Source organism: Streptomyces sp. D2-8 (assembly GCF_023184515.1).
Lineage (GTDB): Bacteria > Actinomycetota > Actinomycetes > Streptomycetales > Streptomycetaceae > Streptomyces.
The window spans coordinates 55641-112312 of sequence record NZ_JAAHBP010000019.1 but is presented as its reverse complement, the minus strand read 5'-3'; the positions used below and the strand labels follow the sequence as shown (position 1 = coordinate 112312).

54 protein-coding genes and 1 tRNA gene (2 of these 55 cut by a window edge) are annotated in these 56672 nt (G+C 71.0%); 12 read left to right on the top strand and 43 right to left on the bottom strand.

What is annotated here, in order from left to right; all coding sequences use genetic code 11:
• The 3 genes from G3I77_RS28860 to pyrR form a co-directional block, all read right to left on the bottom strand.
• Positions 1-371: the beginning of a dihydroorotase gene (locus G3I77_RS28860; protein WP_248508236.1), read on the bottom strand. The gene continues 943 nt to the left of window position 1, outside the view; the window shows 371 of its 1314 coding nt (coding positions 1-371); the start codon lies at positions 369-371; its stop codon lies off the left edge, out of view.
• 5 nt (positions 372-376) lie between these two features.
• Positions 377-1354, bottom strand: coding sequence for an aspartate carbamoyltransferase catalytic subunit (locus tag G3I77_RS28855; RefSeq protein WP_248508235.1), 978 nt, complete (start codon positions 1352-1354; stop codon positions 377-379).
• Positions 1355-1454: 100 nt separating this feature from the next.
• Positions 1455-2030, bottom strand: a complete 576-nt coding sequence (pyrR, locus tag G3I77_RS28850; RefSeq protein WP_248508234.1) for a bifunctional pyr operon transcriptional regulator/uracil phosphoribosyltransferase PyrR — start codon at positions 2028-2030, stop codon at positions 1455-1457.
• Positions 2031-2296: 266 nt separating this feature from the next.
• Between pyrR and bldD the strand changes: the two genes are divergently transcribed.
• Positions 2297-2800 carry a transcriptional regulator BldD gene (gene bldD, locus G3I77_RS28845; protein ID WP_018570201.1) on the top strand — a complete coding sequence of 168 codons (504 nt, stop codon included), beginning with the start codon at positions 2297-2299 and terminating at the stop codon, positions 2798-2800.
• A gap of 194 nt (positions 2801-2994) precedes the next feature.
• Here bldD and nusB read toward each other — a convergent pair whose 3' ends face one another.
• From nusB to G3I77_RS28760, 17 genes are all read right to left on the bottom strand, one after another.
• Entirely contained in the window at positions 2995-3429 is a 435-nt protein-coding gene (gene nusB, locus G3I77_RS28840) for a transcription antitermination factor NusB (RefSeq protein WP_248508233.1), read from the bottom strand.
• A 2-nt stretch (positions 3430-3431) separates the two neighbouring features.
• On the bottom strand, positions 3432-3998 hold the full coding sequence (gene efp, locus G3I77_RS28835) for an elongation factor P (protein WP_031138970.1): 567 nt from the start codon (positions 3996-3998) through the stop codon (positions 3432-3434).
• A 53-nt stretch (positions 3999-4051) separates the two neighbouring features.
• Entirely contained in the window at positions 4052-5167 is a 1116-nt protein-coding gene (locus tag G3I77_RS28830) for an aminopeptidase P family protein (RefSeq protein ID WP_248508232.1), read from the bottom strand.
• Positions 5168-5346: 179 nt separating this feature from the next.
• Positions 5347-6198 carry a Pro-rich N-terminal domain-containing protein gene (locus tag G3I77_RS28825; RefSeq protein ID WP_248508231.1) on the bottom strand — a complete coding sequence of 284 codons (852 nt, stop codon included), beginning with the start codon at positions 6196-6198 and terminating at the stop codon, positions 5347-5349.
• Positions 6199-6362: 164 nt separating this feature from the next.
• Positions 6363-7454 carry a 3-dehydroquinate synthase gene (aroB, locus tag G3I77_RS28820; protein ID WP_248508230.1) on the bottom strand — a complete coding sequence of 364 codons (1092 nt, stop codon included), beginning with the start codon at positions 7452-7454 and terminating at the stop codon, positions 6363-6365.
• Positions 7451-7966, bottom strand: coding sequence for a shikimate kinase (locus tag G3I77_RS28815; RefSeq protein ID WP_248508229.1), 516 nt, complete (start codon positions 7964-7966; stop codon positions 7451-7453). Before G3I77_RS28815 ends, aroB begins: the two co-directional genes overlap by 4 nt.
• Positions 7963-9147, bottom strand: a complete 1185-nt coding sequence (gene aroC, locus G3I77_RS28810; RefSeq protein ID WP_248508228.1) for a chorismate synthase — start codon at positions 9145-9147, stop codon at positions 7963-7965. Before aroC ends, G3I77_RS28815 begins: the two co-directional genes overlap by 4 nt.
• A gap of 141 nt (positions 9148-9288) precedes the next feature.
• A complete protein-coding gene (locus G3I77_RS28805) occupies positions 9289-9693 on the bottom strand; it encodes a hypothetical protein (RefSeq protein WP_248508227.1) in 405 nt (134 codons plus the stop codon).
• Between the two features lie 51 nt (positions 9694-9744).
• Complete coding sequence (locus tag G3I77_RS28800; RefSeq protein WP_248508226.1) at positions 9745-10572, bottom strand: shikimate dehydrogenase; 828 nt, start codon at positions 10570-10572, stop codon at positions 9745-9747.
• A gap of 11 nt (positions 10573-10583) precedes the next feature.
• Positions 10584-12299, bottom strand: coding sequence for an endolytic transglycosylase MltG (gene mltG, locus G3I77_RS28795; protein ID WP_248508225.1), 1716 nt, complete (start codon positions 12297-12299; stop codon positions 10584-10586).
• A gap of 123 nt (positions 12300-12422) precedes the next feature.
• On the bottom strand, positions 12423-12887 hold the full coding sequence (gene ruvX / locus G3I77_RS28790) for a Holliday junction resolvase RuvX (RefSeq protein ID WP_248508224.1): 465 nt from the start codon (positions 12885-12887) through the stop codon (positions 12423-12425).
• 17 nt (positions 12888-12904) lie between these two features.
• Entirely contained in the window at positions 12905-15577 is a 2673-nt protein-coding gene (gene alaS / locus G3I77_RS28785) for an alanine--tRNA ligase (protein ID WP_248508223.1), read from the bottom strand.
• Positions 15577-15930 carry a hypothetical protein gene (locus G3I77_RS28780; protein WP_248508222.1) on the bottom strand — a complete coding sequence of 118 codons (354 nt, stop codon included), beginning with the start codon at positions 15928-15930 and terminating at the stop codon, positions 15577-15579. The genes alaS and G3I77_RS28780 overlap by 1 nt, the downstream gene beginning before the upstream one ends.
• 9 nt (positions 15931-15939) lie before the next feature.
• Positions 15940-16380: a DUF948 domain-containing protein gene (locus G3I77_RS28775; protein ID WP_248508221.1), complete on the bottom strand. Its 441-nt coding sequence runs from the start codon at positions 16378-16380 to the stop codon at positions 15940-15942.
• 176 nt (positions 16381-16556) lie between these two features.
• Positions 16557-17171: a 30S ribosomal protein S4 gene (gene rpsD / locus G3I77_RS28770; RefSeq protein ID WP_031104240.1), complete on the bottom strand. Its 615-nt coding sequence runs from the start codon at positions 17169-17171 to the stop codon at positions 16557-16559.
• 306 nt (positions 17172-17477) lie between these two features.
• Positions 17478-18830 (bottom strand): replication-associated recombination protein A, encoded by a 1353-nt coding sequence (locus G3I77_RS28765; protein WP_248508220.1) that lies wholly within the window; start codon positions 18828-18830, stop codon positions 17478-17480.
• A gap of 56 nt (positions 18831-18886) precedes the next feature.
• Positions 18887-19543: a vitamin K epoxide reductase family protein gene (locus tag G3I77_RS28760; RefSeq protein ID WP_248508219.1), complete on the bottom strand. Its 657-nt coding sequence runs from the start codon at positions 19541-19543 to the stop codon at positions 18887-18889.
• Between the two features lie 142 nt (positions 19544-19685).
• Here G3I77_RS28760 and G3I77_RS28755 point away from each other — a divergent pair, with 142 nt between their 5' ends.
• From G3I77_RS28755 to G3I77_RS28740, 4 genes are read left to right on the top strand one after another with little or no spacing between them, the layout of a single operon-like run.
• On the top strand, positions 19686-20558 hold the full coding sequence (locus G3I77_RS28755) for an ABC transporter ATP-binding protein (protein WP_248508218.1): 873 nt from the start codon (positions 19686-19688) through the stop codon (positions 20556-20558).
• Positions 20555-21400, top strand: coding sequence for an ABC transporter permease (locus G3I77_RS28750; RefSeq protein ID WP_248508217.1), 846 nt, complete (start codon positions 20555-20557; stop codon positions 21398-21400). Before G3I77_RS28755 ends, G3I77_RS28750 begins: the two co-directional genes overlap by 4 nt.
• Positions 21397-22593 (top strand): sensor histidine kinase, encoded by a 1197-nt coding sequence (locus G3I77_RS28745; RefSeq protein WP_248508216.1) that lies wholly within the window; start codon positions 21397-21399, stop codon positions 22591-22593. The genes G3I77_RS28750 and G3I77_RS28745 overlap by 4 nt, the downstream gene beginning before the upstream one ends.
• On the top strand, positions 22590-23216 hold the full coding sequence (locus G3I77_RS28740; protein WP_248508215.1) for a response regulator transcription factor: 627 nt from the start codon (positions 22590-22592) through the stop codon (positions 23214-23216). The genes G3I77_RS28745 and G3I77_RS28740 overlap by 4 nt, the downstream gene beginning before the upstream one ends.
• Before the next feature lie 40 nt (positions 23217-23256).
• On the opposite strand, the gene hisS is transcribed toward G3I77_RS28740, so the two are convergent.
• A complete protein-coding gene (hisS, locus tag G3I77_RS28735) occupies positions 23257-24519 on the bottom strand; it encodes a histidine--tRNA ligase (protein ID WP_248508214.1) in 1263 nt (420 codons plus the stop codon).
• Between the two features lie 11 nt (positions 24520-24530).
• Positions 24531-25238, bottom strand: a complete 708-nt coding sequence (locus tag G3I77_RS28730) for an MBL fold metallo-hydrolase (protein WP_248508213.1) — start codon at positions 25236-25238, stop codon at positions 24531-24533.
• A 167-nt stretch (positions 25239-25405) separates the two neighbouring features.
• Between G3I77_RS28730 and G3I77_RS28725 the strand changes: the two genes are divergently transcribed.
• Both G3I77_RS28725 and G3I77_RS28720 read left to right on the top strand, forming a co-directional pair.
• A complete protein-coding gene (locus G3I77_RS28725) occupies positions 25406-26251 on the top strand; it encodes a peptidylprolyl isomerase (RefSeq protein ID WP_248508212.1) in 846 nt (281 codons plus the stop codon).
• Between the two features lie 136 nt (positions 26252-26387).
• Positions 26388-27617, top strand: coding sequence for a DUF349 domain-containing protein (locus G3I77_RS28720; protein WP_248508211.1), 1230 nt, complete (start codon positions 26388-26390; stop codon positions 27615-27617).
• A 90-nt stretch (positions 27618-27707) separates the two neighbouring features.
• Here G3I77_RS28720 and relA read toward each other — a convergent pair whose 3' ends face one another.
• The 15 genes from relA to pgsA form a co-directional block, all read right to left on the bottom strand.
• Positions 27708-30227: a bifunctional (p)ppGpp synthetase/guanosine-3',5'-bis(diphosphate) 3'-pyrophosphohydrolase gene (gene relA, locus G3I77_RS28715; protein WP_248508210.1), complete on the bottom strand. Its 2520-nt coding sequence runs from the start codon at positions 30225-30227 to the stop codon at positions 27708-27710.
• A 192-nt stretch (positions 30228-30419) separates the two neighbouring features.
• Entirely contained in the window at positions 30420-30959 is a 540-nt protein-coding gene (locus tag G3I77_RS28710; protein WP_248508209.1) for an adenine phosphoribosyltransferase, read from the bottom strand.
• The gene (gene secF, locus G3I77_RS28705) at positions 30956-32071 is read right to left on the bottom strand and encodes a protein translocase subunit SecF (protein ID WP_248508208.1); all 1116 of its coding nucleotides are present in this window, start codon (positions 32069-32071) and stop codon (positions 30956-30958) included. The genes G3I77_RS28710 and secF overlap by 4 nt, the downstream gene beginning before the upstream one ends.
• A 1-nt stretch (position 32072) precedes the next feature.
• Positions 32073-33836, bottom strand: a complete 1764-nt coding sequence (gene secD, locus G3I77_RS28700; RefSeq protein ID WP_248508207.1) for a protein translocase subunit SecD — start codon at positions 33834-33836, stop codon at positions 32073-32075.
• Between the two features lie 132 nt (positions 33837-33968).
• Positions 33969-34463 (bottom strand): preprotein translocase subunit YajC, encoded by a 495-nt coding sequence (yajC, locus tag G3I77_RS28695; protein WP_248508206.1) that lies wholly within the window; start codon positions 34461-34463, stop codon positions 33969-33971.
• A gap of 185 nt (positions 34464-34648) precedes the next feature.
• Complete coding sequence (gene ruvB, locus G3I77_RS28690) at positions 34649-35743, bottom strand: Holliday junction branch migration DNA helicase RuvB (protein ID WP_248508205.1); 1095 nt, start codon at positions 35741-35743, stop codon at positions 34649-34651.
• 28 nt (positions 35744-35771) lie between these two features.
• Entirely contained in the window at positions 35772-36377 is a 606-nt protein-coding gene (ruvA, locus tag G3I77_RS28685) for a Holliday junction branch migration protein RuvA (RefSeq protein ID WP_248508204.1), read from the bottom strand.
• On the bottom strand, positions 36374-36904 hold the full coding sequence (gene ruvC, locus G3I77_RS28680) for a crossover junction endodeoxyribonuclease RuvC (protein WP_248508203.1): 531 nt from the start codon (positions 36902-36904) through the stop codon (positions 36374-36376). Before ruvC ends, ruvA begins: the two co-directional genes overlap by 4 nt.
• A gap of 111 nt (positions 36905-37015) precedes the next feature.
• The gene (locus tag G3I77_RS28675; protein ID WP_248508202.1) at positions 37016-37768 is read right to left on the bottom strand and encodes a YebC/PmpR family DNA-binding transcriptional regulator; all 753 of its coding nucleotides are present in this window, start codon (positions 37766-37768) and stop codon (positions 37016-37018) included.
• A 48-nt stretch (positions 37769-37816) separates the two neighbouring features.
• The gene (gene pdxT / locus G3I77_RS28670) at positions 37817-38425 is read right to left on the bottom strand and encodes a pyridoxal 5'-phosphate synthase glutaminase subunit PdxT (protein WP_248508201.1); all 609 of its coding nucleotides are present in this window, start codon (positions 38423-38425) and stop codon (positions 37817-37819) included.
• A 13-nt stretch (positions 38426-38438) separates the two neighbouring features.
• Positions 38439-39344: a pyridoxal 5'-phosphate synthase lyase subunit PdxS gene (gene pdxS / locus G3I77_RS28665; RefSeq protein ID WP_215122607.1), complete on the bottom strand. Its 906-nt coding sequence runs from the start codon at positions 39342-39344 to the stop codon at positions 38439-38441.
• A 137-nt stretch (positions 39345-39481) separates the two neighbouring features.
• Positions 39482-40024 (bottom strand): hypothetical protein, encoded by a 543-nt coding sequence (locus G3I77_RS28660; RefSeq protein ID WP_248508200.1) that lies wholly within the window; start codon positions 40022-40024, stop codon positions 39482-39484.
• 103 nt (positions 40025-40127) lie between these two features.
• Entirely contained in the window at positions 40128-41291 is a 1164-nt protein-coding gene (locus G3I77_RS28655) for a glycosyltransferase family 4 protein (protein WP_248508199.1), read from the bottom strand.
• On the bottom strand, positions 41288-42196 hold the full coding sequence (locus G3I77_RS28650; RefSeq protein ID WP_248508198.1) for a phosphatidylinositol mannoside acyltransferase: 909 nt from the start codon (positions 42194-42196) through the stop codon (positions 41288-41290). Before G3I77_RS28650 ends, G3I77_RS28655 begins: the two co-directional genes overlap by 4 nt.
• Positions 42193-42984, bottom strand: a complete 792-nt coding sequence (gene pgsA, locus G3I77_RS28645; RefSeq protein WP_248508197.1) for a phosphatidylinositol phosphate synthase — start codon at positions 42982-42984, stop codon at positions 42193-42195. The genes G3I77_RS28650 and pgsA overlap by 4 nt, the downstream gene beginning before the upstream one ends.
• Positions 42985-43203: 219 nt before the next feature.
• On the opposite strand from pgsA, the gene G3I77_RS28640 reads away from it, so the two are divergent.
• A complete protein-coding gene (locus tag G3I77_RS28640) occupies positions 43204-45402 on the top strand; it encodes an elongation factor G-like protein EF-G2 (protein WP_248508196.1) in 2199 nt (732 codons plus the stop codon).
• A gap of 171 nt (positions 45403-45573) precedes the next feature.
• Positions 45574-47241 (top strand): hypothetical protein, encoded by a 1668-nt coding sequence (locus G3I77_RS28635; protein ID WP_248508195.1) that lies wholly within the window; start codon positions 45574-45576, stop codon positions 47239-47241.
• A 149-nt stretch (positions 47242-47390) separates the two neighbouring features.
• Here G3I77_RS28635 and G3I77_RS28630 read toward each other — a convergent pair whose 3' ends face one another.
• From G3I77_RS28630 to G3I77_RS28615, 4 genes are all read right to left on the bottom strand, one after another.
• Positions 47391-47951 carry an HIT domain-containing protein gene (locus G3I77_RS28630; protein WP_031104476.1) on the bottom strand — a complete coding sequence of 187 codons (561 nt, stop codon included), beginning with the start codon at positions 47949-47951 and terminating at the stop codon, positions 47391-47393.
• Positions 47952-48018: 67 nt separating this feature from the next.
• Positions 48019-49995 (bottom strand): threonine--tRNA ligase, encoded by a 1977-nt coding sequence (gene thrS, locus G3I77_RS28625; RefSeq protein ID WP_248508194.1) that lies wholly within the window; start codon positions 49993-49995, stop codon positions 48019-48021.
• A 91-nt stretch (positions 49996-50086) separates the two neighbouring features.
• Complete coding sequence (locus G3I77_RS28620; RefSeq protein ID WP_248508193.1) at positions 50087-51322, bottom strand: hypothetical protein; 1236 nt, start codon at positions 51320-51322, stop codon at positions 50087-50089.
• A complete protein-coding gene (locus tag G3I77_RS28615; protein ID WP_248508192.1) occupies positions 51319-51885 on the bottom strand; it encodes a DUF4365 domain-containing protein in 567 nt (188 codons plus the stop codon). The genes G3I77_RS28620 and G3I77_RS28615 overlap by 4 nt, the downstream gene beginning before the upstream one ends.
• Before the next feature lie 169 nt (positions 51886-52054).
• On the opposite strand from G3I77_RS28615, the gene G3I77_RS28610 reads away from it, so the two are divergent.
• Positions 52055-52783: a 3'-5' exonuclease gene (locus G3I77_RS28610; RefSeq protein ID WP_248508317.1), complete on the top strand. Its 729-nt coding sequence runs from the start codon at positions 52055-52057 to the stop codon at positions 52781-52783.
• Between the two features lie 59 nt (positions 52784-52842).
• Here G3I77_RS28610 and G3I77_RS28605 read toward each other — a convergent pair.
• Both G3I77_RS28605 and G3I77_RS28600 read right to left on the bottom strand, forming a co-directional pair.
• Positions 52843-52914, bottom strand: a tRNA-Val gene (locus G3I77_RS28605).
• Positions 52915-52953: 39 nt separating this feature from the next.
• Positions 52954-53400 carry an SRPBCC family protein gene (locus G3I77_RS28600; RefSeq protein WP_248508191.1) on the bottom strand — a complete coding sequence of 149 codons (447 nt, stop codon included), beginning with the start codon at positions 53398-53400 and terminating at the stop codon, positions 52954-52956.
• 97 nt (positions 53401-53497) lie between these two features.
• On the opposite strand from G3I77_RS28600, the gene G3I77_RS28595 reads away from it, so the two are divergent.
• Positions 53498-55876, top strand: coding sequence for an SCO7613 C-terminal domain-containing membrane protein (locus tag G3I77_RS28595; RefSeq protein ID WP_374387106.1), 2379 nt, complete (start codon positions 53498-53500; stop codon positions 55874-55876).
• 140 nt (positions 55877-56016) lie between these two features.
• On the top strand, positions 56017-56672 hold the 5' portion of the coding sequence (locus G3I77_RS28590) for a helix-turn-helix domain-containing protein (protein ID WP_248508189.1). Its footprint extends 1006 nt past the window's final position; the window shows 656 of its 1662 coding nt (coding positions 1-656); it begins with the start codon at positions 56017-56019; the stop codon falls past the right edge of the window.

Genomic DNA, 56672 nt, shown 5'->3' with positions numbered 1-56672 from the left:
TCGCAGTAGCCGTGCTCCTGGCCGAGCCTCCACACCTGCTCGACGACACCGGCGGTGTCGGCGACCGGGAAGGTGTTGGCCATGGCGAACACGGTGGTGTAGCCGCCGGAGGCGGCGGCGCGGGTGCCGGTGAGGACGGTCTCGGAGTCCTCGCGGCCGGGCTCGCGCAGATGGGTGTGCAGGTCGACCAGGCCCGGCAGGAGCACCTTGCCGTCGGCCTCGACAACGGTCACATCCTGCGCGCCTCCGGCACGACCGGCACCCTCGGTGGACAGCCCGCGGCCCACCTCGGCGATGGTTCCGCCGTCGATCAGCACGTCCTGCGGCTCGCCGCCGAGCACCTTCGCACCACGGATCAGGATCTTGCTCATCTGTCTTACTTCTCCTCGGTACGGGGGTGGGTGACGGCGGGCTCGTTTCCACCGAGCAGCAGATACAGAACGGCCATCCGGATGGACACTCCGTTTGCGACCTGCTCGACGACGGTGCAGCGGTCGGAGTCGGCGACCTCGGCGGTGATCTCCATGCCGCGGACCATCGGCCCGGGGTGCATCACGATGGCGTGCCCGGGCATCCGCGCCATGCGGTCGCCGTCGAGGCCGTAGCGCCGGGAGTACTCGCGCTCGGTCGGGAAGAACGCGGCGTTCATCCGCTCGCGCTGGACGCGCAGCATCATCACCGCGTCGGACTTGGGCAGCGTGCTGTCGAGGTCGTAGGACACCGCGCAGGGCCAGGTCTCGATGCCGACCGGCAGCAGGGTCGGCGGGGCGACGAGGGTGACCTCGGCGCCGAGGGTGTGCAGCAGGTCGACGTTGGAGCGGGCGACCCGGCTGTGCAGGACGTCGCCGACGAGCGTGATGCGCTTGCCTTCGAGGTCCTGGCCGAGTCCGGCGTCGGGGCCGATCAGGCGGCGGCGCATCGTGAAGGCGTCGAGCAGGGCCTGGGTGGGGTGCTGGTGGGTGCCGTCGCCGGCGTTGACGACGACCGCGTCGATCCAGCCGGAGTTCGCCAGGCGGTACGGGGCTCCGGAGGCGCCGTGCCGGATGACGACGGCGTCGACGCCCATGGCCTCCAGGGTCTGGGCGGTGTCCTTCAGGGACTCGCCCTTGGAGACGCTGGAGCCCTTGGCGGAGAAGTTGATGACGTCCGCGGACAGCCGCTTCTCGGCTGCCTCGAAGGAGATCCGGGTCCGGGTGGAGTCCTCGAAGAAGAGGTTGACGATCGTGCGGCCGCGCAAGGTCGGCAGCTTCTTGATCGGCCGGTCGGCGACCCGGGCCATCTCCTCGGCGGTGTCGAGGATCAGGACGGCGTCGTCGCGGGTGAGGTCGGCGGCCGAGATGAGATGACGCTGCATCTGTCAGGCTCCGTAAGGCAGTTCATTCGGGAGAATGGGGGCAGACGGGCGCGCGAGGGCGCAACCAGCGGGCATACGAAGGCGGCGTACGCCTGGAGCGCTACTGAGGGGTCGGCTTGGCACCGAGCAGCACGGTGTCGCGACCGTCCTCCTCGGCGAGCTGGACCTTGACCGTCTCCCGCAACGACGTGGGGAGGTTCTTGCCGACGTAGTCGGCGCGGATGGGCAGTTCGCGGTGTCCGCGGTCGACGAGGACGGCGAGCTGCACCGCGCGCGGGCGCCCGATGTCGTTCAGGGCGTCGAGGGCGGCGCGGATGGTGCGGCCGGAGAAGAGCACGTCGTCGACGAGGACGACGAGCTTGCCGTCGAGACCGTCACCGGGGATCTCGGTGCGGGCCAGCGCACGCGGCGGGTGCATGCGCAGGTCGTCGCGGTACATGGTGATGTCGAGCGAGCCGCACGGAACCTTGCGCTCGGTGATCTGCTCGAGCTTGTCGGCGATCCGCCGGGCGAGGAAGACGCCCCGGGTCGGAATGCCGAGGAGCACCACGTCGTCGGCACCCTTGGCGCGTTCGACGATCTCGTGGGCGATGCGGGTCAGTACCCGCGCGATGTCGGGCCCTTCGAGAACGGGCCGGGCATCGGACTGCGTGTCGTGCGTGTCGTGCGAGTCCATAAGAAACGGACCTCCTTCTCCGCCTCACGGGACGGACCTTAAAGGACGTCGGGATTGCGCCATACACGGTAGCAGGTCCCCGCGATCGCTCCGATGGCCCCCTCGAATCACCTACTCGGCCTAACGGAACGCCGATACCACGGAAGAGTCGGTGCGGACCATTCGGCTTGACGCGGCAGAGTAACGCTGCGTAACCTCACAGTGAGTTACCAGCCGCGCGGCCTGGCACCCACGCCAGACGCGTCGACACAGTGCCGGGGAGCTATATGTCCAGCGAATACGCCAAACAGCTCGGGGCCAAGCTCCGGGCGATCCGCACCCAGCAGGGCCTTTCCCTCCACGGTGTCGAGGAGAAGTCCCAGGGACGCTGGAAGGCGGTCGTGGTCGGTTCGTACGAGCGCGGCGATCGTGCCGTGACCGTACAGCGCCTTGCCGAGCTGGCGGACTTCTACGGCGTTCCGGTGCAGGAGCTGCTGCCGGGCACGACCCCGGGCGGAGCCGCCGAGCCGCCGCCGAAGCTGGTCCTGGACCTGGAGCGGCTGGCCACGGTGCCGGCCGAGAAGGCGGGCCCTCTTCAGCGCTACGCGGCCACGATCCAGTCGCAGCGCGGTGACTACAACGGCAAGGTGCTGTCGATCCGCCAGGACGACCTGCGCACACTGGCCGTCATCTACGACCAGTCGCCGTCCGTCCTCACGGAGCAGCTGATCAGCTGGGGTGTCCTGGACGCGGACGCGCGTCGCGCGGTGGCGTCCCACGAGGAGGCCTGACCGCTCCGCGGGTCCAGCAGAAACGTGCCGCCGGGGTGGCCGGAACCGTATGGTTCTCGGCCACCCCGGCGGCGTTGTGCGGCCCTGACGGAGCGGGGCCGCCCAGGGAGGCCCGGAGCAGGGCCCAGGGACTCACGGGAACGCCGGAGGGCCCGCAGCGGTGACGCTGCGGGCCCTCCGGCATGCGGTCTGTCTCAGACCTCGTCGCGGCGGAGCGAGGGCTTGAGGTCCTTCAGCCGGCCGAGCAGGCCGTTCACGAACGAGGGCGACTCGTCCGTGGAGAACTCCTTTGCCAGTTGCACCATCTCGTCGAGGACGACGGCGTCCGGCGTCGCATCGACCCAGATCAGCTCGTAGGCGCCGAGCCGCAGGATGTTGCGGTCGACGACGGGCATCCGGTCGAGGGTCCAGCCGACGGAGTACTGCGCGATCAGCTCGTCGATGCGCTTCGCGTGCTCCGCGTAGCCCTCGACCAGCTCCATCGTGTACTCGCTGACCGGCGGTTGCCGGGTGTCCGCCCGGGAGAGCCGGACCCAGTCCGCGAGGACGGTCAGCACATCGGCGCCGCGCTGGTCCCCCTCGAAGAGGATCTGGAAGGCGCGCTTACGGGCCGTGTTGCGGGCAGCCACGGTTAGCTGTTCACCCGGCCGAGGTAGTCGCTGGTGCGCGTGTCGACCTTGATCTTCTCACCGGTGGTGATGAAGAGGGGCACGTTGATCTGGTGGCCGGTCTCCAGGATGGCGGGCTTGGTGCCGCCGGTGGAGCGGTCGCCCTGGACGCCCGGCTCGGTCTCCTGGATGACGAGCTCGACGGCGGCGGGCAGCTCGACGAAGAGCACCTCGCCCTCGTGCTGCGCGACGGTGGCGGTGAAGCCCTCGATCAGGAAGTTGGCGGCGTCGCCGACGGCCTTGCGGTCGACGTGCAGCTGGTCGTAGGTCTCCATGTCCATGAAGACGAAGTACTCGCCGTCCATGTAGGAGAACTGCATGTCGCGCTTGTCGACGGTGGCCGTTTCGACCTTGACGCCGGCGTTGAAGGTCTTGTCGACGACCTTGCCGGAGAGCACGTTCTTGAGCTTGGTGCGCACGAAGGCCGGGCCCTTGCCGGGCTTGACGTGCTGGAACTCGACGACGGACCAGAGCTGGCCGCCTTCGAGCTTGAGCACCATGCCGTTCTTGAGGTCGTTCGTGGAAGCCACGGTTGCGGAATCTCCTGGACTGACGTACGACCCCGGGGCACGCGCCTGCCTACCTACAGGGCGAGCAGCTCCTTGGTCGTGATGGTGAGTAGCTCGGGTCCGCCGTCCGCCTCGGGGCGGACGACGAGCGTGTCATCGATCCTGACACCGCCCCGGCCCGGGAGGTGGACCCCCGGTTCGACGGTGACCGGCACGCAAGCGTCCAGTTTACCCATGGCCGCGGGACTCAATTGAGGGTCCTCGTCGATTTCGAGCCCGACGCCGTGTCCGGTCAGGACCGTGAGGCCCTCCGTGTACCCCGCGGAGTCCAGGACCTGACGGGCGGCGCGGTCGACGTCCCGGCAGGCGGCGCCGGGTACCAGGCTCTCACGCCCGGCCCGCTGGGCGGCGAAGACCAGGTCGTACAACTCGATCTGCCAGTCCGCGGGAGCGGTGCCGATGACGAACGTGCGGCCGATCTCGCAGCGGTATCCGCGGTACGTCGCGCCGAGGCAGACGGAGAGGAAGTCGCCCTCCTCGACGCGGCGGTCGGTGGGCCGGTGGCCGGGACGGCCGGCGTTCGGGCCGGTGGCCACGGACGTCGGGAAAGCCGGCCCGTCCGCCCCGTGGTCCACAAGTCGTCTCTCGAGTTCCAGGGCGAGATGGCGCTCGGTGCGGCCGACGAGGATCGACTCCAGCAGTTCGCCGAGGGCCTGGTCGGCGATCTCGGCGCCGATGCGCAGGCAGGAGATCTCCTCCTCGTCCTTGACGAACCTGAGCTGCTCGACGGCGCTGCCGAGGTTGGCCAGGCGCAGCCGGGGGGCGACCGAGCCGAGGGCTCGGTGGCGGGCCACGGTGAGGTGGTGCTCCTCCACGGCGAGGGAGTCGGCGCCCTGGCCCGTGGCGATGCCGGCGGCCGCGACGGCCGGGTCACCGCCGCCGACTCCGGGCAGGGTCTGCACGTGCAGGGCCTCGTCGGGGCGCTCCTGCGTGGGACGGTCGGCCGTGGGGCCGGCACAGACCAGGAGGTCCTGCTCCTCGGTCCTGCCCAGCAGCAGCACGGCGCCGTGCGGGGCGGCGCCCGCGAGATAGCGCACGTTGGCGGGGCGGGAGACCAGCGCCGCCGCGCTGCCGCCCGCGTTGCAGTATTCCCTCAGACGCGTCCGGCGGGCCGCGTACACCTCTGACATAACCCGAGCGTATGAGCTCCGCCGGTTTGGCGCCGGTTGAGGGCGTCTGAGTGGGCGGTGCCTGGTATGTCCGGGTGGGTGGGGGTGCTGTTCGGCGAGAGTGCGTGCCGCGCGAGGTTGTGTGCCGTCCGCGCGTGTGTAGGGGCTGTCGCGCGGTTCCCCGCGTCCCTAGGGAGCGCTCACCACTGAGGTGGGCTGGCGATCGACCTGGCCAGGACGTCGTCCAGGACCTTCGCCGTCTCCGGTACGTCCAGCTGGGAGTTGTCGATGATCGGCAGGCCCGACCCGTACCACCCGGCCATGCGGCCGTGGATGCGGGCGACCTCCTCGTCCGACAGGCGTCGGTTGCCCGAGCGCTCCGCGTTGCGTTCGAGGACGATGTCCAGCCCGGGGAGGAGAACGACCGGCAGCAGGCCCGGCCCGACGTGGCGTTTCCAGCCTCCGAGGCCCACGACCGGGCGGTCGGGGAAGACCGCGTCGTCGAGGATGCACGAGATGCCGTTGGCCAGGAAGTTGCGCGCGGCGAAGCCGCAGGTGCGGCGGGCCAGGCGGTACTGCGCCTCGGAGTTGTCGTTCCACCCGGCCTGGGGGTCGGCGAAGCCGGAGCGGACCCATTCGCGTACGTCGTCGAGGCTGATGTGGGCCGTGGGGACCCGGCGGTGGTCCGCCCAGTACTTGGCGACGCTGGTCTTGCCCGCACCCGCGGGGCCGATGAGCAGCACCGCGAGCGTCGTACCGGCGGGGTCGGGAACCGCCGTGGCGGGCGGCGCCATCGGCATGGCGACCGGGCCGCCGGGCGGCAGCGGCACATGGCCGGTGGTCTCCGGCGCCGACGGGGCGGAAGCCGGGGTCGGTCCGGGCGGGGGCGCCGGATATCCCGGTGCCGGGGGCGGCGGGGGCACGGGCACGGAGCCCTGGTGCGCGCCCGCGTTCGGCGGGCCCGGGTGGTGTGCGGCCGGCGACCAGCCGGTGGCCGGTCCGTGCCCCGGCTGATGGGGCGGCGGCAGCGGAGAACCCACTGCGTGCTGCATCCGGTGCCACTCCGTCTCGTACAGGCGATGGGCGCTGACAGCGGGGGCGGAACCCGCGTGCTACCGAACGGTACCGCCCCCGGTCGTCGATGTGTGAACGGCCGGGGGCGGTCCGAAGTGCCCGGCCCGTAGGGCGAATTCGGGCGGAAGGAGCGCTGGGGGACTTACTGCCCGACCTCGCCGTACGCGGCGAGCAGCACGGCCGGGTCGGGTCCCTCCAGGACGGTGGGCTTGGCCAGACCGTCGAGGACGATGAAGCGCAGCAGGTCGCCGCGGGACTTCTTGTCGACCTTCATGGTCTCCAGCAGCTTGGGCCACTGGTCGTGCCGGTAGTGCAGGGGCAGTCCGACCGCTTCGAGGATCGTGCGGTGGCGGTCGGCCGTCGCGTCGTCCAGCCGGCCTGCCAGACGCCCGAGTTCGGCGGCGAAGTGCATGCCGACCGAGACCGCCGCGCCGTGGCGCCACTGGTAGCGCTCGTTCTTCTCGATGGCGTGGCCGAGTGTGTGGCCGTAATTGAGGATCTCGCGCAGGCCCGACTCCTTCAGGTCCGACGACACGACGTCGGCCTTGACCCGGATGGAGCGCTCGATGAGCTCGGCGGTGTGCGGGCCGGCCGGGGTGCGGGCGGCCTCGGGGTCGGACTCGATGAGGTCCAGGATCACCGGGTCGGCGATGAAGCCGGCCTTGATGACCTCCGCGAGCCCGGAGACGTAGTCGTTGACCGCCAGGGAGTCCAGTGCGGCCAGGTCGCAGAGCACACCGGCGGGCGGGTGGAAGGCGCCGACGAGGTTCTTGCCCTCGGCGGTGTTGATGCCGGTCTTGCCGCCGACGGCCGCGTCCACCATGGCGAGCACGGTGGTCGGGATGGCGATCCAGCGCACCCCGCGCAGCCAGGTGGCGGCCACGAACCCGGCGAGGTCCGTGGTCGCGCCGCCGCCGACGCCGACGATGACGTCCGTGCGCGTGAACCCGGACTGCCCCAGGGCCTTCCAGCAGTAGGCGGCGACCTCGGCGGTCTTGGCCTCCTCCGCGTTGGGCACCTGGATGGCGACGACCTCGTAGCCCTGCTCGGCCAGGTCGGCGCGCAGCGCGTCACCGGTCTCGGCCAGCGCCTCGGGGTGGAGGATCGCGACCCGCTTGGCCCTGTCGCCGATCAGCCCGCCGAGTTCACCCAGCAGCTGCCGGCCCACCAGGACCTCGTACGGGTCGGTCCCCGCGGTGCCACCGACCTGGATCCGCGTCACTGCCTCGCTCATGCTTCCTTCAACTCCAGTGCGTCCAGGGCGGCTTCGGTGACCTCTTCGGGCGTACGGCCGTCGGTGGCGACCACGGCCGTGGCGATCCCCTCGTACAGGTGGCGGCGGGCATCCATCAGCTCGCGCCACTGCCTGCGCGGGTTGACCGCGAGCAGCGGGCGGGCCGCGTTGAGGCCGGTGCGCTTGACCGCCTCCTCGACGTCCATCGACAGGTACGCCACCCGCTGCCCGGCGAGCAGCGCGCGCGTGTCGGCGTCGAGGATCGCGCCGCCGCCCAGCGCCAGGATGCCGTCGTGCTCGGCGAGCGCCCGGTGCACGGCCGCCTTCTCGATCGCGCGGAAGGCGGGCTCGCCCTCGTCGACGAAGATCTCGGCGATGGTCCGGCCCTGCTCGGCGACGATGTCGTCGTCGGTGTCCCGGTAGGAGACGCCGAGACGCTCGGCCAGCAGCTGCCCGACGGTGGACTTGCCCACGCCCATCGGGCCGACCAGGACGACCAGCGGGCCGCTCATCGGATGGCGAGGTTGTCGAGGTACGACGTCACGTTGCGGCGGGTCTCGGCCACCGAGTCGCCGCCGAACTTCTCCGCCACCGCGTCCGCGAGCACCAGGGCCACCATGGCCTCGGCGACGATGCCGGCGGCCGGAACCGCGGACACGTCGGAGCGCTGGTGGTGGGCCTGCGCCGCCTCGCCGGTGGTGACGTCCACGGTCTGCAGCGCGCGCGGCACGGTCGCGATCGGCTTCATCGCGGCGCGGACCCGCAGCAGCTCACCGGTGGTCAGGCCGCCCTCGGTGCCGCCGGAGCGGCCGGAGGTACGCCGGATGCCGTCGTCGGTCTTCACGATCTCGTCGTGCGCCTTGGAGCCGGGCACCCGCGCCAGCTCGAAACCGTCGCCGATCTCGACGCCCTTGATCGCCTGGATGCCCATGAGCGCGCCGGCGAGCCGGGCGTCCAGCTTGCGGTCCCAGTGCACGTGCGAACCGAGGCCCACCGGGACGCCGTACGCCAGGATCTCGACCACGCCGCCGAGGGTGTCGCCGTCCTTGTGTGCCTGGTCGATCTCGGCGACCATCGCCTTCGACGCGTCCGCGTCCAGGCAGCGCACGGGGTCCGCGTCCAGCTTCTCGACGTCGGCCGGGGTCGGGTAGACGCCCCGCGGCGCCTTCGCCGCGGCCAGCTCCACGACATGGCTGACGATCTCGACGCCGGTCGTCTCCTTGAGGTACGACCGGGCCACCGCGCCCAGCGCGACGCGGGCGGCCGTCTCACGCGCGGAGGCGCGCTCCAGGATCGGCCGGGCCTCGTCGAAGCCGTACTTCTGCATGCCCGCGAGGTCGGCGTGGCCGGGGCGCGGCCGGGTCAGCGGGGCGTTGCGGGCGAGCCCGCCGAGGATCTCCGGGTCGACCGGGTCGGCGGCCATGACCTGTTCCCACTTCGGCCACTCGGTGTTGCCCACCATGACCGCGATCGGGGAGCCGAGGGTGAGGCCGTGCCGGACGCCGCCGAGGAAGGTGACCTCGTCCCGCTCGAACTTCATCCGGGCACCGCGCCCATAGCCCAGGCGCCGCCTCGCGAGATGGTCCGCCACCATGTCCGTGGTGATCGGCACGCCGGCGGGAAGGCCCTCCAGCGTCGCGACGAGTGCGGGACCGTGGGACTCCCCCGCGGTCAGCCAGCGCAACCTGCTCAACGGTGCTCCTCAGTGCTCGCGCTCTGGTACTGCCCTGCGTACGCGCCTCGTCGCGTACGGCGACGGCGTGACCGGGTGCGCGGCCCGGTCCGCCATCTCCGATCCTCCCACGCCGGGGCCGACTGCCCGGCGGGCGGTCCATCAAGCGGACGCGTTCGCGGACGGGCCGTCGCCCTGCCGCTGCCGCGGCGCGTACGCCCCGAGGAAGTCGCCGCCGCTCGGCTGCCGCACGGGCTGGGCCTGCTGCGGGGCGTACGCCCCAAGATGGTCGGCCCCACTGCCATGCTGCTGCGCCTGCCGGGGTGCGTACTCCCCGAGGTAGTCCGCTCCGCGCCCCTGCCCGTGCTGGGCCGCGGCGTGGACCGGCTGCCCGTTGCGGACGGCACGCCGGTAGGCGATCTTGCGCTTGATCTTGACGACCCAGGACGCCACGACGGCGAGCACGATCAGGGCGAGCACCGTGATCTGCACCCAGTCGGGCAGGAATCCCAGCAGGGACTCGAATATCTGGGACTTGACGGACGCCTGAGGCAGGCCTGCGGACATGACGGACGTTCCCCTCCCCCGTTCCGCCCCCTGCGGAACCGAGAGCGGATACTAGCGGTCTGCGAGCGCCCGTTCGCCCGCTTTTCGCATGGCGTCCAGGGGCGCCGGGGCCAGCCCCGTCATCTGCTCGACCTGGAGCACGGCCTGGTGCACCAGCAGGTCGAGACCGCTGACGACGGCACCGCCGTACGCCGACCAGCGGGCGGCGAGGACGGTCGGCCAGGGGTCGTAGAGGACGTCGAAGAGGGCCGCCGGACGCTCCGGCACGGACCGGGCGAGGGCGTCGGTGACACCGGCCGGCGTGGTGCTGATCACCAGGGGGGCGCGCAGGGCCTGCTCGGCGTCGGCCCAGTCGGCGATGCGGACGGCGACGTCGAGTCGCTCGGCCCACTGCCGCATCTCGGCGGCCCGGGCCTCGCTGCGCACGTACACGGTGATCTCGCCCGGGCAGATCCGGGACAGGGCGGCCAGCGCGGAGGAGGCGGTGGCGCCCGCGCCGAGGACGGCGGCGGCGTCGACCTTGTCGATGCCGTGCTCGCGCAGGGCCGCGACCATGCCCGGGATGTCGGTGTTGTCCCCGATACTGCGGCCGTCCTCGGTACGGACGACGGTGTTGACGGCGTCGACCGAGGCAGCGGTCTCACTGATCTCGTCCAGCAGCGGGATCACGGCCCGCTTCAGCGGCATGGTCAGCGAGAGCCCGGCCCACTCGGGTCCGAGCGCCTCGAAGAACGCGGGCAGCCCGGCCTCGTCGACCTCGAACCTGTCGTACGACCAGCCGGCCAGGCCCAACTCCTGGTAGGCGGCGCGGTGCAGGACCGGGGAGAGCGAGTGGGTGATCGGGGAGCCGAGTACGGCGGCTCGGCGCGGTGCGGCCATCAGGGTCTTCCTCAGTTGTTCCGCGAGGCGTTGAACTGGTCGACCAGCTTCTGGTGTTCGGTGTTCGTCTTCGTGAACTTGCTGGTCTTGCCGTCGAGCGAGATGAAGTAGTACCAGCCGTCGTCCGTGGGCTTGAGGGCGCCCTTGATCGCGTCCTCGCCCGGGTTGTCGATCGGACCGGGCGGCAGGCCCTTGTGGAAGTACGTGTTGTACGGGTTGTCGTACGTCCGCAGTTCTTGCAGAGTCAGGTCGATCTTGCTCTGGTTCTTGATGTAGTTGTAGGTGGAGTCGAACTCCAGCATGCCGTTGGTCTGCGCGTTCCCGGGCTTCATGCGGTTGTAGACGACCTCGGCCATCTTGCGGAAGTCGTCGTGGCTCGTTCCCTCGGCCTGGACCAGGCTGGCGATGGTGACCAGCTGCCACGGGTCCTCAAGGCCGAGGCTCTCGGCCTTCTCCGCCACGCCGTACCTCTCGTACGTCGCGGTGGCCCGCTTGACCATCTGCTTCAGGACGTCCTCGGGCTTCTGGCCTTCCCGCACGCCGTAGCTGGAGGGGTAGAGGAAGCCTTCCAGCGGGTCCTTGACATCCGGGTGGTTCTGCGCCCAGGCGGGCAGGCCGAGCTTCTTGTAGTCCTTCTTGGCGACCGCGGCGGTAGTGCCGTCCTTGACCTCCAGCCGCTTGTCGATGAGCTGGTAGATGTCGGCGTTGCGCCTGCCCTCGGCGATGATCAGGTTGTCGCGGCTCTCGGGACTGAGCATCAGTTCGACCGCACTCTCGGCCGACATTTGCTTCTGCAGCGTGTAGACGCCGTCCTGGATGCTCTTGCCCTCGGGGTTGCTCTGCTGGGCCGCGACGAACGCGTCGACGCTCTTGACGACCCCCGCGCTCTTCAGCACCTGACCGATCTTGTACCCGAGCGCTCCCTCGGGGATCTCGACCGTCACCTGCTGCCCGTTGCCCTCACCCGCGAAGTCCGGGTCGTCGCCGAAACGATCCTGGTAGAACTGGTAGCCGAAGTAGCTGACGCCTGCCAGGCCGCCGCCCAGGATCACGACGACCAGCAGGCAGGCCATGCCGTTGCGGCGCTTCTTCGGTTTACTGCCGCGCCCTCGCTTGTCGTCGCGCCCGCGGCGCTCCCCCGGCTCGTCATCGTCGTCATCGTCGTCCCCGCCCGCGAAGAAGGCGTGTTCGCCCTGGTCGGGGCCGGGGTCCCAGCCCGTCTCCGGTTCCGGTGCGGGCTCGGCCCCTCGCCGGCCGGGCGGCTCGGGGGGCGGATACGCGTCGGGCGTGCCGTAGTAGTCCTGCCGGCCCCCGCCGTACGCACCGGCCTGCTGCCCGTACGGGTCCCCCGGGTCACCGGGGTACGAGACCTGCTGGTGCGGGTCGTTGGCCCAGCCGCCGGTGTCGTACTGCTGCTGGTGGTAGCCCTGAGCCTGCTGATGTCCGTGGTCCGGCTGCCCGGGGTACTGCTGATGGCCGTGCGCCGGTGCCGCGTACTGCTGGTCGTACGGGTACTGCTGCTGGTCCTGGCCGTATCCGGCCTGGTCACCGGTGCCCCACTCGCCGTACTGCGGCTGCTGCGGCTGCTCTGGATAGTGCTGCGGCTGGCCGCCGTAGGGGGACTGCTGACCCTGATGGGCCTGCTGTCCGCCCCATCCGCCGTCCCCGTACAACGGGTCCTCCGGATGCCACGGTTCGGAGCCTTGGCCCCGGCCATACTCAGTCATCGATCCCCTAGAGCCGCGAGGCGGCGGTGGCGCGGCTTCCGGCTCGGCGCTCCCGTTCCGCCTCTTGCTGTGCGGCGGCTGTTCGAATGCCGTCGCATCGCGCGGAACGTTACCGTATCGCGATCAGATGACCACTTCGACGCCTTCGCCGGGTGCTTTACCTGACACCCGTTCGGATTCGAGGGCCTGTTGCAGGATGATCACGGCCGCTGCCTGGTCGATGACGGACCGGCCCTTCTTGGATTTCACGCCCGAGGCGCGCAGTCCCTGGCTGGCCGTGACCGTCGTCATGCGTTCGTCGACGAGTCTCACCGGAACCGGGGAGATCATGCGGGCCAGTTCCTGGGTGAAGCCCCGGACCTTGACCGCGGCCGGCCCCTCGCCCCCCTTGAGGGAGCGCGGGAGACCGACCACGACCTCGATGGGCTCGTACTCCTCGACGAGTTGCTTCAACCGCCGCTGAGCTGCCGGGATGTCACGCCCCGGGACCGTCTCCACCGGGGTGGCGAGGATCCCGTCGGGGTCGCACGAGGCGACCCCGATGCGGGCGTCCCCGACGTCGATCGCGAGTCGACGTCCTCTGCGCATGCTGTCCGACCCGTCTCTTACTTGGCCGTCTCGGTGACCAGGCGCTCCACGGCGTCCACGGCGTCACCGATGGCGGCCGGGTTCTGGCCGCCGCCCTGGGCGACGTCCGGCTTGCCGCCACCGCCGCCGCCGAGGGTCTTGGCGGCCGTACGGACCAGTTCCCCGGCCTTCAGGCCGCGCTCGCGGGCGGCCTCGTTGGTGGCGATGACCGTCAGTGGCTTGCCGTTCGCCACCGTGAACAGGGCGACCACGGCGGCCCGTCCACCCTGGATGCGTCCACGCACGTCAAGGACCAGCTTGCGCAGGTCGTCGGCGGTCGTGCCGTCCGGGACCTGACCGGTCACGAGAGCAACGCCACGGATGTCCTTGGCGGACTCGGCGAGACCGGCGGCGGCCTGGAGGACCTTCTCGGCGCGGAACTTCTCGATCTCCTTCTCGGCGTCCTTCAGCTTGCCGAGCATGGCGGAGACCTTCTCCGGGAGCTCCTCCGGGCGGCCCTTGATCAGCTCCTGGAGCTGGGCGACGACCGTGTGCTCACGGGCGAGGAAGTTGTAGGCGTCCACCCCGACGAGGGCCTCGATCCGACGGACACCGGAGCCGATGGAGGACTCGCCGAGCAGCTTCACCAGGCCCAGCTGGGCGGTGTTGTGCACGTGCGTGCCGCCGCACAGCTCCTTGGAGAAGTCTCCGATGGTGACCACGCGGACGCGCTCGCCGTACTTCTCGCCGAACTCGGCGATGGCGCCCTGCTTCTTGGCCTCGTCGATGCCCATGACGTCGGCGCGGACGTCGAGGTCGCGGGCGAGCACCTCGTTGATCTTCTGCTCGACGTCGGTCATCACGGCCGTCGGAACGGCGGACGGGGAACCGAAGTCGAAGCGGAAGCGGCCGGGCTGGTTCTCGGAACCGGCCTGGGCGGCCGTCGGGCCGAGGGCGTCGCGCAGGGCCTGATGGGTGAGGTGCGTGGCCGAGTGGGCACGGGCGATGGCCTTGCGGCGGCGGTCGTCGATGGAGGCGTGGGCCTTGGCGCCGACGGTGACCTCGCCGACCTGGACGACGCCCTTGTGGACGTAGACCCCCGGGACCGGTTTCTGACAGTCGCGGATCTCGATCACGGCACCGGTGTCGACCTTGATGCGGCCGGTGTCGCCGATCTGGCCGCCGCCCTCGGCGTAGAAGGGGGTGCGGTCGAGGACGATCTCGACCTCGTCGCCCTCGGTGGCGGCCGGGGAGGAGGCGCCGTCGACGAGGATGCCGACGATCGTGGACTCGCTCTCGGTGTCCGAGTAGCCGACGAAGTCGGTGGCCCCGGCCTGGTCGGCGATCTCACGGTAGGCGCCGGCGCCGGCGTGCCCGGTCTTCTTGGCCTGGGCGTCGGCCTTGGCGCGCTCCCGCTGCTCCTTCATCAGGCGGCGGAAGCCGTCCTCGTCCACGGAGAGGCCCTGCTCGGCGGCCATCTCCAGGGTGAGGTCGATCGGGAAGCCCCAGGTGTCGTGGAGCAGGAAGGCCTTGTCGCCGGGCAGGACGGTGCCGCCGGCGGACTTGGTGTCGGACACGGCGGTGTCGAGGATGTTGGTGCCGGCCTTCAGCGTCTTGAGGAAGGCGTTCTCCTCGGCGAGGGCGACCTTCTCGATGCGCTCGCGGTCGGTGATGAGCTCGGGGTACTGCTGGCCCATCATGCCGATCACGGTGTCGATGAGGTCCTTGACGACCGGGCCGGTGGCGCCGAGCAGGCGCATGTTGCGGATGGCGCGGCGCATGATGCGGCGCAGCACGTAGCCGCGGCCCTCGTTGCCGGGGGTGACGCCGTCGCCGATCAGCATCACGGAGGTGCGCATGTGGTCGGTGACCACGCGCAGGGAGACGTCCGAGTCGTGGGCGTCGCCGTAGCGGACACCGGTCAGGTCGGTGGCCGTGTTGATGACGGCCATCGAGGTGTCGATCTCGTACATGTTCTGCACGCCCTGCAGAATCATGGCGAGGCGCTCGAGGCCGAGGCCGGTGTCGATGTTCTTGCTGGGCAGGTCGCCGAGGATCTCGAAGTTGTCCTTGCCGGTGCCCTCGCCCCGCTCGTACTGCATGAAGACGAGGTTCCAGATCTCCACGTACCGCTCGTCGTTGACGGCGGGGCCGCCCTCGACACCGAAGTCGGGGCCGCGGTCGTAGTTGATCTCGGAACACGGGCCGCAGGGGCCGGGGACGCCCATGGACCAGTAGTTGTCCTTCATGCCGAGGCGCTGGATGCGCTCCTTCGGCACCCCGACGACCTCGTGCCAGATGCGCTCGGCCTCGTCGTCGTCCTTGTAGACGGTGATCCACAGGCGCTCGGGATCGAGGCCGTAACCGCCCTTGTCCTGGGCGCCGGTGAGCAGCTCCCAGGCGAGCTTGATGGCGCCTTCCTTGAAGTAGTCGCCGAAGGAGAAGTTGCCGCACATCTGGAAGAACGTGCCGTGGCGGGTGGTCTTGCCGACCTCTTCGATGTCGGGTGTGCGCACGCACTTCTGCACGCTGGTGGCGCGCGAGAAGGGCGGCTTGACCTCACCCAGGAAGTAGGGCTTGAAGGGCACCATGCCGGCCGGGACGAGGAGCAGAGTCGGGTCGTCCGCGATGAGCGACGCCGAAGGGACGACGGTGTGACCGCGCTCCTCGAAGAAGCTCAACCAGCGGCGGCGAATCTCAGCCGACTCCATCAGTGGTCCTCATTCCGGTTGTACGGGTACGTCTGGTACGTCGAACCCTCGACGTACTTGGGGTTGTTGCGGTTCTCGATGGCGGCGTACCGCCGGGGCCCGGGGAGTTCGGGGTTCTCGTTGATCCCGAGGGCGTCGCCCAACTCGGCCTCCCGCACGGCCATGTTGTCCCGGACGTCGAGTGCGAAGCCCACGGCACGGTCCTTGATGCGGTGACCGGCCTCGATCGCCTTGTTGCCGGCGGTTCTGGCGAGGCTCTCGGGGGTCAGCTGCTTCAGCTTGCGATTGACCTTGGTGGTGGCCCACACACCGGCGGCGACGCCCGTGGTGAACCAGAAGGTGCGGCGGAACATCGCTGGCTCTCAGTCCCTCTTCCCTCGGGCGCTGCGCCGAGTGACCGTACGGCCCACGATCACGGTACGCCTGGACGCCTTGGCGGGCACGTCCTCGTTGCGGCCCCCGAGGGCCCGGCGCACGCCGTAGCCGAACGCCGCGACCTTGACCAGGGGGCCGCCGAAGGTGGAGGCGACGGTGGTGGAGAGCGCCGAGGCGTTCGACGTGACCTCCTGGACGTCGGAGGCGATCGAGTCGACCCGGTCGATCTGGGTCTGCGCGGAGCGCACCGCCGCGGAGGCGTCGGCCAGCAACGGGACGGCCTGGTCGGTCACCTCCGCCACGAGCTTGGTGGTCGCCTTGAGCGTCTGGGCCACCCTCGCCAGGGCGACGGCGAGGAAGGAGACCAGAATCGCCCAGAAGACGGCCACCAGGATCCCGGCAACCTCTCCACCGGACACTGTGTGCACCCGCTCCCTGAAACGTGCCTGAACATCAAAAAGTCGTGCGCCGAGCCTATCGCGCCGGGCGTGGCGCTCCGTACCGGATTACCGTGCGGGGGCAGGGGAATCGCGAAAGCCCGCCGCCTCGCCCACCCGGGCGGGTGGGGAGACGACGGGCTGAAGTACCGCGTGCCTGCCGAAGATCAGCGGGCGTAGTACTCGACGACGAGCTGCTCGTCGCAGATCACCGGGATCTCCTTGCGGTTCGGCTCGCGGTCCAGGCGGAACGCCAGGCCCTTGAGGTTCACCTGGAGGTAGCGCGGGGTCTCACCGTCGGGGGCGAAGCCACCCTCACGAGCGATCGTGAAGAGGGTCTTCTCCTTGGAGCGCTCACGCACCTGCACGACGTCGTCCGGACGGACACGGAAGGAGGGCTTGTCGACCTTCTTGCCGTTGACCGCGATGTGGCCGTGGACGACCATCTGGCGGGCCTGGTAGATCGTGCGGGCGATGCCCGAACGCAGCACCAGCGCGTCGAGACGACGCTCGAGCTCGATGATCAGGGCCTCACCGGTCTTGCCCTGGACCTTGGAGGCACGCTCGTAGGCGCGGACGAGCTGGCGCTCGGACACGTCGTACTGCGCGCGCAGACGCTGCTTCTCGAGCAGACGGACCTTGTAGTCCGAGTTCTGCTTGCGGCCACGGCCGTGCTCACCCGGCGGGTAGGGACGGGCCTCGAAGTACTTGACGGCCTTCGGGGTCAGCGCGATGCCGAGGGCACGCGACTTCTTGACCTTGGGGCGGGACTGGTTCGCCACTGTTTTTCGCTTTCCTTGTATCGGCTTGTCAGGGTTGAGGGAGGTCGCATCCGCAGCCGGGGAAACCCGCCTCACGCCCTGATGGGCCTGGGGTGGGCAGCCGCTCCCCTGGTCTGGGCACATACGTGCAGCACGCGAGTGGCCCATCGACCGTTCCCGTAAGCGCCGGGTGGGGTGGTGGGCTGCCCGCGACACCGTTCGACGGTGCGCGACGCTCCTGGAGCCGATCCCGGAGGATCGGGCTCCGGCCGACTGTCCCGTTCTGACTGCACGGGACGCGGCACTCCGGACGAGTTTACAGGGTCGTCAGGACCGCTTCCGACCGAGGTTCCTCCGGGTCCACTCCACCGCGTCCGCGTAGCGGGCCTCCGACCCGTGCCGCGTCGGCTCGTAGTACTCGCGGTCCTTCAGCTCGTCCGGGGCGTACTGCTGGGCCGCGATGCCCTCGGGCAGGTCGTGCGGGTAGACGTAGCCCCGGCCGTGGCCGAGCTTGGTCGCGCCCTTGTAGTGGCTGTCGCGCAGGTGGGCGGGGACGGGCCCGGCCAGGCCCTTGCGGACGTCCTCCAGGGCGGCGCCGATCGCGGTGGTCGCGGCGTTGGACTTGGGTGCCAGGGCGAGGGCGATGGTGGCGTGGCTGAGGGTGAGGGCGGCCTCGGGGAAGCCGATCATGGCGACGGCCTGGGCGGCGGCGACCGCCGTCTGCAGTGCGGTCGGGTCGGCCAGGCCGATGTCCTCGCTGGCGGAGATCATCAGGCGCCGGGCGATGAAGCGGGGGTCCTCGCCGGCCTCGATCATCCGGGCCAGGTAGTGCAGGGCCGCGTCGACGTCGGAGCCGCGGATGGACTTGATCAGGGCGCTGGCCACGTCGTAGTGCTGGTCACCGTCGCGGTCGTACTTCACGGCGGCCCGGTCGACCGTCTCCTCCAGGGTGGTCAGGTCGATCTCCGCCTCGCCCTTGTCGAGGGCGGCTCCGGCAGCCGCCTCCAGGGCGGTCAGGGCGCGGCGGGCGTCGCCGCCGGCGATGCGCAGGAGGTGGCTCTCGGTCTCCTCGGGGAGGGTGACGGCGCCCTTGAGGCCGCGCTCGTCGGTGAGGGCGCGCCGGATGAGGCTTCTGATGTCCTCGTCCGTGAGCGGTTCGAGGGTGAGCAGCAGGGAGCGGGACAGCAGCGGTGAGATCACCGAGAAGTACGGGTTCTCCGTCGTCGCCGCGATGAGCGTCACCCAGCGGTTCTCGACGGCCGGGAGCAGGGAGTCCTGCTGGGCCTTGCTGAAGCGGTGGATCTCGTCGAGGAAGAGGACGGTCTCCTTGCCGTACCCGCCGGAGGCGCGGCGGGCGCCGTCGATGACCGCGCGGACCTCCTTGACGCCGGCGGTGATCGCCGACAGCTCCACGAAGCGGGCGTCGGTCGCCTTGGAGACGACGTACGCCAGGGTGGTCTTGCCGGTGCCGGGCGGGCCCCAGAGGAGCACCGAGGAGGGGCCGGCCGGGCCGGACGCCTCCCCGACCAGCCTGCGCAGCGGTGAGCCGGGCTTCAGCAGATGCTGCTGGCCCACGACCTCGTCGAGGGTGCGCGGGCGCATCCGCACCGCCAGGGGGCTGCTGGACGGCTCCTTCTCCTGGCGTTCTTCGGCTGCGGCGGTGAACAGGTCGGGCTCCACGTCAGAAACCCTAAATCACGGCACTGACAATCCGGCCGGGCCCCGGAACCCCGGCGTCAGCTGATCCAGAAGTCCCACCAGCGGGTCAGTACCAGCATGCCGATGATGCCGATGTGCAGCACGGGCAGGACCCACGTGAACTCGCCGAAGAAGCTCTTGAGCCAGCTCGGGGCGGGCAGGAAGCCCTTGCGGATGTTGAACGACGTCACGTACCAGAACATCAGGATCGTGGCGACCCAGGCCAGGCTGCACCACAGGCAGAGCGCGTTGATCCGGTACAGGGACTGGAACATCAGCCAAGCGCAGAAGCTCACGCCGAAGAGGCAGCCGGCGTTGAAGGTGAGCCAGTACCAGCGCGGGAAGCGGGCGCGGGCGAGCAGGCTGATGCCGACGCAGATGACGATGCCGTAGGCGACGAGGCCGAGCATCGGGTTCGGGAAGCCGAAGACCGCGGCCTGCTTGCTCTCCATGACGCTGCCGCAGGAGACGACCGGGTTGAGGCTGCAGCCGGGCGTGAACGTCTTGCCCTCGACCTTGGCCTCGAGGATCTTGAACTTGTCGATCGTGATGACCCACGCGGCGAGCAGTCCGGCCGCGCCGGTGATCACCAGCAGCAGGGCCAGGGCCCGGCTGCCGCCCTCCGCACGGGGCGCGATCCCGCCGCGCTCCGGCTCGGACTCCGCGGAGACGTCCCTGACTGTCGTCTTGCTCATCACGCCGATTCCGTCACTTGAGACCTGAACACCTTCGGGCAAGGCCATTGTGCCGCACCGGTGCCCGTGTCCACCGTTCAGTGGACATAAGGATGTCCGTCCGGTCGTCCCTGAGGGTTGTGTTCCGGCCGACGCTCGTCGCATGACAGCACAGGGGTACGAACTCGCCGTGGACGTGCGGGGGCTGCGCAAGCGCTACGGGGGCGTGACCGCCGTCGACGGCATCGATCTCGGCATCCGACGGGGCGAGGTGTTCGGCCTGCTCGGGCCCAACGGCGCGGGCAAGAGCACCACGGTGGAGATCCTCCAGGGCAACCGGGACCGGGACGCCGGCGAGGTGTCCGTGCTCGGGTCGGACCCGGCGGCCGGCACGCGCGCGTGGCGTTCACGTGTCGGGATCGTCTGGCAGGACGAATCGGCGCCCGCCGAGTTGACGGTCCGGGAGACCGTGCGGCACTTCGCCCGCTACTACCCCCGGCCGCGGGACCCGGAGGAGATCATCGGCCTGGTCGGTCTGGAGGCGAAGGCGGACAGCCGGATCAAGGCGCTGTCGGGCGGCCAGCGCCGGCGCCTGGACGTGGCGCTCGGCGTCATCGGGGGTCCCGACCTGCTGCTCCTGGACGAGCCGACGACCGGTTTCGATCCGGCGGCCCGGCGGCAGTTCTGGTCGCTGATCCGCGCCCTGGCCGACGAGGGCACGACCATCCTGCTGACCACGCACTACCTGGAGGAGGCGGAAGCCCTCGTGCACCGGCTGGCCGTCGTCGCCAAGGGCCGGATCGTCGCCGAGGGCGAACCCGGAACCCTGCGGGAGCGGTACGGCACCGAGGCCACCGTCGCCTGGACCGAGCCGGACGGGACCCCGCGCACGGAGCGCACCGGGACGCCGGCCCGGACCGTCGCCGGGCTCACACAGCGCTTCGGCGGCGAGATCCCGGGGCTGACGGTGACCCGCCCCACGCTGGAGGACGTCTACCTCCGGCTGACCGGACAGTCCCAGGAGGACGCGCGATGAGCACGACCGTCGTACGGGAGCGCGGTGAGGTGCGCGTCGGACGGCTGCCCGGTGCGTGGGGGCTCGGACTGCGGCGGGGCGCCCTGGAGATCAGGCAGTTCTTCCGGCAGCGCGACCAGGTGGTGTTCACGTTCGCCTTCCCGGTCGTCCTGCTGTTCCTGTTCGCGTCGATCTTCCGGGACGACGTGGAGGGCGCGGGCATCACCGCCTCGCAGCTGTACGTGCCGGCGATGATGGCCGCCGGGATCATGTCGACGAGCTTCCAGGCGCTCGGCATCTCGATCGCGATCGAGCGGGAGGACAAGGTGCTGCGCCGGCTGCGGGGCACGCCGATGCCGCCTGCGGCCTACTTCCTCGGCAAGATCTGGCTGGTTCTCTTCACCGGTCTGCTGGAGACGGCGATCCTCCTCCTCGTCGGCACGACCTGCTACGGCGTGGACCTGCCCGCGGACGCGGGCCGCTGGTTCGACCTGGCGTGGATCTTCGTGCTGGGCATCACGGCCTGTGCCCTGCTCGGCATCGCGATCGGCTCGGTGCCGAGCTCCGCGAACAGTGCGAGTTCGGTGGTCGTCCTGCCCTTCCTGGTGCTGCAGTTCATCTCCGGGGTGTACATCGCCATCGGCACGGTCCCGGACTGGATGCTGACCATCGGCGCGCTGTTCCCGCTGAAGTGGATGTGCCAGGGGCTGCGCGGGGTGTTCCTGCCGGAGTCGGCGCAGGTGCTGGAGCAGGCGGGGAGCTGGGAGTCGGGACGCGTGGCTCTGGTGCTGGCCGCGTGGTGCGTCGGAGGATTGGCCCTATGTCTGCTGACGTTCCGCTGGAAGGACCGGCGCACCGGATGAGCGAAGCCGCGGCCGCCGGCAGCGCCTACCACTGGGAGCGCTCGTTCCGGCTCTGGGACACGTACTTCGCGCTGATCTGGGTCGCCACGGTGGCCTACGTGCTCGCCTCGGAGCGGCCCGGCTGGCCACTGCGCGCGGTCGCGGCGGCGCTGCTCGTCCCGCTCGTCCCGCTGTACGTGGTGGCCGGGCGGCGCCTGATCCGGGGCGATCCGCCCGACCAGCGGCAGGCGATCGGCTATCTGGCGGCGGCGCTGGCACTGTTCCTGCCGTCGGCGGTGCTCGCCGGTGAGACGCGGGTGCTGACGTTCGCGCTGATCCCGCAGTGCTTCATGACGCTGCGGCTGCGGTCGGCGCTGGTGGCGGTGGCCGTGATGAACCTCGTGCCCGTGGCGGGCTGGGCACTGCTGTGGTGGCCCGGTGCCCGGGAGCTGGCCTTCGACGTGCTGTTCTCGGTGGTCACCCTGGTCTACTCGGTGGCCGTCGGCAGCTGGGTCATCCGGATCATCGAGCAGAGTCAGGAGCGGGCGGAGTTGATCGCGGAGCTGGACGCCAGCCGCCATGAGGTGGGCCGGTTGTCCGAGGCCCACGGGGCGCTGGCCGAGCGGGAGCGGCTGGCCCGGGAGATCCACGACACCCTGGCGCAGGGGTTCACCAGTCTGGTGATGCTGATCCAGGCAGTCGAGGCGGAGCTGGACCATGACGTGCCCGAGGCGCGGCGGCATCTGCGGCTGATGGACGAGACGGCCCGGCAGAACCTCGCCGAGGCCCGGGCGTTGGTCGCCGGGGGTGCGCCCGCCGACCTGGACGGCGCGTCCCTGCCGGACGCCCTGCGCAGGCTCGCCGCCCGCCATGACGCGGCGCTGGCGGTGACCGGCCCGGTGCGCACGCTGCCCGCGGGCCCGGAGGTGGTCGCGCTGCGCGCCTGCCAGGAGGCGCTGGCCAACGCCCGTAAGCACGCGGGGAGTCCGGTGGCGGTCGGCGTGTCGCTTGCGTACGCCGACGACTCCCTGACGGTGTCGGTTCGGGACGACGGCCGTGGCTTCGACCCCACTGCCGTCCGCGGCGGGTACGGTCTCGCGGGGCTGCGGTCCCGGGCCGCCGAGGTGGGCGGCACCGCCGAGGTGCGCAGCGCCCCGGGCGACGGCACGGTCGTGACCTTACGGCTGCCGGTCGTGAGGAGGCGGACACCGTGATCCGGATCATCCTGGCCGACGACCATCCCGTGGTGCGGGAGGGGCTGCGGGCGATGCTCAGTGCGGAGTCCGACCTGGAGGTCGTCGCCGACGCCTCCAGTGGGCCGCAGGCGGAGGCGCTGGCGGCGCGGTTGCGGCCCGACATCGTGCTGATGGACCTGCGGATGCCGGACGGTGGCGGCGTGGACTCGATCGTGCGGATGGCGCGGGCCGGGCTGGAGTGCCGGGTGGTCGTGCTGACGACCTACGAAACGGACCGGGACATTCTGCGGGCCGTGGAGGCCGGGGCCGCGGGCTATCTGCTGAAGGACCTTCCGCGGGCCGAACTCGCGGAGGCCGTACGGGCGGCGGCACGCGGCGAGACGGTACTGGCACCGTCCGTCGCGGCCCGGCTGGTGGACCAGCTGCGGACGAAACCGGAGCGCCCCCGGCTGTCGGAGCGTGAGACGGCCGTGCTGCGGCTGGTCGCCGAGGGGTGCACGAACGCGGAGATCGGGCGCAGGCTGTTCATCGGGGAGTCGACGGTGAAGACGTATCTGCTGCGGGTCTTCGGCAAGTTGGGGGTGGCCGACCGGACGTCGGCCGTCACCAGCGCGATGCGGTACGGGCTGCTGGAGCAGTGAGGAAGGCGCCGGACGTCTCTCCGGCGCCTTCGGACTCACGTCAGCCCAGCCGGGCTTCCAGTTCCGCCACGATCTCGTTCACGCCCACCGCCGCCTGCTCGCCCGACTCCATGTCCTTGAGCTGGACGACGCCCTCGGCGAGGTCGCGTTCACCGGCGACGACCGTGTACCGGGCGCCGCTGCGGTTGGCGTTCTTCATCGCGCCCTTGAGGCCCTTGCCACCGTAGGAGAAGTCGGCCGCGATGCCGTTCTTGCGCAGCTCCGTGACCTTGGCGAACAGGACGCGGCGGGCCTCCTCGCCGAGCGGGACGGCGAACACGCTGGTGGTGGCGGGCAGTTCGAGCTCGACGCCCTCCGCCTCCAGGGCGAGGACCGTGCGGTCGACGCCGAGGGCCCAGCCGACGGACGGCAGCGCGGGGCCGCCGATCATCTCGGACAGGCCGTCGTAGCGGCCGCCGCCGCCCACCGCGGACTGCGAGCCGAGGCCGTCGTGGACGAACTCGAAGGTGGTGCGGGTGTAGTAGTCCAGGCCGCGGACCAGCTTCAGGTCGTCCTCGAAGGAGACGCCCGCCGCCGTGATCAGCTCGCGGACCTCCTCGTGGTACGCCTTGCACGCGTCGCACAGGTAGTCACGCAGCAGCGGCGCGTCCCCCAGCTGCTTCTGGACCGACTCGCGCTTGTCGTCCAGGACGCGCAGCGGGTTGATCTCCGCACGCCGCAGGGTGTCCCCGTCCAGGTCCAGGCCGCGCAGGAACTCCTGTAGCGCCGACCGGTACACCGGGCGGCACTCCTGGTCGCCGAGGCTGTTGAGCAGGATCCGGAAGTCGCTCAGGCCCAGCGAGCGGTAGGCCTGGTCGGCCAGGATGATCAGCTCGGCGTCCAGCGCCGGGTCCTCCGCGCCGATCGCCTCGGCACCGACCTGGGAGAAGTGGCGGTAGCGGCCCTTCTGAGGACGCTCGTAGCGGTAGTACGAGCCGGAGTACCAGAGCTTGACCGGGAGGTTGCCGGCCTTGTGCAGGTTGGCCTCCAGCGCCGCGCGCAGGACGGAGGCCGTGCCTTCGGGGCGCAGGGCGAGCCGGTCGCCGCCCTTGGTCTCGAAGGCGTACATCTCCTTGGTCACGATGTCGGTGGACTCACCGACCCCGCGCGCGAAGAGTTCGACGTTCTCGAAGCCCGGCGTCTCGATGTAGCCGTAGCCGGAGTTGCGCAGCGGCGCGGCGATCGCCTCACGGACGGCGAGGTACTTGGCGCTGTCCGGCGGGATCAGGTCGTACGTGCCCTTGGGGGCCTTGAAGGTGCTCACGGAAGGTCTCGTCACATTCCTCGTCGGGGAGCCGGAGATGCTCCCTGGCCGCCCGCCACCTGCCGCAGATACGGGTTGGTGGCGCGCTCCTGGCCGATGGTCGTCTGGGGGCCGTGGCCCGACAGCACCACGGTCGAGTCGTCGAGCGGCAGGCACACGCGGGCCAGCGAGTCGAGCATCTCGGCCATGTCACCGCCGGGCAGGTCGGTGCGTCCGATGGAGCCGGCGAACAGCAGGTCGCCCGAGAACAGGATCGGCGGGATGTCCGCCGCCTCGGGCATGCCGAAGGTCACCGACCCCTTGGTATGGCCGGGCGCGTGCGCGACGGACAGCTCCAGGCCCGCCAGCTCCAGCTTCGCACCGTCGGTCAGCTCCCTGACGTCGTCGGGCTCCCCCACGGTCAGCTCGCCCAGGAGCGGCATCCCGATGGAACGGCCGATGCCCTTCTCCGGGTCGCTCATCATGTAGCGGTCGTCGGGGTGGATCCAGGCCGGCACGTCGTGCGCGCCGCACACCGGGACGACCGAGGCCACGTGGTCGATGTGGCCGTGGGTGAGGACGACGGCGACGGGATTGAGCCGGTGCTTGGCGATCGCCTCCGCCACGCCGTCGGCGGCCTGATGGCCGGGGTCGATGATCACGCACTCCTCACCGGCGGCGGGGGCGACGAGGTAGCAGTTCGTCCCCCAGGCCCCGGCGGGGAACCCGGCAATGAGCACGATCGTCCTTCGTTGTGTCGATACGGGCGGCTACGGCTGCTCACAGAGCCTACCGGCGCCGCCGATTCCTCAGCGAACCCATATACGGTACGGGGCACACGCAGGCGGTCGGCACACAGGACCCACGCGTACCGGTCGACGTATCAGACCCATGAGGAGAGAACCCGGTGGTCAGCCAGGAACAGCGGCGGCGTCAGCTCGCCCGGGAGAAGTTCTTGCGGCAGCAGCAGCGACGCACTGACGCGCGACGCAAGGCCCGTATCCGCAACTCCGTGATCGCCTCGGTTCTCGGCGTGATCGTGGTGCTCTCGGTGACGGTCTTCCTGACCAAGCCGTTCGAGGACAACGGCAAGACGGAGAACGCGAACGCGGACGTCACCCCGAGCGCCACGCCCAGCAAGGCCCCGGACCCGTGCGAGAAGCCGGCCCCGGGCAAGGTCAAGTCGGAGACCTGGAAGAAGGAACCGGCGATGGCCATCGACGAGTCGGCGAAGTACACGATGAAGCTGGACACGACCTGCGGCGAGATAGACGTCGCGCTGAAGGCGTCGGCGGCGCCGCACACCGTCAACTCGTTCAACTTCCTTCTCGGCAAGGGCTACTTGGACCACAGCAAGTGCCACCGGCTCACGGACCAGGGCATCTACGTCCTGCAGTGCGGCGACCCGAAGGGCACCGGCATGGGCGGACCGGGCTACACCATCCCGGACGAGAACCTCAAGGACAAGAGCCTCAAGGGCGGGATCTACCCGGCGGGCACGGTCGCGATGGCGAACCAGTACAACGCGCAGACGAAGCAGGGCCGAGACAGCGGCGGCAGCCAGTTCTTCCTCGTCTACCAGGACAGTCAGCTGCCGGCCGACTACACACCGTTCGGTACGGTGTCCGAGGCGGGCATGAAGGTCCTGAAGAAAATCGCGGACGCGGGAGCGCAGGCCCCCGACCCTCAGACGGGCAATACGGCGCCCAACGCGACGGTCGTGATCAACAAGGCCACGATCACGAAATCCTGACCCCCAACTGCGAAATTTCGGTCGCGCGGGATGCGGACAGGCCCCCCGCCGGTCGCCTATGTTGGCCGTGACGAAACTGTGGACGATGCCCGGGGGAGCTTCAGGCCCCCCGCAGGCATCATGTGGAGGAGGCGCTGTGAGCAGCGACCCGTGGGGCCGCGTCGACGAGACGGGGACCGTGTACGTGCGTACGGCCGACGGCGAGCAGGTCGTCGGTTCCTGGCAGGCGGGCTCCCCTGAGGAGGCGCTGGCCTATTTCGAGCGCAAGTACGAGGGCCTGGTTGTCGAGATCGGCCTCCTCGAGAAGCGAGTGAAGACCACCGACCTGTCGGCGAAGGACGCCCAGGCCGCCATCGACCACATCCGGGAGCAGGTCGACGCGCACCACGTGGTGGGCGACCTGGACGCCCTGCGGGTCCGGCTGGACAAGCTCGTGGAGCTGGTGGAGGCGCGCCGCGAGGAGCGCAAGGCACAGCGGGCGAAGCAGTCCGACGAGGCGCGCAAGTCCAAGGAGGCGCTGGTCGCCGAGGCGGAGGAGCTGTCGCAGTCCGACCAGTGGCGGGCGGCCGGTGAGCGGCTGCGGGCCCTGGTGGACACCTGGAAGGGTCTGCCGCGCCTGGACCGCAAGTCCGACGACGAGCTGTGGCACCGGTTCTCGCACGCGCGGTCGGCGTTCTCCAAGCGGCGCAAGCAGCACTTCGCGCAGCTGGACGCTCAGCGCGAGGAGGCGCGCCGCACCAAGGAGCGCCTGGTCTCCGAGGCCGAGGCGCTGTCGAACTCGACGGACTGGGGTGTGACGGCGGCGCGCTACCGCGAGCTGATGTCCGAGTGGAAGGCCGCGGGCCGCGCCCAGCGCGAGCACGAGGACGACCTGTGGAACCGCTTCCGCGGCGCCCAGGACGTCTTCTTCGCGGCCCGCAGCTCGGTCTTCGCCGAGCGGGACGCCGAGCAGTCGGAGAACCTGAAGCTCAAGGAGGAGCTGGCCGAGGAGGCCGAGAAGCTCCTGCCGATCTCGGACCTGAAGGCGGCCCGGGCCGCGTTCCGGAACGTGAACGAGCGCTGGGAGGCCATCGGCCATGTGCCGCGCGACGCCCGGCCCAAGGTCGAGGGCCGTATGCACGCGGTCGAGCGGGCCATCCAGGAGGCCGAGGAGGCCGAGTGGCGCCGGACGAACCCGGAGGCACGCGCGCGTGCCGAGGGTCTGACCGGCCAGCTCCAGGCCGCGGTGGACAAGCTGCGAGGCCAGATCGAGCAGGCGCGGGCGCAGGGCAACAACGCCAAGGCCGACAAGCTCCAGCGTGAGCTCGACGGCCGGCAGGCGCTGCTGGACCAGGCGCTGAAGGGCCTGCAGGAGTTCGGAGGCTGAGCAGTCGATCGAAAGGGGCTCCCGTACACGGTGTACGGGAGCCCCTTTCGTGTGGTCGTGCGCTTTCGTGTGGTCGTGCGCGACGACCGGTTACGACCTGCTGCGCGCCGACGTCACCCGGTAGACGTCGTAGACACCCTCCACGCCCCGGACCGCCTTGAGCACATGGCCGAGGTGCTTGGGGTCGCCCATCTCGAAGGTGAAGCGGGAGGTGGCGACCCGGTCGCGGGAGGTCTGGACGGCCGCGGAGAGGATGTTGACGTGCTGGTCGGACAGCACGCGCGTGACATCCGACAGGAGCCGGGAGCGGTCCAGGGCCTCGACCTGGATGGCGACCAGGAAGACCGAGGACTGGGTGGGCGCCCACTCGACCTCGAGGATGCGCTCGGGCTCGCGGGACAGCGAGTCGACGTTCACGCAGTCGCTGCGGTGAACGGACACGCCGCTGCCGCGTGTGACGAAGCCGATGATCGGGTCACCGGGTACGGGCGTGCAGCAGCGGGCCAGCTTGACCCACACGTCCTCGACGCCCTTGACGACGACGCCCGGGTCGGCGCTGGAGCGGCGCTTGCGGCTGCGCCCGCGGGCCGGCGGGACCGACTCGTCGATCTCCTCGGTGGCGGCCTCCTCGCCGCCGAGGGCCTGGACCAGCTTCTGCACGATGTTCTGTGCGGAGACATGGCCCTCGCCGATCGCCGCGTAGAGCGCGGAGATGTCGGCGTAGCGCATCTCGTGCGCGAGGGTCACCAGGGAGTCGCCGGTCAGGATGCGCTGGATCGGCAGGTTCTGCTTGCGCATCGCGCGGACGATGGCGTCCTTGCCCTGCTCGATCGCCTCGTCGCGGCGTTCCTTGGAGAACCAGGCCCGGATCTTGTTGCGGGCGCGCGGTGACTTGACGAAGCCGAGCCAGTCGCGGGAGGGGCCGGCGCCGGCTGCCTTGGAGGTGAAGACCTCCACCAGGTCGCCGTTGTCGAGGGTGGACTCCAGCGGGACCAGCCGGCCGTTGACGCGGGCGCCTATCGTGCGGTGCCCGACCTCGGTGTGCACGGCGTACGCGAAGTCGACCGGGGTCGCGCCGGCCGGGAGCGCTATGACGTCGCCCTTGGGGGTGAAGACGAAGACCTCGTTGCGGGAGAGGTCGAAGCGCAGGGACTCCAGGAACTCGCCGGGGTCCTCGGTCTCCTTCTGCCAGTCCAGCAGCTGGCGCAGCCAGGCCATGTCGTTGAGGTGGTCGTCCTTGCTCTTGCCGGACGACTTGGGGGCGTCGCTGCGCACCTTCGAGGCGCCGGCGACGGCCTCCTGCTTGTACTTCCAGTGCGCGGCGATGCCGTACTCGGCGCGGCGATGCATGTCGAACGTGCGGATCTGCAGCTCGACCGGCTTGCCGCCGGGGCCGATGACCGTCGTGTGCAGCGACTGGTACATGTTGAACTTGGGCATCGCGATGTAGTCCTTGAACCGGCCGGGGACCGGGTTCCATCGCGCGTGCACCGTGCCGAGGGCCGCGTAGCAGTCGCGGACGGTGTCCACGAGGACGCGGATGCCCACCAGGTCGTAGATCTCCGCGAAGTCCCGGCCGCGGACGATCATCTTCTGGTAGACGCTGTAGTAGTGCTTCGGGCGGCCGGTGACGGTCGCCTTGATGCGGGCCGCGCGCAGATCCTGCTGGACCTCGTCGGTGACGATGGCCAGGTACTCGTCACGCTTCGGTGCCCGCTCGGCCACCAGCCGGACGATCTCGTCGTACATCTTGGGGTAGAGGATCGCGAAGGCGAGGTCCTCCAGTTCCCACTTGATGGTGTTCATGCCCAGGCGGTGGGCGAGCGGCGCGTAGATCTCGAGGGTCTCGCGCGCCTTCTTCTCCTGCTTCTCGCGCTTGAGGTAGCGCATGGTGCGCATGTTGTGCAGGCGGTCGGCGAGCTTGATGACCAGGACGCGCGGGTCCTTGGCCATGGCGACGACCATCTTGCGCACGGTCTCGGCCTGGGCGGCCTCACCGAACTTGACCTTGTCGAGCTTGGTGACGCCGTCGACGAGCAGCGTGACGACGTCGCCGAAGTCGCGGCGCAGGTCGTCCAGGCCGTACTCGGTGTCCTCGACCGTGTCGTGCAGCAGGCCCGCCATCAGGGTGGCCGGATCCATGCCCAGCTCGGCGAGGATGGTCGTGACGGCGAGCGGGTGCGTGATGTACGGGTCGCCGCTCTTGCGCTTCTGGCCGCGGTGCCAGCGCTCGGCGACCTGGTAGGCGCGCTCGATCTGGCGGAGCGTGGCCGTCTCGATCTTCGGGTCGTTGCCGCGCACTATCCGCAGCAGCGGCTCGAGCACCGGGTTGTACGGATTCGCGCGCTGCACGCCGAGCCGGGCCAGACGGGCGCGGACGCGGTTGGAGGAGCCGGAGCGGGCCGGCTGGCCGGCCGCCTGCCGTACCGCGGGCGGGGTGGGCTTGGGCCTCGACTGCTCGGCGGGCTTGTCGACCGGCGCCGCCTGGGCGTGCTCGACCGGCCCACGGGAGTCGTTCTTCGCGTGGGGCGTGGTCGGCGCGGGCTTGGCCGCGGCTGCCGAGGCGGACTCGGGCTTGGCGGCGGTCAGGTGCTGGGCCTCGTCTGGCAAGAGGGCTCCTCGTGCGCGATCCGGGTCCCCGGTCAGGCTCCGGAGCACCCATGGTAGCGATCCTGGGCCCCGGGATCGCCTTCAGGCCAATGTGAGGCCGGTCTACCCGGGAAACGCACGAGGCGGGCACCGGGTCGTCCGGGCCCGCCTGCGCGGTGTCGTGCCGGTGCCCACCGGGGCGCCGCACGGTGGCTAGACCGTGAGCAGCGCCTCCAGCGGGGCACCGTTCAGTGCCGGCTCCAGACGGACGCGGCCGCTCAGGAAGCCGAGCTCCATGAGGACGGCGAGACCCGCGACCTCGGCGCCGGCCCGGCGGATGAGCTGGACCGCGGCCTCGGCGGTGCCGCCCGTGGCGAGGACGTCGTCGACGATCAGGACGCGGTCCTCGGCGGTGAGGTCCTCGGCGTGCACCTCGATCTCCGCCGAGCCGTACTCCAGGTCGTAGGCCTGGCCGAGGGTGGCTCCGGGGAGCTTGCCCGCCTTGCGTACGGGGATGAAGCCGAGGCCGGCGCGGACGGCGACCGGGGCGCCGAGGATGAAGCCCCGGGCCTCCAGGCCGACGACCTTGGTGGCGCCGGCGCGCTCGGCGATCTCGGCGAGGGCGTCGGTCAGGGCGGTGAACGCCGCCGGGTCCGCCAGGAGCGGGGTGATGTCCTTGAACATCACGCCCGGCTCCGGGTAGTCGGCCACGTCGCGGATGCGGCTGAGCAGCAGCTCCCTGATGTCGGTCATCGGCGCTTCCCCGAGGGGCGGCCGCGGCCGCGGCTGCGGGAGGCGGGCTGGTTGCGCGGCCCGACCACCGCGGGTGCGGCGTCCTCGGGCTCGTCGGCGTACGCCTCGTCATCGCTCTGGGGCTGGGTGTCGCCCGTGGCGGCGGACTGGGCCCGCTTGGCCAGGACGCGCTTCCTCAGGGCCTTCATCGCCGGCTCGCGCTCCTTGAGGTCGGCGACGAGCGGCGTGGCGATGAAGATCGAGGAGTACGCACCGGCGGCGAGGCCGACGAACAGCGACAGCGAGATGTCGTTCAGCATGCCGGCGCCGAGGACACCGCCACCGATGAACAGCAGGCCCGCGACCGGCAGCAGTGCGACCACCGTGGTGTTGACGGAGCGGACCAGGGTGCTGTTGATCGAGCGGTTGGCGATGTCGCTGTAGGTCCAGCGGGTCTGTTTGGTGATGTCCTTGGTCTGTTCCTTGAGGCTGTCGAAGACCACGACCGTGTCGTAGAGCGAGTAGCCGAGGATGGTCAGCAGACCGATCACCGTGCCCGGTGTGACCTCGAAGCCGACGAGGGCGTAGATGCCGACCGTGATGGTGATGTCGTGGATCAGTGCGACGAACGCGGCCACGGCCATGCGCCACTCGAAGGCGATCGCGAGGTAGATCACCACCAGGACCATGAAGATGCCGAGGCCTTGCCAGGCCTTGTTCGCGATCTGCTCGCCCCAGCTGGGACCGACCAGTTCGGCGTTGATCTGCTCCGAGTCGATCTTGAGGTCGTCGGCGAGGGTGTTCTTGATCTCGTTGGCCGCGCCGGTGTCGATACCGGCGACCTGGATGCGCAGGCTGCCGTCGCCGAGCTTCTGCACGATCGCGTCGTGGCCGGAGGCCTCTTCCGCGTACTCCTCCGCCTGGGACACGGAGACGCTGGTGTTCTTAGGGGTGTTGAAGACGGCGCCGCCCTGGAACTCGATGCCCATGTTCAGGCCGCGGACTGCCAGGCCCACGATGGCCGTGATGGTGATCAGGATCGACAGGCCGTACCAGATCTTGCGGTTCTTGACGAAGTCGTAGCCGATCTCACCGCGGTGCAGCCGGGCGCCGAGGTTGCCGAGTTTCGACATCTCACGCCTCCTTCGTCTCGATGGGGGCGGAGGGACGGCGGGTGCGGCGCAGCGGCGGTTGGGCACCCAGGCTCTTCGGGTCGAGGCCGGACCACTTGTGGCCGTTCGCGAAGAACGGGCGGCGGGCCATCAGCGTCAGCAGCGGCTTGGTGAAGAGGAACACGACGACCACGTCCAGCAGGGTGGTCAGGCCGAGCGTGAACGCGAAGCCCTGGACCTTGCCGACGGTGACGATGAACAGCACCGCGGCGGCGAGGAACGACACGAAGTCGGAGACCAGGATGGTGCGCCGGGCGCGCGGCCAGGCCCGCTCCACGGCGGGACGCAGCGTGCGACCCTCCCGGATCTCGTCGCGGACGCGTTCGAAGTACACGATGAACGAGTCCGCGGTGATGCCGATCGCGACGATGGCACCGCACACGGCCGGCAGGTTCAGCGCGAAGCCGATGGCCGGGCCGAGCAGGGACATCAGCGTGTAGGTGAGGGCCGCGGAGACCAGCAGCGAGAGGATCGCGATGAACGACAGGCCGCGGTAGTACGCCAGCAGGTAGATGACGACCAGCGCGAGACCGATCGCGCCGGCGATCAGACCGGCCTGCAGCTGGTCACCGCCCAGCGCGGCGGTCACCGTCGTCATGCTGTCCACCTTGAAGGTCAGCGGCAGCGCACCGTACGACAGCATGTTCGCGAGTTCCTGGGCGGACTGCTGGTTGAAGTTGCCGGAGATCTCCGCGTTGCCGCCGGTCAGGGCCTGACTGACGTACGGGTCGGAGACCACGTCGCCGTCGAGGACGATCGCGAACTGATTCTGCGGCGACTGGTTCTGCGCCAGCTTGCCGGTGACGTCGGCGAACTTCTTGCCACCCGCGCCGGTGAAGTCCATCGTGACCGTCCAGCCCGCACCCGTCTGGGTGTTCAGGACGGCCTGGGCCTTGTCGACGTCCGTGCCGTCGACCTCCGCGGGGCCGAGGATGTACTTCTGCCACTGCCCCTGCGCGTTCTTGCCGCAGGCCAGGGTGGACTGGGAGGCCTTGACGCCGTCGCCCACGGTGGAGCGGGTCTTCTCGTCGGTGCAGTCGAGCTTGGCGTACTGCTCCTGGAGCTTGCTCGGGTCGTCACCCGCGGCGCCGCCGGTCGCGGAGGCGGAGGGGCTGGCCTTCGCCCCGCCCGAGGCGCTCGCGGAGGGCGTCGCGTCGGCCTTCAGCGCGTCGGTGACCGCGCGGCCCTGCGTGGTGGGAGAGGCAGACGGGGAGGCGGAGCCCTTGTCGGTGGCCTCGGGCTTGTCGGTGGCCTTGCCGGACGGCTGGTCCGAAGGGCTCCCCGTGGGGCTCGGCGAGGGGCTGGCCGTGCCGCCGCCGGAGACCTCGGTGGCGAGGACCGGGCGGAAGTAGAGCTTGGCGGTGGTGCCGACCTGCTTGCGGGCCTGCTCGGAGTTCGTGCCCTTGGGGATGTTGACGATGATGTTGTCCCGGCCCTGTGTCTGGACCTCGGCCTCCTGGACGCCCAGACCATTGACACGGCGCTCCATGATGGAGACGGCGGTGTCCATGTTGGTCTTGTTGATCGCCGCCTCGTTGCCGGCCTCGGGGACCGCGCGGAGCGTGATGCTCGTACCGCCGGCCAGGTCGATGCCGAGACGCGGTTTCGTGTGCCCCGAGGCGAACATCCCACCGGTGAGCGCCACGATGGCGATCAGGATCAGGGCCAGCGAGCGCCCCGGCTTGCTCTGGGCGCTCGCGTTCCTGCCCTTTTTAGGTGTGGCCACCTTCTCGTACTCCCTCTCGGGCCACCTCGCTCCGGATCGGCGGACGGGCGGCCATGACATGGTGTCGGGATTCCGTGCGAGCTGGGCGTGTCCCGGGGTGCGCGGGCCGGGCCCGCGCACCCCGGGACACGACTACTTCGCCTCGGAGTCGCCGTCGGTCTTCTTCGGCTCTGCGTCCGTCTTCGCCTCGGCGGCCTCGTCGGCTGCCGGCTCATCGGCCGCGTCCTTCTTGCCGAGGTCGACGGCCTTGTCGTCAGCGGGGGCGTCTGCGGCGGAGGCGTCGGTCTCGGTGAGGGAGGAGGCGTCGTCCGGGACGATGTCGGCGTCGGACTTCAGGTCGTGCTCGACGCCGTGGACGATGCGGTTGTACTCGTCGTCGGTGAGGACGGCACCGATGGCGTTCTTGGCGAAGAGGAGATCGACGCCGGGTCCGGCGTCGACGAGGACGGTGTCCTCGTTGACCTCCTTGACCGTGGCGTACATGCCCCCGATGGTGCGGATACCGCTGCCGGGCTGCATCTGGTTCCGCATGTCGGCGGCCTGCTGCTGCTTCTTCTTGGCCGATCGGGTCATCAGGAACATGGCCCCGATGAGCACGATGAACGGGAGGAGGGTCAGGAGACTCACGGGTCGGTACTTCCTTCACACGACCGCGCTGTGAGCGGCCAGATGGTTGGGGGTGTGTACGCCGCCGACAAAGGCGGCATCGGCGGAGTCTAAGCGAGTCCGCGCGCATGGAACAACGCTCAGCATGGCACCGGGGTTCCTGCTCCGGCCACTGACCTCGCCGCCCCGGAGCCGTGACGGCGCCGTCACGCCCCGAACAGGTCCCCTTGTCCGTTTCCGGCGCTCTGGGAGCGTGGCGGGGTGAGGCCGAGATGCGCCCATGCGGCGGGGGTGGCGACCCGGCCGCGGGGGGTGCGGGCCAGCAGGCCCTCCCTCACGAGGAAGGGCTCGGCGACCTCCTCCACGGTCTCACGTTCCTCCCCGACCGCGACAGCGAGCGTGGAGAGGCCGACCGGTCCGCCGCCGAACAGCTTGAGCAGGGCTTCCAGCACGCCCCGGTCGAGGCGGTCGAGGCCGCGCGCGTCCACCTCGTACACGGCGAGGGCCGCCGCCGCGATGTCCCTGGTGATCAGCCCGTCGGCCTTGACCTGCGCATAGTCGCGGACGCGGCGCAGCAGGCGGTTGGCGATACGAGGCGTGCCGCGGGAGCGGCCGGCGATCTCGGCGGCGCCCTCGGGCTCGACCACTACCTCCAGGAGGCCGGCCGAGCGGTGGATGACCCGCTCCAGTTCGGCCGGTTCGTAGAACTCCATGTGTGCGGTGAAGCCGAAGCGGTCGCGCAGCGGGGGCGGCAGCAGGCCCGCGCGGGTGGTGGCGCCGACCAGGGTGAAGGGGGGCAGCTCCAGGGGGATGGCCGTGGCGCCGGGACCCTTGCCGACGATGACGTCGACGCGGAAGTCCTCCATCGCCATGTACAGCATCTCCTCGGCGGGCCGGGACATGCGGTGGATCTCGTCGAGGAAGAGGACCTCGCCCTCCTGGAGGGAGGAGAGGATCGCGGCGAGGTCGCCGGCGTGCTGGATGGCGGGGCCCGAGGTGATGCGGATCGGGGCGCCCATCTCGGCCGCGATGATCATCGACAGGGTGGTCTTGCCGAGGCCGGGGGCACCGGAGAGCAGCACGTGGTCGGCCGTCGCGCCACGCGCGCGTGCGGCGCGCAGTACGAGGTCGAGCTGCTCGCGGACCTTCTCCTGGCCGATGAACTCGTCCAGGTCCTTGGGGCGCAGGGCGGCCTCGACGGCCTGGTCCTCACGGTCGGCGACGGAGTCCACCAGCCGCTCCGCGTCGGGACCGACGAGCCCCTCGGCGGCATCGGCGTCGGTCGTGTCGTCCCAGTTCATGGAGTGTGCCTCGGAATCTCGGTACGGACTATCGGGCGCGGTTCAGCGTCTGCAGGGCCGCCTTCAGCAGCTGGCCCACCTGGGGCGTGCCCTCGGCGGCCTCGGCCTGCGGGGCCACGGCGGTCACGGCCTCGTCGGCCTCGCGGGTCGCGTAGCCGAGACCGATCAGGGCCGCGTGCAGCTGGTCGCGCCAGCCGGTGCTGACCGGCGCACCGACGGCGGGTGCGCCGACCGGGGCGCCGAGCCGGTCCTTCAGTTCCAGGAGCAGCTTCTGCGCACCCTTCTTGCCAATGCCGGGGACGGCGGTGAGGGCCTTCTCGTCGGCGGTCGCGACGGCCCGGCGCAGTGCGTCCGGACTGTGCACGGCGAGCATGGCCTGGGCCAGCCGGGGACCGACACCGCTGGCGGTCTGTAGCAGTTCGAAGACCTGCCGCTCGTCGTCGTCGGCGAAGCCGTACAGGGTCAGTGAGTCCTCGCGTACGACGAGGGAGGTGTGCAGCTTGGCGGGCCGGCCCATGCGGAGTGTGGACAGCGTGTTCGGCGTGCACTGGACGGCCATGCCGACGCCGCCGACCTCGACGACCGCGGCGTCGGGGGCGAGCGCGGCGACCGTGCCGCTGACGAAGGCGATCATGCCGTCCGGCCTTTCGATGTGTGCAGGGCGACGGCCTGCTGGAGTCGGTTCTGCGCGGGGGCGCGCCAGATGTGGCAGATGGCGAGGGCGAGGGCGTCGGCGGCGTCGGCGGGCTTGGGCGGCGCGCTGAGCCGGAGCAGGCGGGTCACCATCGCGCCCACCTGCGCCTTGTCGGCCCGGCCGCTGCCGGTGACGGCCGCCTTGACCTCGCTCGGGGTGTGCAGCGCCACGGGGATCCCGCGGCGGGCGGCGCAGAGCATGGCGACGGCGCTGGCCTGGGCGGTGCCCATCACCGTACGGACGTTGTGCTGGCTGAAGACGCGCTCGACGGCGACGTATTCGGGCCGGTGCTCGTCGAGCCACTGCTCGATGCCCTGCTCGACGGCGACGAGGCGGTGGCCGAGGTCGGCGTCCGCGGGCGTGCGGACGACGCCGACGCCGAGCATCGTCAACGGCCGGCCCGCGACCCCCTCGACGACGCCCACACCGCACCGCGTCAGTCCGGGGTCCACCCCGAGTACGCGCACCGCCCCTCCTTCGCTCACGTGTTTGTGCAGGCTATCGGGTACCGCTGACAATGCGACGGGCCGACGGGTGTGTCCCGTCGGCCCGTTGAGCCCGTGCAGCTCTCGGCAGCGTTACGCGTCGACCTTCTCCATGACCTCGTCGCTGACGTCGAAGTTGGCGAAGACGTTCTGCACGTCGTCGCTGTCCTCCAGCGCGTCGATCAGCTTGAAGATCTTCTTGGCGCCCTCCTCGTCCAGCTCGACCTGCATGGTCGGGACGAAGTTGGCGTCGGCGGAGTCGTAGTCGATGCCGGCGTCCTGGAGGGCGGTGCGGACCGCGACCAGGTCGGTGGCCTCGCTGAGGACCTCGAAGCTCTCGCCGAGGTCGTTGACCTCCTCGGCGCCCGCGTCGAGCACCGCGGTCAGCACGTCGTCCTCGGACAGCTCGCCCTTGGGGACGATCACGACGCCCTTGCGGTTGAACAGGTACGACACCGAGCCCGGGTCGGCCATGGAGCCGCCGTTGCGGGTCATGGCGACGCGGACCTCGGAGGCGGCGCGGTTGCGGTTGTCGGTGAGGCACTCGATGAGCACCGCGACACCGTTCGGGCCGTAGCCCTCGTACATGATCGTCTCGTAGTCGGCGCCGCCGGCCTCCAGGCCCGCGCCGCGCTTGACCGCCGAGTCGATGTTCTTGTTGGGGACCGACGACTTCTTCGCCTTCTGGATGGCGTCGTAGAGCGTCGGGTTGCCCTCGATGTCGGCGCCGCCCATCCGCGCCGCGACCTCGATGTTCTTGATCAGCTTCGCGAAGAGCTTGCCGCGCTTGGCATCGATGACGGCCTTCTTGTGCTTCGTCGTGGCCCATTTAGAGTGGCCGGACATCTGCCTGTCTCCTTCGCGTAACCCATCTCAGCAACGAACGCAGGAATCCTACAAGGACTCGGCTGTCCGGTTCGCCCGCACCATGTCGACGAACAAGGCGTGGACGCGGTGGTCGCCGGTCAGTTCCGGGTGGAACGACGTGGCCAGCGCGGTGCCCTGGCGGACCGCGACGATGTGGCCGGCGTGCTCGGCGAGCACCTCGGCCCGGGCGCCGACGGACTCCACCCAGGGGGCGCGGATGAAGACGCCCTCCACCGGGTCGCCCTCGACGCCCTGGACGGCGACGGCCGCTTCGAAGGACTCGTTCTGCCGTCCGAAGGCGTTGCGGCGCACGATCATGTCGATGCCGCCGATGGTCTCCTGGCCCGAGCGCGGGTCGAGGATCTTGTCGGCGAGCATGATCATGCCGGCGCAGGTGCCGTAGACGGGCATGCCGTCCCGCACGCGTGCGCGCAGGGGCTCCATCAGGCCGAACAGGACGGCCAGCTTGGAGATGGTCGTGGACTCGCCGCCGGGGATGACGAGGCCGTCCACTTCGGCGAGTTCCTCGGGGCGCCGCACCGGCCTGGCCACGGCATCGGCCGCGGCCAGGGCGACGAGGTGCTCCCGTACGTCGCCCTGGAGGGCCAGGACGCCTATCACGGGGGTGTCGCTCATGGATTCCTGTGCCTTACCAGCCGCGGTTGGCGTAGCGCTCGGTCTCGGGGAGGGTGTCGCAGTTGATGCCGACCATGGCCTCGCCGAGGTTGCGGGACGCGTCGGCGACGATCTTCGGGTCGTCGTAGAAGGTGGTGGCCTTCACGATGGCGGCGGCGCGCTTGGCCGGGTCGCCGGACTTGAAGATGCCGGAGCCGACGAAGACGCCCTCGGCGCCGAGCTGCCGCATCAGGGCCGCGTCCGCCGGGGTGGCGACACCGCCGGCGGAGAACAGCACCACGGGGAGCTTGCCGAGCTCGGAGACTTCCTTGACCAGCTCGTACGGCGCGCGCAGGTCCTTGGCGGCGGCGTACAGCTCGTTGTTGTCGTAGCCGCGCAGGCGGGCGATCTCGTTCTTGATCTGGCGCAGGTGGCGGACGGCCTCGACGACGTTGCCGGTGCCGGCCTCGCCCTTGGAGCGGATCATCGCGGCGCCCTCGGCGATGCGGCGCAGGGCCTCGCCCAGGTTGGTGGCGCCGCAGACGAAGGGGGTGGTGAAGGCGAACTTGTCGCTGTGGTTGACCTCGTCGGCCGGGGTGAGGACCTCGGACTCGTCGATGTAGTCGACGCCGAGGGACTGCAGGACCTGGGCCTCGACGAAGTGGCCGATGCGGGACTTGGCCATGACCGGGATGGAGACGGCCTCGATGATGCCCTCGATCATGTCCGGGTCGGACATGCGGGCCACGCCGCCGTCCTTGCGGATGTCGGCCGGGACCCGCTCCAGGGCCATGACGGCGACGGCGCCCGCGTCCTCGGCGATCTTCGCCTGCTCCGGTGTGACGACGTCCATGATGACGCCGCCCTTGAGCTGCTCGGCCATGCCGCGCTTCACACGGGCGGTGCCGGTCTCGGGAGCCTGGTTTTCGGAGATGGACACGCGTGACCTCGCTGAGGGGAAAGGGGGGTTTCTGCAGCACCGAGGAAACGTGAGGGAAGCAGGCCACAGCAAGGGCCAATGGGAACGCTGTGGATCCTTTTGCGGCGGACGGCCGGGAAACGGCACGTGAACGGGGCTCAGGCGGCCCGGTCCACCAGGGCCGCCGGAGGCTCGTCGTCCATTTCGAAAGCCATCGGGAAGGGTGCGTGACCGGCCAGGCGGAACCAGCGCACCTTGCGGTGCCGGCGCAGGGCCCGGGCCGCTCGTACGGCGTCGTTGTGGAAGCGCCGGGCCATCGGCACCCTGCGGACCGCCTCGGTGAGTTCCCGGGCCGCTTCCTCTCCCCCGGGCGCCTCCCGCACCGCCTCCACCTGGGGGGCCTCCCCGAAGACGGCCCGCAGCGCCTGGCTCAGGTCGCTCTCGGCGACCTCCCGATGCTCCTCCTCGGCCTGCCGGGCGGCGTGCGCGGCCTCGTACAGCACGATCGAGGCGGCCGGGTCCAGGACCCCCGACGTCGCCAGTTCCTGCGCCACCGAGGCGCGGCGCAGCAGCTGCGCGTCCAGGGCGGCCCGGGCGGCGTCGATCCGGGCGTGGAGACGGTCGAGCCGGCCGGCGGTCCAGCTCAGATAGAGCCCGATCGCGACGAGGGCGACGGCGATCCAGATGAGAGTGGTGGTCACGGGCGGCAAGGCTAGCGGCACGGCGGGGCCGTGCCTTCACCCCGCCCTGCCCGTGCTCAGCGGTTCCGCTGTGCGGTCAGAAGCGGGACCCGCCCTCCCGGCGTCAGTCCCGGGCGAACCCCAGCCGCCCCCACAGCCCGGTCGTCCGCTCGTCCTCGGCCACCGCAGCCGCCCCGGCCGTCACCGTCTCGTAGACGGACAGGATGTCCGCGCCGACGGTCGACCAGTCGAAGCGCCGTACGTGGGCGCTCCCCCGCTTGCGCAGCTCCGCCCGCCGCTCCGGGTCCGCCAGGAGCCGTACGGCCATGTCGGCCAGGGCGTCGGCGTCCTCGTTGGGGAACAGCTCGCCGGCCGCCCCGCGGTCCAGGACCTGGGCGAAGGCGTCCAGGTCGGAGGCGAGGACGGGGGCTCCGGCGGACATGGCCTCGACGAGGATGATGCCGAAGCTCTCGCCCCCGGTGTTGGGCGCGACGTACAGGTCGACGCTGCGCAGGAAGCGGGCCTTGTCCTCGTCGCTGACCATGCCGAGGAACTCGACACGGGAGCGCAGCTCGGCCGGCAGGGACTCCACGGCCTCCTCCTCGTCGCCGCGCCCGGCGACCAGCAGCCGGGTCTGCGGGCGCGCGGCGAGGATCTTCGGCAGGGCCTTCATCAGCACCGGGAGTCCCTTGCGGGGCTCGTCGATGCGCCCTATGAAGCCGATCGTGTCGCCCTGCCACTCGGCCTTGGGCTCGGCTTCGGCGAAGAAGTCGACGTCGACGCCGTTCGGGATCACCACCGCGTCGCCGCCGAGGTGCTCCACGAGCGTGCGGCGGGCGTACTCGCTCACCGCGATCCGGGCGCTGATCTTCTCCAGGGCGGCCTGGAGGATCGAGTACGCGGCGATCATCGCGCGGGAGCGGGGGTTGGACGTGTGGAACGTGGCCACGATCGGCCCCTTGGCGGCCCAGCAGGTCAGCAGGCCCAGCGACGGCGAGGTCGGCTCGTGGATGTGGATCACGTCGAACGCGCCGTCGTGCAGCCAGCGGCGCACCCGGGCGGCGCTCAGGAAGCCGAAGTTCAGCCGGGCCACCGACCCGTTGTACGGCACCGGCACCGCGCGCCCGGCCGAGACGACGTACGGCGGCAGCGGGGTGTCGTCGTCGGCCGGGGCCAGGACGGACACCTCGTGGCCGAGGCGGAGGAAGTACTCGGCGAGGTCACGGATGTGGAACTGGACGCCACCCGGTACGTCCCAGGAGTACGGGCAGACGATGCCGATCCTCACGTGGATCCCTTCGCTGGATCGAGGTCCGCGAGCCACAGGCGCTGCAGCATGTGCCAGTCCTGCGGATGGTCGGCGATCCCCGTGGCGAAGGCGTCGGCCAGCGCCTGTGTCATGACGGACGTCTTCTCGGCGCGTGTGCCCGACTCGGGAACCTCGACGGGCGGGTGGACGCGGCCCCGCATCATGTGCGGGCCGTCGTACCAGAGGGTGACGGGCAGCAGCAGGGCACCGGTCTGCTGGGCGAGCAGGGCGGGTCCGGCCGGCATCCGGGCCGTGTCGCCGAAGAAGTCCACCTCGACGCCTGATGCGGACAGGTCGCGGTCGGCGACCAGGCAGACCAGACCGCCGTCGCGCAGCCGCCGGGCCAGGGTGCCGAAGGCGGTGCCGCCGCTGTGCGGCAGGACCTCCATGCCGAGGCCCTCGCGGTAGGCGACGAACCGGTCGTAGAGCGTCTCGGGCTTCAGCCGTTCGGCGACCGTGGTGAAGGGGATGGCCAGCCGGGTGGTGACCCAGGCACCGGCGAGATCCCAGTTGGCCAGGTGCGGCAGGGCGAGTACGACGCCTTTGCCGGCGGCCATGCCCTCGGTGAGGCGGTGCAGGTCCTTGATGTCGAGGCCGTCCCGGATCTCCTCCTCGGTCCAGGCCGGGAGGCGGAACGACTCCATCCAGTAGCGCAGGTAGGAGCGCATGCCCGCACGGGACAGCTCGGCGAGGCGCTCGGGGCCCGCGCCGGGCACCACGCGCGCGTAGTTGCTCTCCAGGCGCTGGACGCCCTTGCCGCGCTGCTTCCAGGCCAGGTCGGCGATGGTCCGGCCGAGCCGTGCGGCGGCCGGCTCGGGGAGCTTCTTGACGGCGCTCCAGCCCAGGCCGTACAGCGCGTCCGTCAGCCGGTCCTGTGCGCTCACGTGGCCGCCTCGCTCCCGTGGGAGGCGTTCTGCTGCTTGCCCTCATTGTCCTTCGCGGCCGCATTGTCCCGCGGGGCCGCGTCGTCCTGGGCACCCGCCGCCTCCTCGGCCTCGGCGGACTCCCGGCGGACCGTGACGACCCGCTGGATCAGCGTGACGAGGCTGCCCACGGCGACGATCCACAGGGCGACGGGCAGCAGGTACTGGATGCCGGGCACACCGAACGCGTGCAGGCCCGCGAGCCCGGCCGCGACCAGGGAGATCACCAGACGCTCGGCACGCTCGACCAGCCCGTTGACCGCGACCGGCAGGCCGATCGACTCGCCCCGGGCCTTGGTGTACGACACCACCTGGCCGCTGGCCAGGCAGAAGATCGAGACGGCGCACAGGACGAGGTCGTCGCCCCCGCCGGCGTACCAGAGGATGAAACCGCCGAAGATCGCGCCGTCGGCGACCCGGTCGAGCGTGGAGTCCAGGAAGGCACCCCAGCGGCTGGAGCGGCCGAGCTGACGGGCCATGTTGCCGTCGACGAGGTCGGAGAACACGAAGAGCGTGATCACGACCGTGCCCCAGAAGAACTCGCCCATGGGGTAGAAGACCAGTGCGCCCGCGACCACACCGGCGGTACCGATGAGCGTGACGGTGTCGGGGCTGACGCCCCGCCGGATCAGAAACGCGGCGAACGGTGTGAGGACACGCGTGAAGAATGCACGCGCGTACTTGTTCAGCATGGCCTTCCCGAGGGTCGGTGTCGCCGTCTGGCCCCTGCTGGCCACCGGCTGGCCCATCGTAGTCACGCGCGCGCGTGGCCGAGGTGCGGGCACCCGGACCCCTTTCGGGGGAACCCGCGAGCCGCTGGTGGGCGGTGGGATCACGTCGTTCGTATGGACGCACCGTGACGGGAGTGGGAAGGTCGAATGACCGCGGGCGTCGCCGGAGCCGCCACCGCACGCGGACTCCGCGTGTCCGCGCCCACAGTGACCTCACCGTGCACGGGAGGCAGGATCATGGGCGACAAGGCACAGACCCACCCTGGGGCCGCCGGCAGGGCACTAGCGGCCGACCACCCTCAGTCCGTACGGAATGTGGTGCTGGTCGGCCACTCCGGATCGGGCAAGACCACGTTGGTCGAAGCCCTCGCACTGACGGCGGGGGCGGTGAACCGGGCGGGCCGCGTCGAGGACGGCGGCACCGTCTCCGACTACGACGACATCGAGCACCGGCAGCAGCGCTCGGTCCAGCTCTCCCTGGTGCCCGTCGAGTGGGACGGCATCAAGGTCAATCTTCTCGACACCCCCGGATACGCCGACTTCGTCGGTGAACTCAGGGCCGGTCTGCGCGCGGCGGACGCGGCCCTCTTCGTCGTCTCGGCCTCGGACGGCGTGGACGGCTCGACCCGCATGGTGTGGGAGGAGTGCGCGGCCGTGGGCATGCCCCGGGCCATCGTCGTCACGCACCTGGAGTCGGCGCGTTCCGACTTCGAGGAGATGACCCGCAGCTGCGCGGAGGCCTTCGGCGCGGACGACCCCGACGCGGTCCTGCCGCTCTACCTGCCGCTGCACGGCCCCCAGGCGCCCGACGGGCACGCACCCGTGACCGGGCTGACCGGGCTGCTGTCGCAGAAGCTGTACGACTACTCGACCGGCGAGCGCAAGGAGTCCGAGCCGGGCGAGGACCAGCTGCCGCTGATCGAGGAGGCCCGCAACCGGCTCATCGAGGGGATCATCGCGGAGAGCGAGGACGAGACCCTCATGGACCGCTACCTCGGCGGGGAGCCGGTCGACGTCAAGACACTGATCGAGGACCTGGAGCGGGCCGTCGCGCGCGGGGTCTTCTTCCCCGTCCTGGCCGCCGCGCCGGCGGGTGAGGGCGCCCGGCAGGGGCTCGGCACCCTGGAACTGCTGGAGCTGATCACGCGGGGCTTCCCGACACCGCTGGAGCACGAGACGGTGCGGGTCACGACCATCGACGGCAGGCCGCGCGAGCTCAAGCCGTGCGACCCGGACGCTCCTCTGGTCGCGGAGGTCGTGAAGACCTCCTCGGACCCGTATGTGGGCCGGCTGTCGCTGATCCGCCTGTTCTCCGGCACCCTGCGCGCCGACCAGACGGTCCACGTCTCCGGACACGGGCTGGCCGACCGCGGGCACGAGGACCACGACGTCGACGAGCGGATCGGTGCCCTGTCCACGCCGTTCGGCAAGCAGCAGCGCCCGGTGTCGCACGTCATCGCGGGCGACCTGGCGTGCGTGGCGAAGCTGAGCCGCGCCGAGACCGGCGACACCCTGTCCGCCAAGGACGACCCGCTGCTCATGGAGCCGTGGCAGATGCCCGACCCGCTGCTGCCGCTGGCCATCCAGGCGCACAGCAAACCGGACGAGGACAAGCTGTCCCAGGGCCTGGCCCGGCTGGTGGCCGAGGACCCGACCATGCGGCTCGAGCAGAACCAGGACACCCACCAGGTGGTCCTGTGGTGCCTGGGCGAGGCACACGCCGACGTCGCCCTGGAGCGGCTGCGCAGCCGGTACGGCGTCCAGGTCGACGTCGTCCCCCACCGGGTGTCCCTGCGCGAGACGTTCGCCGACAAGTCGGCCGGCCGGGGCAGGCACGTCAAACAGTCCGGCGGGCACGGGCAGTTCGCGATCTGCGAGATCGAGGTCGAGCCGTTGCCCGGCGGGTCCGGCATCGAGTTCGTCGACAAGGTCGTGGGCGGCGCGGTGCCCCGGCAGTTCATCCCGTCGGTGGAGAAGGGCGTACGGGCCCAGGCGGCCAAGGGAGTGGTGGCCGGATACCCGCTCATCGACGTACGGGTGACCCTCCTGGACGGCAAGGCGCACTCGGTGGACTCCTCCGACGCCGCCTTCCAGACAGCCGGGGCCCTCGCGCTGCGGGAGGCCGCGGCCGACGCGAAGATCCATCTGCTGGAGCCGGTGGCCGAGGTGTCGGTGCTGGTCGGCGACGACTTCGTGGGCGCCGTGATGAGCGACCTGTCGGGGCGGCGGGGCCGGGTGCTCGGCACCGAGCAGACACCCGGCGGGCGCACCCTGATCCGGGCCGAGGTACCGGAGATCGAGATCGGCCGGTACGCGATCGACCTGCGGTCCATGGCGCACGGCACGGCGGGGTTCAGCCGTCGCTACGCGCGGCACGAGCCGATGCCGCAGCAGGTCGCGGACCGGGTGCGTGAACAGGAGCGCATGGCCTCGTAGTTGGCGCCGGGCGCCACCAAGTGCCCTCATGGGAGCTCCCCTCCGCGGGGGCGGGCGGCTTGACGGGCCGCCCGCCCCCGCTCGCCGGTCCGGACGGATACGCTGATGACCTGATCAACAGGTGTGCGGAGCGCGGAAGTCGGGAAGGCCGCAGATGCGGATGCGGCAGCGATGGGGGCGGCAGTGACGGACGGATTCGACTTCAGCCCGGGGGCCCAGGTACCTCTGGCGGGTGCGAGCGGCCAGACGGCGGCGACCTACGCGCTGGCCGCGGCGGCGTACCGGGACGACGAGGTCACCAAGATCCTGAACGCCGACAACGAGTGGCACCAGTCCAAGGTGACTCCCCCGCGCTCCTGGGCGAAGATCTTCCGCCCCAGGTTCGGCGAGGCCTTCTCCCGCGCTGTCATCGACCGGATGCTGGGTGCCGGGCGCAAGCCGGTCATCCAGTCCTTCGGCATCGAGCCCCAGGTCGTCGTGGAGCACTGCCTGGCGGCCCACCGCATCCGCCGCGACCGCGACAACTGGCTCGCGGCGATCACGGTGATCTGCGGGGTGCTCTTCCTGCCCGGCTTCCTCGTGTGGCTGCTGGTGTTCACCCTGCGCACCACCATGGCCAAGCGCGAGGACAAGCGCGCGGGCGCACTCGCCACGACGCTGCTGGTCGCCGTGGGCGCGCTCGCCGTGCTGTTCCTGATCCGCATGCCGTTCGAAGGATTCTGGGCCCTGTACGGGCGCGCGGCGGTCATCATGCCGGTCGTCGGCTGGTTCTGGGCCAAGCAGATCTGCGAGCGGACGGCCCGCGATCTGCGGGAGCGCTGGTCGAGCCTGCTGTCGGGCGGCGGCGTCGGCGCCAAGATCCCCGAGGCCGTCCCCGGCAACCCCGGTGACGCGGCCGAGCAGGTCCGCAAGGAGCTGGCCCGCCTCGCCGCCGAGCAGCGGTCCAACTCGGTCTTCTACGCCGGGCCCAAGGGCATACTCGGCATGGGCACGCGGTGGGGCAGCTGGCAGCTGGCCGAGGAGCTGGTCTCCGCCGAGCCGGGCAAGGACTTCCACCCCTTCCGCAGCTGGGACGTCATCGTGGCGATCCAGGGCGGTCTCGGCATGCTGGAGCGTACGTCCATCAACACCGGCGGTTTCCCCAAGCCGTCCATCACGCACTGGATCGTCACGCCGATCGGCGAGAAGGCGACGGAGGTGTCCCGGCCGAGCGGCACGGACGTCGACGCGTACACGGTCCGTACGCACGCCGTGCAGGACATCTGCAACAAGCAGCAGTTCGGCGGCGGCGACCGGCACTACCTGGGCGTGCAGTGGACCCTGTGGGACGGCCACCTGGTGATCACGATGCTGATCACGGTGACCGTGCTGCACGACACGCTGCGCATCGAGGTCACCGGGCACGCCCTGGGGCCTGTCAACCCGCTGTTCAACGAGAAGCCGGCGGCCAAGGAGAAGGCGGTGCAGAAGGCCTTGCGGTTCTGGGAGACCCGCACCGTGAAGCTCCCGCTGATCGACGCCGACGAGGTGGTGCGGCTGGCCGCGCGCGCCCCGCTGACCTGGTACCCGCCGCTGCTGAACTGGCTCGGCGGGAGTCTGACGCTGCCGGAGCCGTTCGGTCTGCGGCACGCGTGGGCCGACCAGCCGTGGCGGCACCGGTTCATGGCCGACGACGCGCTGCGGGCGGCCACGCCTGTGCTGCGTGTGGTGCATACGGCGGCGTTGAAGGTGCTGCGGGAGAACGGGGTGGACGTGGAGAAGTTCGGGTCCAGGTCGGCGGCGCTGAGTGGGGCTGTGCAGGAGGCTTCGCCGAAGAAGGCCGACGTCTACGACGCCTAGTTGTGAGGTCGCCCGGCGCTGGCGGCTGAGCGGGGTGGGGGCGCAGCCCGGCGCTGCGGGGTGCCGCCTGCGCCCACCCTCCCCCAAGCTCTCGGCTTCGCTCGAGCAGGGGGGACCCCCATCGCCCCAGCGGCACGACTGCCCGCAGGCTAGGCCGTCGGCCAGGCCTCCGCCAGCATCTTCCTGGTGTCCGCCAGGAGCTGCGGCAGCACCCGCGTGTGCCCCACCACCGGCATGAAGTTCGTGTCCCCGCCCCAGCGCGGCACGATGTGCTGGTGCAGGTGCGCGGCGATGCCCGCGCCGGCGACCGTGCCCTGGTTCATGCCGATGTTGAAGCCGTGCGCGCCGGAGGCGGTGCGCAGGGCCGTCATCGCCTGCTTGGTGAGTTCGCCGAGCTCGGCGGTCTCCCCCGCCGTGAGGTCGGTGTAGTCGGCGACGTGCCGGTAGGGCACGGTCATCAGGTGCCCGCCGTTGTACGGGTAGAGGTTGAGCACCGCGTAGACCTGCTCGCCGCGCCGGACGACGAGCCCGTCCTCGTCGGACTTGGCCGGGATCGAGCAGAAGGGGCAGCCGTCGCCGGCGCCCGGGCCGGTCGGCTTGTTCTCGCCCTGGATGTAGGCCATCCGATGGGGCGTCCACAGTCGCTGGAACGCGTCCTGCGTCCCTACTCCCAGCTGCTGCTCCGGCTCACTCGTCATGCAGTGCAGCATATGGCGTCGAGCTGGGGGGACGGCAAAGGCCCCCGGGATCTCCCCGGGGGGCCTTGGCGCCGTGTGATCAGACCTGAGCGCGCTCCTCGACGATCTTCAGGATCTTCGCGATGGCGTCGTCGAAGGGGATGCCGTTCTCCTGCGAGCCGTCGCGGTAGCGGAAGGACACGGACTCGTGGGACATGTCCTCGTCGCCCGCGATGACCATGAAGGGCACCTTCTGCTTCTGGGCGTTGCGGATCTTCTTCTGCATGCGGTCGGAGGAGGAGTCGACCTCGACGCGCAGGCCCTTCTTCTTGGCCGCGGCGGCGAACTTCTCCAGGTACTCCACGTGCGCGTCGCCGATCGGGATGCCGACCGCCTGGACGGGGGCCAGCCACGCCGGGAAGGCGCCCGCGTAGTGCTCCAGGAGCACCGCGAAGAATCGCTCGATGGAGCCGAACAGCGCGCGGTGGATCATGACGGGGCGCTGCTTGGCGCCGTCCGGACCCGTGTACTCCAGGTCGAAGCGCTCCGGCAGGTTGAAGTCGAGCTGGATGGTCGACATCTGCCAGGTGCGGCCGATGGCGTCCTTGGTCTGCACGGAGATCTTCGGGCCGTAGAAGGCGGCGCCGCCCGGGTCGGGGACGAGCGGCAGGCCCTGCTTCTCGGCGACCTGGCGCAGCGTCTCCGTCGCCTCCTCCCAGGCCTCGTCCGAGCCGACGAACTTCTCCGGGTCCTTGGTGGACAGCTCCAGGTAGAAGTCGGTCAGGCCGTAGTCGCGCAGCAGGCCGAGGACGAAGGTGAGCGTCTTGTCGAGCTCCTCCGACATCTGCTCGCGGGTGCAGTAGATGTGCGCGTCGTCCTGCGTGAAGCCGCGGGCACGGGTCAGGCCGTGCACGACGCCCGACTTCTCGTACCGGTACACGGTCCCGAACTCGAAGAGGCGCAGCGGCAGTTCACGGTAGGAACGCCCGCGCGCGTCGAAGATCAGGTTGTGCATCGGGCAGTTCATGGGCTTGAGGTAGTAGTCCACGCCCTCGTCGAGCTGCATGGGCGGGTACATGCCGTCGGCGTACCAGTCCAGGTGGCCCGAGATCTCGAAGAGCTTCCCCTTGGTGGCGTGCGGGGTGTAGACGAACTCGTAGCCCTCTTCCTCGTGGCGGCGGCGCGAGTAGTCCTCCATGACCCGGCGGATGATGCCGCCCTTGGGGTGGAAGACGGCGAGGCCGGAGCCGATCTGCTCCGGGACGGAGAACAGGTCCAGCTCGCTGCCGAGCTTGCGGTGGTCGCGCTTCTCGGCCTCGGCGAGGAACTCCAGGTGCGCCTTCAGCTCGTCCTTGGTGGGCCAGGCGGTGCCGTAGATGCGCTGGAGCATGGGGTTCTTCTCGCTGCCGCGCCAGTAGGCGGCCGCGTTGCGCATCAGCTTGAACGCCGGGATCGCACGGGTCGACGGCAGGTGGGGGCCTCGGCAGAGGTCCTTCCAGCACAGGTCGCCGGTCTTGGCGTCCAGGTTGTCGTAGATCGTCAGCTCACCGGCGCCGACCTCGACGTCGGCGCCGTCGTCGGACGAGGCGGAGCCCTTGAGGCCGATCAGCTCCAGCTTGTAGGGCTCGTCGGCCAGCTCCTCGCGGGCGGCCTCGTCGGTCACCACGCGGCGGGAGAAGCGCTGCCCCCGCTTCTGGATCTCCTGCATCTTCTTCTCGATGGCCTTGAGGTCATCGGGGTGGAAGGGCTTCTCGACGTCGAAGTCGTAGTAGAAGCCGTCCTTGACGGGCGGGCCGATGCCGAGCTTGGCCTCGGGGAAGAGCTCCTGCACGGCCTGCGCCATGACGTGCGCGGTGGAGTGGCGCAGGATGTTCAGGCCGTCCTCGGAGGAGATCTCGACGCCCTCGACCTCGTCGCCCTCGGACAGGGCGTACGACAGGTCCCTGAGCTCGCCGGCCACGCGCGCGGCGATGATCGAGCGCTCGCCGGCGAAGAGCTCGGCGGCCGTAGTGCCCGTCGTCACCACGCGTTCTTCCCGCTCGGAATCGCGCTGGATGATCACACGGACGTCTGACACCGGTCTCTCCTGACTGAAGGGGGCTGCGGCGCCATACCGGAGCGCGCGCACGAGTAAGGATCGTACCGACCCGGGACCCCCCTCCGCGAAATCAGTCCCCGCAGTCCCCTCCGCAGGCCTCCTCGAAGAAGTCGAGGTTCTCGTGGAGCTCCTTCATCAGCCGGTCCCGCTCGGCGTCGTCGACCTGTACGGGGACGATCCCGTGGGCGCCGGTGAGGCGGCGGAATCCGCCCCGGCTCTCCAGCCGCCCCTGCACCCGCACCGGGAGTCCGACAAGGTGGGCGTGCCCGGCGATCCGGTAGGCCTCCTCGTCGAGGGTGATCCGGACGTTCGGCACATCGGCCCCGGCCAGCACGCGCAGCCGCACGGTGCCGTCGCCGCGCGGTCCGGATCTGCGCAGCCGTACCACCGCTCCCGTGATCCGCACCGGGACGGCGGGTTCCTCGCGCAGGTAGCGGGCGCCCGCCTCGCGCAGCACGGCGAGGTCTCCGGGCGAGAACTCGACGGGCTCGGCGGAGGGCGCGCAGCCCTCGGGCACACCGGCCGCCGGGGCCCACTCGACGGCGATCCGGGCGCCTTCCGTGCCCCGGACGAGGGCGACCAGGGCCTCGGTGAGCTCGTGGCTCACTCCCGCCTCGACGGCGGCGTCGAAGGCGTCCATGCCGCCGGTGGCCCGCTGGTAGTCGATGGCCTCCCGGGCGGCGAACAGGGCCTGGTGGAGGCGTACGGCGAGGGGGCGGCCGCCTGCGACCGGCACAAAGGCGGTGAGCCGGTCGTCGGTGGCGGAGCCGACGAGGACGTTCTCCAGGGCCGCGGCGGCGGAGCGGCGGTGACGGGCGCCGTGGTAGCCGGCCCGGGCGCGGGTGGCGAGGGCCGCGGCGAGCAGCATCCGGCGGGCGGCGCCGCGCAGCCGGTCCTCGACGGTCCAGGACGCCGCGCCGGCGGGTCCGGCGGGGACGTCGTGCCACCAGCGGATCTCGTCGCTGGGCACGGCGAGGGAGACGAGGACCTCGCGGGCGGAGGGGGAGGCGCTGCGGGACAGGGCGAGCAGGGCCTCGCCGAGCAGGTCGTCGCTGTCGGGGAAGGCGCGGCTCTCGGGCACCAGGAGGCTGGTGGCGCTGCCGCCGGGGCCGGGCGGGGTCCAGCGGCCGTAGCGTCCGGGGGCGCCGCCGCGCCGCCGCCAGCCGTGCCGGCGCAGCAGGGCGCTCAGCACGGCCGGGTCGACATCGACGGGCTCGGGCGGCTCGGGCGGAGAGCCACTCCAGGTGGTGTCGACGGGGTGCGGCCGTACCGGCCTCAGTGGCTCCTCGGTCGGGCGGTGCGTCACGGTTTCCCTCCCGTCCCGACCCGCGTCATGATCTCGCAGAGGGCCCGGTCGTCGAAGATGCGTGAGGTCGGGATGCGCACGGTGGTGCGACGCCGGCCGGTGATCGGTTGTCCGGCGAGGTTGGTCCAGTAGCAGCAGTGCCTCAGGTCGAGCCGGTCGTGGCCGGCGCGCAGCCAGACGTCCTGCGAGCGCGGCACCAGCATCACCACCAGGATCTTGTGCACCGACACGGGGGTGCGGGCGAGCTTCGCCAGGTGATCGTTGTCGAGCGTGAAGGAGAAGGTGCGGCCGGGTGGGTTCGGCGGCACCTGGTAGGTGGCCTTGAGCTGCACCTTGATGGTGACCTCGTCGTCGACCGTGTGCCCGGGCGCGCTGTGGCTGACGTGCCAGTCGATGCCGTTGTCGGGAAAGGGCTGGGACAGCGAGCAGCCGGCGGCCGCCGCGACGGCGTGCAGATAGCCGACCTGCAGTGTCTCCATGCAGGCGGTGGTGGCGAGAGTGCCGCGAGAGGGAGCCGTGCGCTCGGGCAGCAGCCCGCCCCGTTCGGGCTGCGCAATGGCCATGGCCAACAGCCTTCCAGAACAAGTGATTCCCCGCTGCGGGCCGCTGAACTGCAACAACCCGTACTCCTGTTGTCTCCTTCCGGCGTACGGCGCAAACAGCCCGGGTATCACCGAATCGGGCAGCGGACGGTACGTCAACTGCCGAAGGTGAACGAGGGGTTGTGTGGCTATGACGACGTGCTGGTACGAGGGGCCGCTGGCCGCCTTCGACACGGAGACGACGGGCGTGGACGTCGAGACCGACCGGATCGTGTCGGCCGCCGTCGTCGTCCAGGATGCCCCGGGCATCCGGCCGCGGGTGAGCCGCTGGCTGGTGAACCCGGGGGTGCCGGTGCCCGCCGAGGCGACGGCGGTGCACGGGCTGACGGAGGAGCACCTGCAGCGCGACGGCCGGTGGCCGGCGCCGGTGATGTACGAGATAGCGCAGGCGCTGGCCGAGCAGGCGCACGCCGGGCGCCCGCTCGTGGTGATGAACGCGCCGTTCGATCTGACCCTGCTGGACCGGGAGTTGCGCCGCCATCGTGCCTCTTCGCTCGGCCGCTGGTTCGAGTCGGCGCCGCTGTCCGTGCTCGACCCGCGGGTCCTGGACAAGCACCTGGACCGCTACCGCAAGGGCCGCCGCACCCTGACCGACCTGTGTGCGCACTACGGCGTCGCACTGGAGGGCGCGCACGACGCGGGGGCCGACGCCGTGGCGGCGCTGGAGGTCACCCGGGCGGTGGGCCGCCGGTTCGCCTCCCGGCTGGAGCGGCTCGCCCCGGGTGAGCTGCACACCCTTCAGGCGGTGTGGCACGCGGCGCAGGCGCGGGGCCTGCAGGCGTGGTTCGCGCGCAGCGGTGTCGAGGAGGCGGTCGACCCGGCCTGGCCGCTGCGGCCGGACCTGCCGGCGGCGGCCTGAGCGAAGCGGTCCCGCACATGAAAGAACCGGCCCGTCTGCGACGGACCGGCTGTTTCCGGTGGGCGATACTGGGTTCGAACCAGTGACCTCTTCGGTGTGAACGAAGCGCTCTCCCACTGAGCTAATCGCCCGGGAACGCACTGAACCATACAGGTCCGGGCACGCTTCCTTCAAACCGCTTGGAGGTGCCTGAGGAGTCCGCGCCGCCCGGACCGCATCATCAGCGCGTGGTTGGCGCGGAAGACGGGCCGCCCCGGTACGGCGAGCCGCCGCAGCAGCGGCTTGTGCACGCTGACGACCTGGTCGTACCGCGCGAGACTGCCCGTCCCGAGCGGCGTGACGGTCCAGCGCGCCCAGCCCTCCATGTCCCCGGACAGGGCGGTCTCCAGCACGCCGGCCGCGGGATCGCGCCGCGCCTCCCGCGCCGTGAAGGTCATGTCGTACGGCAGGACGGAGCGGACGCGGATCACCCCGGTGGTGTCGTCGAGCCGGGTCACCTCCCGGACCTGGCGCCACCAGCGCGGGTACTCCTCGGGGCGGTCCAGCACGCCGTACACGGTGGCGGGGGGTGCGGGCAGGGTCCACCGGCTGCGGAAGCGGTAACGGTTCCAGTCCATACCGGCAGTCTGCCCACCTACGACGCGGACCGGCTGAGTACACGCCTGAGTATCCGCACTCATGCCGTGCGGGGTGGCGCGAACCACACTGCGATGCATGACCCACCTTCCGCCCCCGGCCGAGGAATTGCGGCTCCTCGATGCCGAACTCTGGCAACTGGACGCCCGGCGCGCCCAGTTGCTGACCCGTCGCGCCTGGCTGGTCGCGGCCCTGCACCAGACGCAGCAGCCGCGGGCCCACGCCTCGGCGCAGCCGCCCGCCGCACCGCCCCGCCCGGAGACGGCCGCGCCCAGCGTGCAGAACGTGCTGCTGGTCCTCGGCGGTGTCCTGCTCACGCTGGCGGCGGCGGTGTTCACGCTGGTCAGCTGGGGACACATGGGGATCGCCGGGCGGGCCCTGGTGCTCGGCGCGGTCACGCTGGCCACGCTCGCCGCGCCCGCGGCGCTGCTGAAGCGGGGCCTGCGGTCGACGGCCGAGTCCGTGGCGGGCCTCGGGCTCGCCCTGACCGTCCTGGACGCCTACGCGCTGCACGCGGCGGCCCTCTCCGGGACGGACGGGACCGGGTACGCGGCGGCCGCGTCGGCGGTGCTGGCGGCGACCTGGTCGGCGTACGGTCTGCTGCCGGCCATGTCCGCGCTGCGCCTGCCCCTGCCCTCCGCCCTGGTCGCGGCCCAGTTCCCGCTGCTGCTGTGGGCCCTGGCCGCCGGCGCGAGTCCGTATGTGATCACGGCCGCGCTGCTGGTGACGGCCGGGCTCGACGCGGTGGTGGTGGGGCGGTTGACGGCCGGGGCCGTGCGGATCATCGCCGTCGTCGGTGCCTACGGCATGGGCGGCTGGGGCGTTCTGGGTGCGGCCTGGCTGTCCTTGACGGCGGACGGTCCGGGTGACGCTTCCCGTGCCGGGGCGCTGCTCCTGCTCGCGGCGGCGATCGCTCTGGGTGCGTCCTGGCGGGGGCCGGGCGGCAAGCACGCCCTCGGCCTCGCGATCACGTCCGGTCTGCTCGTCGTGGGCGCGCTCGGTGGAGTGGCTCGGCCCGGGATGCCGTCGGAGTGGGTGGTACCGGCTCATCTGGCCGTCGGCATCGCCCTCTTGGCCGCGGTGCGGATCGAACGGCTGCCGGACGCCATGCGGATGGGCTTCGCGTGGGCCTCCGGTGCCGTACAGGCGCTGGCGGTGCTGTGGACGCTGCCCGTCGTCGCCGTGGTGCTGCTGGGCCCGGCCGGCCGGCTGGGCCGGGTGTGGAGCGGTGCGCCCTCGGATGCCCGGGCGGCGGTGGTCGTCGAGGCGCCCTGGCCGCCGGACGCGGCGGTGGCTCCCCTCGTGCTGGTGGCCGTCGCCGCCGTTCTCGCCCTGGTGGTCCGCGCGGAGCAGTGGCGCGGGCGGGCCCGGATCGGCTCCCTCGGGCTGCTCTGGGCCACGGCTCTGATACTTCCGGCGGTCTTCGAGGTCCCCTACCTCGCGGGGATGCTGGTCCTGGGCGTCATGACGGCGGCCGCGCTGTACATGTGCCGGGTCACGGCGTCGGCCGCGCAGGTCACGGCCCTCGTCCTCGCCCTGGTCACGGCCGTCAGCCTCACCCTGGTCTCCCTCGCCTCCCAGTCCGCGACCCTCGTCGCGCTGTCCGTGCTGACGGCGCTGTTCGCCGCGGCCTCGTGGCGGGCGGGCGTGGCGCCCTTCACGGCTCCGGCGGCTCTCGTGTTCGCCGCCGCGCTGGCGTCGGCGTCCGGTGCCGCCGCGGGCTGGCCGCCGGCCCGGACCGCCCTGCCGGTTCTGCTGGTTCCCGCTGCCGCCGCCCTGCTGGCGGCGCGTCTCGGCGCCTCCCGGGCGACGGTGCCCGTCGAGGCCGTGGGAGCCGCCCTCGGGCTGTTCGCCGTGGCTCTCGCCGTCACCGACCCGCCGATGCTCGCGTTGGTGCTGGCCCTGTGCGGGGTGATCGCCGCGGGCACGGCACTGCGCGCCGAGCGGCGTCCCGTCGGCTATGCGGCCACGGCCCTGTTCGTGCTGGCCGCCTGGGTCCGCCTGGCCGCCTGGGACGTCGGCACACCCGAGGCCTACACCCTCCCGGTGACCGTCCCGGCGCTGCTCGTCGGAGCGCTGCGCCGGCGCCGCGACCCGCAGGCCTCCTCCTGGACGGCGTACGGCCCCGGGCTCGCCGCCACCCTCGTGCCGAGCCTCGTCGCGGCCTGGGCCGATCCGCACTGGACGCGGCCCCTGCTGCTGGGCATCGCGGCGCTGCTGGTCACCCTGCTGGGCGCCCGGTACCACCTCCGGGCGCCGCTGGTGCTCGGCGGCTCGGTGCTGGCCCTGGTCACGCTGCACGAACTCGCCCCGTACGTCGTGCAGGTGACGGGGGCTCTCCCCCGCTGGGCGCCTCCCGCCCTCGCCGGACTCCTGCTGCTCGCCCTCGGGGCGACGTACGAGCAGCGGATCCGGGACGTCCGGCGGGTCCGGGAGGTCCTGGGGCGGATGAACTAGCCCCTGAATCGGCGCCATCGGTCCCTCCGCATGCCGTAGGGCGTATCGACTGCGGACAAAGCCCGTGATGTCATACGTTTCTCCGATCGGCCGCCGACGGGCGGTCGGGCGGGGCGGTCGGGCGGGGACGGGGAGGCATCATGACGGACCTGGGGGCATCACCGGCCCGGGGCACGGGCGCCGAGGACCAGGGGACCCTGGAGCGCCTGCTCTCGGTGGTGGGTGCCGGAGCCGTGGAGTTGCACACGGCCCCGGAGGGACTGCGGACGAGCGTCACCGGTGTCCATGTGCTGGACGCCCTGGAACCCGTGATCAGGCCGCGGGAGTTACTGCTCGCGGTCGGCGTCGATCCGCGCTCGGCGCATGCGGTCGACGTGGTGCGCCGGGCCGGTGAGGCCGGTGCGGCGGGCGTGGTGTTCGGCCCGGGGCGGCCGGAGCCCACCGCGCGGGCGTTGCAGGCAGCAGCGGAGGAGAGCGGCACGGCGGTGCTCTTCCGTACCGCCTGGTGTACCTGGGCCCAACTCGTGGGGGTGCTGAGGGCGGGGCTCGCCGCGGCGGGTGTTCCCCCGGTGCCGGCGACCAGCGGCGTGCGCCTGGGTGATCTGGACTCACTGGCCGATGCGGTGGCGGCCCTGGTGGGAGGCTCGGTGACCGTCGAGGACACGGAGTCGCGGGTGCTGGCGTACTCCTCCACGGAGGAGAACGTGGACGAGATGCGCCGGCTGACCATCCTCGGCCGCCGCGTGCCGCCCTGGCGGGTGGCGGCCATGCGGGAGGCGGGGTTCTTCCAGGCGCT

Excerpts from the sequence above, each read along its gene's own strand:
- G3I77_RS28855 (WP_248508235.1), bottom strand. The coding sequence starts at position 1,354 with ATGCAGCGTCATCTCATCTCGGCCGCCGACCTCACCCGCGACGACGCC.
- pyrR (WP_248508234.1), bottom strand. The coding sequence starts at position 2,030 with ATGGACTCGCACGACACGCACGACACGCAGTCCGATGCCCGGCCCGTT.
- bldD (WP_018570201.1), top strand. The coding sequence starts at position 2,297 with ATGTCCAGCGAATACGCCAAACAGCTCGGGGCCAAGCTCCGGGCGATC.
- G3I77_RS28830 (WP_248508232.1), bottom strand. The coding sequence starts at position 5,167 with ATGTCAGAGGTGTACGCGGCCCGCCGGACGCGTCTGAGGGAATACTGC.
- G3I77_RS28825 (WP_248508231.1), bottom strand. The coding sequence starts at position 6,198 with ATGCAGCACGCAGTGGGTTCTCCGCTGCCGCCGCCCCATCAGCCGGGG.
- aroB (WP_248508230.1), bottom strand. The coding sequence starts at position 7,454 with ATGAGCGAGGCAGTGACGCGGATCCAGGTCGGTGGCACCGCGGGGACC.
- G3I77_RS28815 (WP_248508229.1), bottom strand. The coding sequence starts at position 7,966 with ATGAGCGGCCCGCTGGTCGTCCTGGTCGGCCCGATGGGCGTGGGCAAG.
- G3I77_RS28805 (WP_248508227.1), bottom strand. The coding sequence starts at position 9,693 with ATGTCCGCAGGCCTGCCTCAGGCGTCCGTCAAGTCCCAGATATTCGAG.
- G3I77_RS28800 (WP_248508226.1), bottom strand. The coding sequence starts at position 10,572 with ATGGCCGCACCGCGCCGAGCCGCCGTACTCGGCTCCCCGATCACCCAC.
- mltG (WP_248508225.1), bottom strand. The coding sequence starts at position 12,299 with ATGACTGAGTATGGCCGGGGCCAAGGCTCCGAACCGTGGCATCCGGAG.
- ruvX (WP_248508224.1), bottom strand. The coding sequence starts at position 12,887 with ATGCGCAGAGGACGTCGACTCGCGATCGACGTCGGGGACGCCCGCATC.
- alaS (WP_248508223.1), bottom strand. The coding sequence starts at position 15,577 with ATGGAGTCGGCTGAGATTCGCCGCCGCTGGTTGAGCTTCTTCGAGGAG.
- G3I77_RS28780 (WP_248508222.1), bottom strand. The coding sequence starts at position 15,930 with ATGTTCCGCCGCACCTTCTGGTTCACCACGGGCGTCGCCGCCGGTGTG.
- G3I77_RS28760 (WP_248508219.1), bottom strand. The coding sequence starts at position 19,543 with ATGAGCAAGACGACAGTCAGGGACGTCTCCGCGGAGTCCGAGCCGGAG.
- G3I77_RS28755 (WP_248508218.1), top strand. The coding sequence starts at position 19,686 with ATGACAGCACAGGGGTACGAACTCGCCGTGGACGTGCGGGGGCTGCGC.
- G3I77_RS28750 (WP_248508217.1), top strand. The coding sequence starts at position 20,555 with ATGAGCACGACCGTCGTACGGGAGCGCGGTGAGGTGCGCGTCGGACGG.
- G3I77_RS28745 (WP_248508216.1), top strand. The coding sequence starts at position 21,397 with ATGAGCGAAGCCGCGGCCGCCGGCAGCGCCTACCACTGGGAGCGCTCG.
- G3I77_RS28710 (WP_248508209.1), bottom strand. The coding sequence starts at position 30,959 with ATGACCGACATCAGGGAGCTGCTGCTCAGCCGCATCCGCGACGTGGCC.
- secF (WP_248508208.1), bottom strand. The coding sequence starts at position 32,071 with ATGTCGAAACTCGGCAACCTCGGCGCCCGGCTGCACCGCGGTGAGATC.
- ruvB (WP_248508205.1), bottom strand. The coding sequence starts at position 35,743 with ATGAACTGGGACGACACGACCGACGCCGATGCCGCCGAGGGGCTCGTC.
- ruvA (WP_248508204.1), bottom strand. The coding sequence starts at position 36,377 with ATGATCGCCTTCGTCAGCGGCACGGTCGCCGCGCTCGCCCCCGACGCC.
- G3I77_RS28675 (WP_248508202.1), bottom strand. The coding sequence starts at position 37,768 with ATGTCCGGCCACTCTAAATGGGCCACGACGAAGCACAAGAAGGCCGTC.
- pdxT (WP_248508201.1), bottom strand. The coding sequence starts at position 38,425 with ATGAGCGACACCCCCGTGATAGGCGTCCTGGCCCTCCAGGGCGACGTA.
- pgsA (WP_248508197.1), bottom strand. The coding sequence starts at position 42,984 with ATGGGCCAGCCGGTGGCCAGCAGGGGCCAGACGGCGACACCGACCCTC.
- G3I77_RS28640 (WP_248508196.1), top strand. The coding sequence starts at position 43,204 with ATGGGCGACAAGGCACAGACCCACCCTGGGGCCGCCGGCAGGGCACTA.
- G3I77_RS28635 (WP_248508195.1), top strand. The coding sequence starts at position 45,574 with ATGGGGGCGGCAGTGACGGACGGATTCGACTTCAGCCCGGGGGCCCAG.
- G3I77_RS28630 (WP_031104476.1), bottom strand. The coding sequence starts at position 47,951 with ATGCTGCACTGCATGACGAGTGAGCCGGAGCAGCAGCTGGGAGTAGGG.
- G3I77_RS28615 (WP_248508192.1), bottom strand. The coding sequence starts at position 51,885 with ATGGCCATTGCGCAGCCCGAACGGGGCGGGCTGCTGCCCGAGCGCACG.
- G3I77_RS28610 (WP_248508317.1), top strand. The coding sequence starts at position 52,055 with ATGACGACGTGCTGGTACGAGGGGCCGCTGGCCGCCTTCGACACGGAG.
- G3I77_RS28600 (WP_248508191.1), bottom strand. The coding sequence starts at position 53,400 with ATGGACTGGAACCGTTACCGCTTCCGCAGCCGGTGGACCCTGCCCGCA.
- G3I77_RS28595 (WP_374387106.1), top strand. The coding sequence starts at position 53,498 with ATGACCCACCTTCCGCCCCCGGCCGAGGAATTGCGGCTCCTCGATGCC.